Source organism: Kosakonia sp. 1610 (assembly GCF_050435845.1).
Classification (GTDB): Bacteria; Pseudomonadota; Gammaproteobacteria; order Enterobacterales; family Enterobacteriaceae; genus Kosakonia; species Kosakonia cowanii.
On the sequence record NZ_JBNDKZ010000003.1, the window covers coordinates 226,458 to 283,005 of the forward strand.

At 57.1% G+C, this 56,548-nt stretch carries 53 protein-coding genes and 1 pseudogene (2 of these 54 only partly in view); 25 read left to right on the forward strand and 29 right to left on the reverse strand.

All coding sequences use genetic code 11. The features are described from left to right. On the forward strand, positions 1-941 hold the 3' portion of the coding sequence (locus ABIC80_RS11745) for a hypothetical protein (protein ID WP_429177252.1). Its footprint begins 97 nt before the window's first position; only the last 941 of its 1,038 coding nucleotides appear in the window; its start codon lies beyond the left edge, outside the window; the stop codon is at positions 939-941. 41 nt (positions 942-982) lie between these two features. Beyond that, entirely contained in the window at positions 983-1,447 is a 465-nt protein-coding gene (locus ABIC80_RS11750; protein ID WP_429177255.1) for a hypothetical protein, read from the forward strand. Positions 1,448-1,466: 19 nt separating this feature from the next. Here the strand turns inward: ABIC80_RS11750 and ABIC80_RS11755 are convergent, their stop codons facing one another. From ABIC80_RS11755 to ABIC80_RS11785, 7 genes are all read right to left on the reverse strand, one after another. Next, positions 1,467-1,742, reverse strand: a complete 276-nt coding sequence (locus ABIC80_RS11755; RefSeq protein ID WP_263753334.1) for a hypothetical protein — start codon at positions 1,740-1,742, stop codon at positions 1,467-1,469. Positions 1,743-1,833: 91 nt separating this feature from the next. Beyond that, complete coding sequence (locus tag ABIC80_RS11760; RefSeq protein WP_288874633.1) at positions 1,834-3,144, reverse strand: ABC transporter substrate-binding protein; 1,311 nt, start codon at positions 3,142-3,144, stop codon at positions 1,834-1,836. Beyond that, complete coding sequence (locus ABIC80_RS11765; protein WP_413311765.1) at positions 3,137-4,210, reverse strand: ABC transporter ATP-binding protein; 1,074 nt, start codon at positions 4,208-4,210, stop codon at positions 3,137-3,139. The genes ABIC80_RS11760 and ABIC80_RS11765 overlap by 8 nt, the downstream gene beginning before the upstream one ends. 4 nt (positions 4,211-4,214) lie before the next feature. Then, positions 4,215-5,039 carry a phosphodiesterase gene (locus tag ABIC80_RS11770; protein ID WP_429177257.1) on the reverse strand — a complete coding sequence of 275 codons (825 nt, stop codon included), beginning with the start codon at positions 5,037-5,039 and terminating at the stop codon, positions 4,215-4,217. 11 nt (positions 5,040-5,050) lie between these two features. Continuing rightward, entirely contained in the window at positions 5,051-5,938 is an 888-nt protein-coding gene (locus ABIC80_RS11775; RefSeq protein ID WP_429177260.1) for a carbohydrate ABC transporter permease, read from the reverse strand. Further along, complete coding sequence (locus tag ABIC80_RS11780) at positions 5,928-6,800, reverse strand: carbohydrate ABC transporter permease (RefSeq protein ID WP_076768957.1); 873 nt, start codon at positions 6,798-6,800, stop codon at positions 5,928-5,930. The genes ABIC80_RS11775 and ABIC80_RS11780 overlap by 11 nt, the downstream gene beginning before the upstream one ends. Positions 6,801-7,049: 249 nt before the next feature. After that, positions 7,050-9,194 carry a TonB-dependent siderophore receptor gene (locus ABIC80_RS11785; protein WP_429177263.1) on the reverse strand — a complete coding sequence of 715 codons (2,145 nt, stop codon included), beginning with the start codon at positions 9,192-9,194 and terminating at the stop codon, positions 7,050-7,052. A gap of 438 nt (positions 9,195-9,632) precedes the next feature. Here ABIC80_RS11785 and ABIC80_RS11790 point away from each other — a divergent pair, with 438 nt between their 5' ends. Genes ABIC80_RS11790 through ABIC80_RS11810 form a run of 5 tightly spaced genes read left to right on the forward strand, consistent with a single transcriptional unit; the run spans position 9,633 to position 14,374 of the window. Further along, positions 9,633-10,460 carry an ABC transporter ATP-binding protein gene (locus tag ABIC80_RS11790; RefSeq protein ID WP_263753329.1) on the forward strand — a complete coding sequence of 276 codons (828 nt, stop codon included), beginning with the start codon at positions 9,633-9,635 and terminating at the stop codon, positions 10,458-10,460. Then, positions 10,457-11,464, forward strand: coding sequence for a FecCD family ABC transporter permease (locus tag ABIC80_RS11795; RefSeq protein ID WP_429177266.1), 1,008 nt, complete (start codon positions 10,457-10,459; stop codon positions 11,462-11,464). The genes ABIC80_RS11790 and ABIC80_RS11795 overlap by 4 nt, the downstream gene beginning before the upstream one ends. Next, positions 11,461-12,513, forward strand: coding sequence for a FecCD family ABC transporter permease (locus ABIC80_RS11800; protein ID WP_429177268.1), 1,053 nt, complete (start codon positions 11,461-11,463; stop codon positions 12,511-12,513). Before ABIC80_RS11795 ends, ABIC80_RS11800 begins: the two co-directional genes overlap by 4 nt. Positions 12,514-12,527: 14 nt before the next feature. Then, positions 12,528-13,478, forward strand: a complete 951-nt coding sequence (locus ABIC80_RS11805) for an iron-siderophore ABC transporter substrate-binding protein (RefSeq protein ID WP_429177271.1) — start codon at positions 12,528-12,530, stop codon at positions 13,476-13,478. A gap of 2 nt (positions 13,479-13,480) precedes the next feature. Then, positions 13,481-14,374, forward strand: a complete 894-nt coding sequence (locus ABIC80_RS11810) for a MurR/RpiR family transcriptional regulator (protein WP_042714521.1) — start codon at positions 13,481-13,483, stop codon at positions 14,372-14,374. Between the two features lie 15 nt (positions 14,375-14,389). Here the strand turns inward: ABIC80_RS11810 and ABIC80_RS11815 are convergent, their stop codons facing one another. From ABIC80_RS11815 to ABIC80_RS11840, 6 genes are all read right to left on the reverse strand, one after another. After that, positions 14,390-15,016 (reverse strand): DUF4276 family protein, encoded by a 627-nt coding sequence (locus ABIC80_RS11815; RefSeq protein ID WP_429177274.1) that lies wholly within the window; start codon positions 15,014-15,016, stop codon positions 14,390-14,392. Positions 15,017-15,030: 14 nt separating this feature from the next. Further along, positions 15,031-16,161, reverse strand: coding sequence for an AAA family ATPase (locus ABIC80_RS11820; RefSeq protein WP_094419277.1), 1,131 nt, complete (start codon positions 16,159-16,161; stop codon positions 15,031-15,033). 179 nt (positions 16,162-16,340) lie between these two features. Further along, complete coding sequence (locus tag ABIC80_RS11825) at positions 16,341-17,705, reverse strand: efflux transporter outer membrane subunit (protein WP_429177277.1); 1,365 nt, start codon at positions 17,703-17,705, stop codon at positions 16,341-16,343. Between the two features lie 2 nt (positions 17,706-17,707). Next, positions 17,708-20,815 (reverse strand): efflux RND transporter permease subunit, encoded by a 3,108-nt coding sequence (locus ABIC80_RS11830; RefSeq protein WP_263753323.1) that lies wholly within the window; start codon positions 20,813-20,815, stop codon positions 17,708-17,710. Then, complete coding sequence (locus ABIC80_RS11835) at positions 20,815-21,936, reverse strand: efflux RND transporter periplasmic adaptor subunit (RefSeq protein ID WP_429177280.1); 1,122 nt, start codon at positions 21,934-21,936, stop codon at positions 20,815-20,817. The genes ABIC80_RS11830 and ABIC80_RS11835 overlap by 1 nt, the downstream gene beginning before the upstream one ends. Positions 21,937-22,059: 123 nt before the next feature. Beyond that, on the reverse strand, positions 22,060-22,635 hold the full coding sequence (locus tag ABIC80_RS11840; RefSeq protein ID WP_124970067.1) for a TetR/AcrR family transcriptional regulator: 576 nt from the start codon (positions 22,633-22,635) through the stop codon (positions 22,060-22,062). 453 nt (positions 22,636-23,088) lie between these two features. On the opposite strand from ABIC80_RS11840, the gene ABIC80_RS11845 reads away from it, so the two are divergent. Together ABIC80_RS11845 and foxA are read left to right on the forward strand one after the other, a co-directional pair. After that, the gene (locus ABIC80_RS11845) at positions 23,089-24,054 is read left to right on the forward strand and encodes a helix-turn-helix transcriptional regulator (RefSeq protein ID WP_429177283.1); all 966 of its coding nucleotides are present in this window, start codon (positions 23,089-23,091) and stop codon (positions 24,052-24,054) included. 128 nt (positions 24,055-24,182) lie between these two features. Beyond that, entirely contained in the window at positions 24,183-26,270 is a 2,088-nt protein-coding gene (gene foxA / locus ABIC80_RS11850) for a ferrioxamine B receptor FoxA (RefSeq protein ID WP_305206917.1), read from the forward strand. Positions 26,271-26,304: 34 nt separating this feature from the next. On the opposite strand, the gene murP is transcribed toward foxA, so the two are convergent. The 5 genes from murP to ABIC80_RS11875 all read right to left on the reverse strand — a co-directional run bounded on the left by murP (position 26,305) and on the right by ABIC80_RS11875 (position 30,451). Next, positions 26,305-27,744, reverse strand: a complete 1,440-nt coding sequence (gene murP, locus ABIC80_RS11855; RefSeq protein ID WP_429177286.1) for a PTS N-acetylmuramic acid transporter subunit IIBC — start codon at positions 27,742-27,744, stop codon at positions 26,305-26,307. Beyond that, positions 27,744-28,655 carry an N-acetylmuramic acid 6-phosphate etherase gene (murQ, locus tag ABIC80_RS11860; protein WP_429177289.1) on the reverse strand — a complete coding sequence of 304 codons (912 nt, stop codon included), beginning with the start codon at positions 28,653-28,655 and terminating at the stop codon, positions 27,744-27,746. Before murQ ends, murP begins: the two co-directional genes overlap by 1 nt. A 180-nt stretch (positions 28,656-28,835) precedes the next feature. Continuing rightward, complete coding sequence (locus ABIC80_RS11865) at positions 28,836-29,021, reverse strand: flagellar biosynthesis anti-sigma factor FlgM (protein ID WP_200579829.1); 186 nt, start codon at positions 29,019-29,021, stop codon at positions 28,836-28,838. Between the two features lie 94 nt (positions 29,022-29,115). After that, positions 29,116-29,586 carry a hypothetical protein gene (locus ABIC80_RS11870; RefSeq protein ID WP_429177292.1) on the reverse strand — a complete coding sequence of 157 codons (471 nt, stop codon included), beginning with the start codon at positions 29,584-29,586 and terminating at the stop codon, positions 29,116-29,118. Further along, positions 29,558-30,451 carry a winged helix-turn-helix domain-containing protein gene (locus ABIC80_RS11875; RefSeq protein WP_429177295.1) on the reverse strand — a complete coding sequence of 298 codons (894 nt, stop codon included), beginning with the start codon at positions 30,449-30,451 and terminating at the stop codon, positions 29,558-29,560. Before ABIC80_RS11875 ends, ABIC80_RS11870 begins: the two co-directional genes overlap by 29 nt. A 324-nt stretch (positions 30,452-30,775) precedes the next feature. On the opposite strand from ABIC80_RS11875, the gene ABIC80_RS11880 reads away from it, so the two are divergent. Together ABIC80_RS11880 and ABIC80_RS11885 are read left to right on the forward strand one after the other, a co-directional pair. Next, positions 30,776-31,471 (forward strand): FliA/WhiG family RNA polymerase sigma factor, encoded by a 696-nt coding sequence (locus ABIC80_RS11880; RefSeq protein WP_094419286.1) that lies wholly within the window; start codon positions 30,776-30,778, stop codon positions 31,469-31,471. 301 nt (positions 31,472-31,772) lie between these two features. Then, a pseudogene (locus ABIC80_RS11885) lies at positions 31,773-32,156 on the forward strand (C40 family peptidase); the annotation flags it as partial. 2 nt (positions 32,157-32,158) lie between these two features. Here ABIC80_RS11885 and ABIC80_RS11890 read toward each other — a convergent pair. Then, complete coding sequence (locus ABIC80_RS11890; protein WP_312605532.1) at positions 32,159-33,574, reverse strand: PLP-dependent aminotransferase family protein; 1,416 nt, start codon at positions 33,572-33,574, stop codon at positions 32,159-32,161. Positions 33,575-33,749: 175 nt separating this feature from the next. On the opposite strand from ABIC80_RS11890, the gene ABIC80_RS11895 reads away from it, so the two are divergent. The 10 genes from ABIC80_RS11895 to ABIC80_RS11940 all read left to right on the forward strand — a co-directional run bounded on the left by ABIC80_RS11895 (position 33,750) and on the right by ABIC80_RS11940 (position 41,372). Further along, positions 33,750-33,914 (forward strand): DUF1127 domain-containing protein, encoded by a 165-nt coding sequence (locus ABIC80_RS11895; protein WP_076768952.1) that lies wholly within the window; start codon positions 33,750-33,752, stop codon positions 33,912-33,914. Positions 33,915-34,003: 89 nt separating this feature from the next. Further along, positions 34,004-34,612, forward strand: coding sequence for an ATP-dependent Clp protease proteolytic subunit (locus ABIC80_RS11900; protein ID WP_023480386.1), 609 nt, complete (start codon positions 34,004-34,006; stop codon positions 34,610-34,612). 95 nt (positions 34,613-34,707) lie between these two features. Further along, on the forward strand, positions 34,708-35,760 hold the full coding sequence (locus tag ABIC80_RS11905) for a DUF1176 domain-containing protein (protein ID WP_429177298.1): 1,053 nt from the start codon (positions 34,708-34,710) through the stop codon (positions 35,758-35,760). A gap of 121 nt (positions 35,761-35,881) precedes the next feature. Continuing rightward, positions 35,882-36,199 (forward strand): helix-turn-helix domain-containing protein, encoded by a 318-nt coding sequence (locus ABIC80_RS11910; protein ID WP_206616705.1) that lies wholly within the window; start codon positions 35,882-35,884, stop codon positions 36,197-36,199. Beyond that, entirely contained in the window at positions 36,199-37,437 is a 1,239-nt protein-coding gene (locus ABIC80_RS11915; RefSeq protein WP_429177301.1) for a type II toxin-antitoxin system HipA family toxin, read from the forward strand. Before ABIC80_RS11910 ends, ABIC80_RS11915 begins: the two co-directional genes overlap by 1 nt. Positions 37,438-37,451: 14 nt before the next feature. Then, on the forward strand, positions 37,452-37,868 hold the full coding sequence (locus tag ABIC80_RS11920; protein ID WP_429177304.1) for a FosA family fosfomycin resistance glutathione transferase: 417 nt from the start codon (positions 37,452-37,454) through the stop codon (positions 37,866-37,868). Positions 37,869-37,967: 99 nt separating this feature from the next. Then, a complete protein-coding gene (locus ABIC80_RS11925) occupies positions 37,968-38,435 on the forward strand; it encodes a MarR family transcriptional regulator (RefSeq protein ID WP_042714558.1) in 468 nt (155 codons plus the stop codon). A gap of 4 nt (positions 38,436-38,439) precedes the next feature. Next, positions 38,440-39,507, forward strand: coding sequence for an HlyD family secretion protein (locus tag ABIC80_RS11930; RefSeq protein ID WP_042714559.1), 1,068 nt, complete (start codon positions 38,440-38,442; stop codon positions 39,505-39,507). Then, on the forward strand, positions 39,497-40,561 hold the full coding sequence (locus ABIC80_RS11935; protein ID WP_042714560.1) for a DUF2955 domain-containing protein: 1,065 nt from the start codon (positions 39,497-39,499) through the stop codon (positions 40,559-40,561). The genes ABIC80_RS11930 and ABIC80_RS11935 overlap by 11 nt, the downstream gene beginning before the upstream one ends. A gap of 376 nt (positions 40,562-40,937) precedes the next feature. After that, positions 40,938-41,372, forward strand: a complete 435-nt coding sequence (locus tag ABIC80_RS11940) for a putative T6SS immunity periplasmic lipoprotein (RefSeq protein WP_139567774.1) — start codon at positions 40,938-40,940, stop codon at positions 41,370-41,372. 138 nt (positions 41,373-41,510) lie between these two features. On the opposite strand, the gene ABIC80_RS11945 is transcribed toward ABIC80_RS11940, so the two are convergent. Next, positions 41,511-42,791: a DUF445 domain-containing protein gene (locus ABIC80_RS11945; protein WP_429177307.1), complete on the reverse strand. Its 1,281-nt coding sequence runs from the start codon at positions 42,789-42,791 to the stop codon at positions 41,511-41,513. 85 nt (positions 42,792-42,876) lie between these two features. Between ABIC80_RS11945 and ABIC80_RS11950 the strand changes: the two genes are divergently transcribed. Further along, positions 42,877-43,149 (forward strand): type II toxin-antitoxin system RelB/DinJ family antitoxin, encoded by a 273-nt coding sequence (locus tag ABIC80_RS11950; RefSeq protein ID WP_042714565.1) that lies wholly within the window; start codon positions 42,877-42,879, stop codon positions 43,147-43,149. After that, positions 43,136-43,441, forward strand: coding sequence for a type II toxin-antitoxin system RelE/ParE family toxin (locus ABIC80_RS11955; RefSeq protein WP_429177310.1), 306 nt, complete (start codon positions 43,136-43,138; stop codon positions 43,439-43,441). Before ABIC80_RS11950 ends, ABIC80_RS11955 begins: the two co-directional genes overlap by 14 nt. Positions 43,442-43,445: 4 nt before the next feature. On the opposite strand, the gene ABIC80_RS11960 is transcribed toward ABIC80_RS11955, so the two are convergent. The 3 genes from ABIC80_RS11960 to ABIC80_RS11970 all read right to left on the reverse strand — a co-directional run bounded on the left by ABIC80_RS11960 (position 43,446) and on the right by ABIC80_RS11970 (position 45,508). Next, a complete protein-coding gene (locus ABIC80_RS11960) occupies positions 43,446-44,069 on the reverse strand; it encodes a LysE family translocator (RefSeq protein ID WP_429177311.1) in 624 nt (207 codons plus the stop codon). A 46-nt stretch (positions 44,070-44,115) separates the two neighbouring features. Continuing rightward, positions 44,116-44,880, reverse strand: a complete 765-nt coding sequence (locus ABIC80_RS11965) for a helix-turn-helix domain-containing protein (RefSeq protein ID WP_429177412.1) — start codon at positions 44,878-44,880, stop codon at positions 44,116-44,118. Between the two features lie 106 nt (positions 44,881-44,986). Beyond that, positions 44,987-45,508 (reverse strand): VOC family protein, encoded by a 522-nt coding sequence (locus ABIC80_RS11970; RefSeq protein ID WP_429177313.1) that lies wholly within the window; start codon positions 45,506-45,508, stop codon positions 44,987-44,989. Between the two features lie 335 nt (positions 45,509-45,843). Here ABIC80_RS11970 and ABIC80_RS11975 point away from each other — a divergent pair, with 335 nt between their 5' ends. Further along, entirely contained in the window at positions 45,844-47,214 is a 1,371-nt protein-coding gene (locus tag ABIC80_RS11975) for an NAD-dependent succinate-semialdehyde dehydrogenase (protein WP_429177314.1), read from the forward strand. A gap of 312 nt (positions 47,215-47,526) precedes the next feature. Here ABIC80_RS11975 and yjiA read toward each other — a convergent pair whose 3' ends face one another. The 3 genes from yjiA to ABIC80_RS11990 all read right to left on the reverse strand — a co-directional run bounded on the left by yjiA (position 47,527) and on the right by ABIC80_RS11990 (position 50,913). Further along, positions 47,527-48,483 carry a GTPase gene (yjiA, locus tag ABIC80_RS11980; protein WP_429177316.1) on the reverse strand — a complete coding sequence of 319 codons (957 nt, stop codon included), beginning with the start codon at positions 48,481-48,483 and terminating at the stop codon, positions 47,527-47,529. 10 nt (positions 48,484-48,493) lie between these two features. Further along, positions 48,494-48,697, reverse strand: coding sequence for a YbdD/YjiX family protein (locus tag ABIC80_RS11985; RefSeq protein ID WP_042714577.1), 204 nt, complete (start codon positions 48,695-48,697; stop codon positions 48,494-48,496). Positions 48,698-48,759: 62 nt separating this feature from the next. Next, entirely contained in the window at positions 48,760-50,913 is a 2,154-nt protein-coding gene (locus tag ABIC80_RS11990) for a carbon starvation CstA family protein (RefSeq protein ID WP_094419297.1), read from the reverse strand. Between the two features lie 339 nt (positions 50,914-51,252). Here ABIC80_RS11990 and tsr point away from each other — a divergent pair, with 339 nt between their 5' ends. After that, positions 51,253-52,917: a methyl-accepting chemotaxis protein gene (gene tsr / locus ABIC80_RS11995; protein ID WP_305206905.1), complete on the forward strand. Its 1,665-nt coding sequence runs from the start codon at positions 51,253-51,255 to the stop codon at positions 52,915-52,917. 34 nt (positions 52,918-52,951) lie between these two features. Here the strand turns inward: tsr and opgB are convergent, their stop codons facing one another. The 3 genes from opgB to dnaT all read right to left on the reverse strand — a co-directional run. After that, positions 52,952-55,240 (reverse strand): phosphatidylglycerol--membrane-oligosaccharide glycerophosphotransferase, encoded by a 2,289-nt coding sequence (gene opgB / locus ABIC80_RS12000; protein ID WP_429177318.1) that lies wholly within the window; start codon positions 55,238-55,240, stop codon positions 52,952-52,954. A gap of 219 nt (positions 55,241-55,459) precedes the next feature. Next, positions 55,460-56,197: a DNA replication protein DnaC gene (gene dnaC, locus ABIC80_RS12005; protein WP_023480325.1), complete on the reverse strand. Its 738-nt coding sequence runs from the start codon at positions 56,195-56,197 to the stop codon at positions 55,460-55,462. A 2-nt stretch (positions 56,198-56,199) separates the two neighbouring features. Then, positions 56,200-56,548 carry the 3' portion of a primosomal protein DnaT gene (gene dnaT, locus ABIC80_RS12010; protein ID WP_094419300.1) on the reverse strand. It continues 191 nt past the right edge of the window, so only the last 349 of its 540 coding nucleotides appear in the window; its start codon lies off the right edge, out of view; the stop codon is at positions 56,200-56,202.

The window sequence follows — 56,548 nt, forward strand, 5'->3', positions numbered from 1 at the left end:
TGCAGAGCGGCAACAACGGCCGCATGGCGCTGCAGGTCAATGGCGAACCCCTCTTCTGGGCGACGATGCTAAACGACCACTCCGGCGTCTGGCTGGTGTTTAACGCCGAGCACCCCGGCCAGGATCTGCTGCTGCCTGCCATCAGCTCGGCGGACGTAGAAAGCGCCAAACGGGCGGGCGAAGAGAGCTGGATCAGCCACTGGTGCCGCTACTTTGCCCGTGAATTGATGGAAGCACCCGTTCCACTGTTGCCGCCGCGCCGCTGGCTGCTGCGCCCGATGCTGGCAGCCAGGCCGAAGGCGCCCTATGTTTGTGACCGCAAAGTGCAGCGCGATGAGTGGCGTTTTGAGACGCCCGACCACAGCACCTATATCGGCGTGAACTGGTCGCTCTACAGTGAAGATTTTCCCGATCTGCAAAACCCGGAGAAGGTGAAGTGGGTTGACTGGTGGTGGGGCGGTCATCTGCTGCTCAGCCGCTATCCGGTCGATGCCGGGTCCGGCCGCGTGAAGTGGTGGCGCAAGAAGTGCCGCGAAAACGCGCTGCCGCCGATTCTGGTGTGGTATATCGCCGGGCTGGCGTCGTTCGTCATCCTCGACGGCCATGACCGGTTACAGGCCGCGCTGGCAGAAGAGTATCAGCCGCAGTTTCTGGTGCTGAGCGAACTGAGTGAGCAGTCGTGGACGCCCGATGAAGCGTCGCGGGAAAAAGTCCTGCATTCGCTGGCTATCCAGCAGGAGAAGAGCAAGAAAACCCCGGCCAATATCGATGCGATGAACCAGTCACTGATGAACCTCTACGACACGCGTTATCTCTATGCCCCGACGCACAGCCGCGCGGTGCTTGGCGATGGCTCCGGCTGGGAGCGTCAGGTGAAAACCTATCTGCAACGCCATCAGCTTGATGCGTTTATCGGGAAGATTATGGCGCGCGAAGAGTAGGTAAGACTGGAGCGTCAAACTACGGTGCAGGATAAAAAGTAATGATGCAAAAGCCCCACGCAGCCACCGCGTTAATCTTCCGCATAGTGAAGTGGGGCAGCCTGTTGGTGGTTTCCCTCGCGCTGGTGCTCTTCTTTCTGCTCTGGCTGATGCTCTCCGGGCTGGGGGAAACGACGGTCTACACCGAGCGTAATCTTTGGGATTACAACACGTTGACTGAAAAGGCGATTGCGCAGGCTCCGCGTATCACCACGACGTATCATCTGGAATTTCATAATGGTGACGGTTATCCCTCCATCAACAGCATAATTTTTGAGAATGCCAGCAAAGAGAGTATCGAGGCGCTGCGGCAGTACATTCAAACCCTCGGCTATGAGCGCGATCCGCATCCGATAACCCGTGCAGAAGAGTGGCGAAAACCCGGCAACCCCGCAGCAGATACCTTTTCACTCTATTACGATGCGCAAACCCGCGAGGCGACGCTAAGCATGATACTGCTACGTTAGTGAGTGCTTACTGGAGGCGCTATCGTCTGCGCTTACAAATATGTTTATCCCGATGGCCTCTGTAGCCGATGCACTCTCCTGTTTCCGGATCGACGTAGTATTTAAACGGCGAGGGTAAAAATTGCTCATTGAAGGGCGCGTCCAGAGGTGGCGCGATATTGGTACTGATTTCCCAGTACCGCTTGTTGTCACTTTCAACGAGCGAAGCCACGTGGTAGGCCTCATCCCAGCCGTTTTCGAAATTTTCATTCGCCCAGGCTTTCGCCGAGGCGAGTGCGGTTTTTTCGTCAATCATGTGCCTTCTCCTAAAGACAGAATTGGCTCATCATGAACTTTTTCAGCCAGTAAGCAAACCCATCCCGCTTCCCTGCGGGCCTGTAAATCCCTTATTTCACCGGCTGTAGCGCCGTTTTATCGACGTAGGGCTTCATCAGCGTATCCGCCTCTTTTTGTGCGGCGGCAGCCGCGGCTTCTGGTGTCACTTTCTCATCGTTCACTACCGCGGCGAGCTGGTTCTCCATCGCTTTGCGCACGGCGACGGTTTCATAAGTGGAGTACCACGGGTGCGCATACTGTAACTGCTCCAGCGCAATCGCTGCGCGGGGATCCTGCTTGAGGTAAGCCTTCATCTCCGGCGTGTCGTAGGTCGCTTTCAGCGGCGAGAAGTAGCCGGTAAAGCGGCTCCATGCGCCGTTCACCTCGGGGCTAATGAGATAGGTCATAAACGTATAAGCCGCTTTTTTCTGCGCGTCTGAGATGCCTTTAAAGCTCACCAGGCTGGCGCCGCCAATCGGCACCGCGCGCTGCAACTGGGCAGGCATCATCGCCACGCCCAGCTCAAACCCTTTGCTGTTTTCACGCATAAAGCCAAGCGCGCCGGTGCTCAGCATCGTCATCCCCACCTTGCCGGAGAAGAAGGCGGCGCTGATCTGTTTTGAGTTCAGCACGCCGGAGGGCATCACTTTCTCTTTGTAGATCAGATCCTGCCAGAAGCGCAGCGCGCCAATGGTGGTCGGCGCGTTGTAATAGACCTCGCCCGGGAAGTTCTCATTGAAGTAGTTGCCGCCGTTGGCGCGTACTAGCGAGGAGAAGATCCAGCCGCCGTAATCGTCATTGGTCGAAGGGAGCATAATGCCCCACTGGCCTTTGCTCTGATCCGTCAGCTTTTTCGCATCCTCCAGCAGCGTTTTCCAGTCCTGCGGCGGCTGCGTAATGCCCGCCTGCGCAAACAGCGTTTTGTTGTAGTAGAGGATTGGCGTCGAGTTGTGGAACGGGATGGCATAAGTCACGCCCATCACCTGCGCATTCTTCTGCATCGCCGGCCAGAAAGCGCTTTGCAGGAAATCGCCCGCTTTTTTATCGCCATATTTAAACAGCTCATCCATCGGCAGGATTTCATCTTTTAACGCCAGATCGGTGGTGAAGTTGGCGGACATAATCACCAGCGCAGGCGGCTGGCCCGCCTTCTGCGCGGACTCGGCTTTCATTTTGGTGGTGTCATAGTTGCCGGTAAAAATGCCGCGCACCTCAACCTCTTTTTGCGAGTCGTTGAAGGCTTTGATGATGCGCGTCATCTCCATCGTCAGCTTGCCGTCGACTGGTGCCGGGAACATAAAGTCGATCTTCTCCTGCGCCGCCGCAGTGGCGCTTATCGCAAGGGTTATACCGTAAGTAAGCGCTCGCATTAGCTTATGCATGGTCTCTCTCCTGGTGTAAATTACGCTGCGTATCGGCAGCAAAAAGGTGGCAATCAAACGGTGAAAAACCGACGCTGAGCGTATCCCCTTTGTTGGGAACATCGCCCCGGTGACGGCGGATGTAGCGCAGGTTGCCGATGGGCGTGGTGACATGGAGCTGGTAATCGGCGCCCATCAGTTCGCGCTGGGTGACGGTGGCAGGCAGCATCAGATGGCCTGCTTCTGGCACATCGGTGATATGTTCCGGGCGAATGCCGAGCCATACCTCATCATAATGGCGGGCGTGAGCCGGCAACGGCAGGCGCTGCTCGCCCAGTAGCACATCGCCCCCGGCGCAGGGCAGCCGTTGCAGGTTCATCGCCGGTGAGCCGATAAAGCCAGCGACAAACAGGTTCACCGGGTGCGCATAAAGCTCTTCCGGGCGGCCCACCTGCTGCACATGCCCGCCATTCATCACCACGATGCGGTCGGCCATCGACATCGCTTCGGTCTGATCGTGGGTAACGTAGATGGTGCTTATCTGTAACTGCTGGTGCATCGCCATAATGCTGTCGCGCACGTCGCTGCGCAGGCGGGCATCGAGGTTGGAGAGCGGTTCATCCATTAAAAAGAGCTTCGGGTTGCGTACGATGGCGCGCGCCATCGCCACGCGCTGACGCTGGCCGCCGGAGAGCTTCGCCGGTTTTCTCTCCAGCAGCGTATCGAGTTCCAGCATTTGCGCCACGCGCTCCAGACGCGGCTGCCAGCTTGCTCGCTCCTCATTGCGCACCTTCATGCCGAAGGTGATGTTGTCGCGCACGGAAAGATGCGGGAAGAGGGCGTAGTTCTGGAAGATCATCGCAAAGTTGCGATCGCGCGGCGAAAGGGTGGTGATCTGCTGATTATCGAGCCAGATCTCCCCGCTGCTGACGCTCTCTAAGCCGGCGATCAACCGCAGCAGTGTGCTTTTGCCGCAGCCGGAGGGCCCGACCAGCACCACAAATTCGCCGTCGGCAATCTCCAGCGAGACCGCGTTCAGCGCCGCGTTGCCCTCAAAGCTTTTACTTACCTGATTGAGTCTTAACATGGTTTTAGCGCTCATCCACCGGGCAGCTGATCTGCGGGTTGTAGAGCCACGGGCCGGGGTAGTGAGAAAGTGAATGCAGATAGCTGACCCACTGCTCGCCAATCTGGCGGTGCATCAGGCAGGCGGGCGGCGACATGTCGTAATAGGGGCGGGTATCTTCGTGGCAGTACGGCACCTGGTGCACGGTGGCGGGAATGGTGGCAATCGTCGCCTGGCGATACTGGGTCATGGTCAGGCTGTGGTTATGGCCGCAGAAGATGCGCGTCAGCGCCGGGAAACGCTCAATCAGATTCAACAGCAGGTGGCCATTTTCGCAGGCGATGCGATCCATCTGCGCATTGCCGAGCGGCAGCGGCGGGTGGTGCATAAACAGAGCGGTAGGCCGATCATTACTCTGCGTAAGCTGCGCTTCCAGCCAGTTCAGCGTCTCCGGCGTTAGCCAGCCTTTTGACTCCCCGGCGAGGCTGGAGTCAATAAACAGCAGACGGGTGGGGAACTCATCAATCGCGTAACGCATATTGTGCGGATCGCTGCCCAGCTGCGGGCAGAGCGGGTGCATATACTCAAGAAAGTGCGCTTTGTCGTCGTGATTGCCGGGAATAATAAACAGCGGGTAATCGAGGCTGCCGAGCACCTGGCGCGCCACGCGGTACTCTTCAGGCTGGCCGCAGTTGACGATATCGCCGCTGATGACCACCGCATCCGGGCGCTCGCGCAGGGCGTTTAGCTGGCACACCACATCGGCGTTACCGGCATTGACGTCAATAAACCCGTACAGCTTCTGATGCTGGCTGCGAAAGTGGGTGTCGGAAATTTGCGCTAAAAACATCACTGCACTCCTTATTTAATGCCGGAGAAGCCAAAGCTTCGAAGAAACTGTTTCTGGAACGCGATAAAGGCGACCATCAGCGGCAGGCAGACCATCAGCGTGCCGGCGCTGATCACCCCCCACTGCCCGCCGGACTCCGCGCCCATGGCGAAGGAGACCAGCCCGACCGTCAGCACCTGCTTATCGGGATCGTTGAGCATCATTAGCGGCCATAAATACTCGTTCCAGTGATAGGTAATGCTGACGGTGGCGAAGGCGAGCAGCGACGGCCACGACATGGGCAACATCACGCGGAACAACACCTGCCACCAGCGGCAGCCCTCCATCAGCGCCGCCTCTTCGATCTCTTTCGGGATAGCGAGAAAGGCCTGGCGCATCAGGAACACGCCAAACGCCGAAGTGAAGTAGGGCATCATCACGCCGGTTAAGGTGTTGAGCAGGCCGAAGGTTTTCAGCGTCAGCATATTGGGGATCATCATCACCACCGGCATGATCATCAGCTGCACCAGAAAGAGGACGAACAGCGTCTGCTTGCCGCGAAACTCATGGCAGGCGAAGACATACCCGGCGGTCGTAATGGTAAAAAGCTGCACGAAGAAGGTGCCGAAGGCGAAAATCAGCGTGTTGCCATAGAGGCTCAGCCAGTCGGCGCTTTGCCACGCCTCGCGGAAGTTATCCAGCGTCAGCGGGAAGCGCGGCAGAATTGAGGCCATCTCTTCGCCGAAGGTGGTGGTGCTGAAAGCGGACGACAGCATCCAGATAAACGGGCTGACCCACAGCAGCGCCAGGCAGCTCATCAGCAGCGCGAGGGTAAACGAACGGGAGTGACGTAGACGCAGCCAGCGCGGGCGGGCTACGGCAGCCGTCGAATTGAGGGCAGGCGAGATCTCAACGCTCATAGTGCGCTCCTCTTTCCAGTAATTTCAGGTTAACCAGCGAAAAGATGAACAGGCCGACCAGCGTTAAAAAGGTGGCCGCCGACGCTTTACCGAGATCGTGCGTCTCCCAGGCGAGATTCTGGATGTAGTAGAGCAGCACGGTGGTGGCGTTGTCCGGCCCGCCGTGGGTCATCACCGCAACGTGATCGATCTGCGTTACGGAGTAGATTAACGCCGTGGTGAGCACAAAGCTCAGGGTCGGGCGCAGCAGCGGCAGCGTGACCTTGAAGAAAACCTGGGTTGGCGTTGCGCCCTCCATCACCGCCGCTTCGCGCGTGGAAGCGGGAATGCCCTGCAAGCCGGCGAGAAAGAAGAGCATGTAGTAGCCAGCAAATTTCCATACGCCAATCAGCGCCAGCGCAAACAGCGCGCTGTTGCTGCGACCGAGCCAGTTGTTATTCATCGGGCCAAAAAGGGTGGCCAGGTAGTGATCGAGCATGCCGAGGCCGGGCATAAAGATAAACAGCCACAGCGCGGCGGCGCTGACCATCGGGATAATCATCGGGAAGAAAAAAGCGGTGCGCAGCCAGCGGTTGACGCGGTGGTTTTCCCACAGCGCGACGGCCAGCAGCAGCGCCAGTGTGACCCCCGGGATCACCGTCAGCAGGATATAGAGCAGGTTATTGAGCAGCGATTGCCAGAAGACGCTGTCTTCCAGCAGGCGCGTAAAGTTAGCCGCGCCGACAAAGGGCGGGTTGTCGCTCGCCATGCGCGTATCGAACAGGCTGTCGTAGACCGAGCGCAGCAGGGGAAAGTAGGTGAACAGCGCCAGGAAGAGCAGCGACGGCGAGAGGATAAGCCAGGGAAGCCAGTACTTTTTCATAGTTGCCTGAAAAAAACGTCACGGGTTTCGAAAGCGGGCATTGTGTGAAACCAATGCTGCAAAAGCATGGCGTGCAGGTGACTGTTTAATGAAGCGGAGGGATGGGGAAGGTGCCGGGTGGCGGCTGCGCCTTACCCGGCCTACGAAAAGCGAGGCTTACACGTAGGCCGATAAGCGCAGCGATGATGGTTTTGTAGGCCCGATAAGCGAAGCGCCATCGGGCAATGCAGAAGGGTTACCGGTTAAACCTTAAAAATCCATCTTCACCGTGAACTGCACTTCACGCGGATCGCCAATCTGGTTACCCAAATTATTGGTGCCCATCGATGAGGTGTAATAGGTCTTATCAAACAGGTTTTTCAGGTTCAGTTGCAGCGTCACCGGGTAGCGCAGCTGCATTTTGTAAGCGGCAAAGGCGTCCGCGACGACATAGCCCGGCAGGTAATAATCCGCGCCGTTGGTGGCCGAGCGGCGGCTGACGCCGTGCCCGCCGCCGCCAAGGGTCAGCGTATTACCGGCATAAACATTGTGAATATCATAGGTCAGGAACAGCGAACCGGTGTGACGCGGCACGTTCGGCAGCGGTTTACCAGCGTAGTCCGGATCTTCCAGCACTTTCGCTGCGGTATAGCTGTAGCTGGCAATCACATTCATATTCGGCGTCAGCGCACCTGCCAGATCCATCTCAACACCCTGGGAGCGCACGCGCCCGGCGGTTTTCGCTACCGTCTCATCGCCGATGATTTCGTTATACAGCACGTTGCGTTTGTGAATATCAAACGCCGTGATATTGGCGGTAACACCGTCGAACAGGTCAAATTTGGCACCCACTTCATAGGAAGTCGATGTTTCTGGCGGCAGGTCGCCGATATAGCTGGCGATTGACGACTGCGGCATAAAGGCTTTCGCCACGTTACCGAACAGCGAGATCGACGGCGTGAGTTTATAAACGAGGCCAAATTTTGGCGTCCACTGCTCATCGCTACTGTCGGTGTTGACCTTAAACGGACGCCCTTTGCCCGCATACTGGGTGTAATACTGGTAGCGCATCCCGGCGACGGCGATCCAGTTGTCCGTCAGATAGAGCGCATCCTGCGCATACGCCGAGTAGCTCTCTTGCTGGATGCGCTGATCGCTGTCAGAGGCCGAGACGGTTGTGCACTTGCTGGCACGACCGTAGCTCGGGTTGTAGATGTTGAAATCCTTCACGTTTTTACAGCGGATCATATCGGTGCGCAGCAGATCGTAATTTTCATACGCGACGCCGGTAAGGATCTCGTTATAAAAGCCGCCGAGGGTTACGTTGCCCTGCAGATCGGCGCGCGTGGTGTGCATGCGCTGGGTCGATCCCTGCGTGGCATCCACCCGGCGCGTCAGCCCACCGGTTGCGGCGTTATAGGCCATCACCCGCGACTGGTTATCGCTGTATTTATCCTGGCTGAAACCATACTCCAGCTTTCCGGTCCACTGGCTGTTAAAGCGGTATTCAGCGTTGAGCTGCGCGATGTCAGATTCACCGTCAGTAATATTAAACGGCTCATCAAAGCGGGTTTTACGGTCGACATTGACCGGCTGTTTGGTCGCAAGATCGAAGATCGTGCCGCGATCGAACGGCATCTGATAATCACGATGGGAGTAAAGCACGTTGATCGTCGCGTTATCGCCAAACCAGCTCAGCGAAGGGGCGATAAAGGTGCTTTTCTGCTTGCCGAAATTACGCCAGTAATCTTCGTTCTGGTATTCGCCGATCAGGCGCCAGGCCAGCCGCGTGCCTTCGATCGGGCCGGTAACGTCAAACTCACCGGTGCCGCCGCCAAAACTGCTGGAGGTGGCGGAAACAGAGCCGCCAAAAGTGGTTTCCGGGCGTTTGGTCACCACGTTGATAAGCCCGCCGGGATCGAGAATGCCATACAGCGTTGAAGCCGGGCCTTTCAGCACTTCCACCCGTGAGACATCGGCGTTAAAACTGCGCGGCACCACGGTGCGCAGGCCGTTGGTCATCACCGATCCGTCGCGGTTGGCACCAAAACCGCGGCGCACAAACGCATCCTGCGTGCCGCCGAGCGTGTTGGTCTGCACAACGTTACTGACGTTATAGAGCGCTTCATCAAGCGTGGTGGCGTGTTGATCTTCCAGCACCTGGTCGCTAACGGTATTCACCACTTGCGGAATATCCAGCAGCGGCATCGAGGTCAGGGTGGCGGTGGAGGAGTTAAGCGGCTGATACCCGGAGGTGGCCGGTTTATCGGCGGCGGCATCTGCCACCACCGTTACGGTGTCGCCCTCTTTGTTATCTGCTGCGTGCGTGAGCGGTGAAACGAGCGCACCTAAAATCAGCGCAGAGAGGCGCGTGCGCCCTTTTTGCCCGAAATAACAACCTGTTAAATCTGCCATGTCTTCTTCTTTCCCGAAGCGTGCCTGCGTTACCGGCAGGCGTGAACGTTTTTTTATGGTTATTGCTGATGGATAAAGCGCGATCCGTTAACCGTAGTGTGCGGCTTCGGATTTGTAATTGATAATCATTCAAACATGAGCTTACGTAGTAGTAAACGAAAAACAGGAGAGATTCACTACAGAAAAATAAGGGTCAAAGAAGGGCAGATAGCGCGGTAGGTTTAGTTAATTAACTTATTAAAAATAAATAAGTTAATGGTTAAGTCCGGTTTGCAGATAAGCACCGATCATCTGCCTGAGTGGGTAAGTGCATTAGCTGATTAGGATACTTGACTACTACAGCGGCAAACTGCAAAATTTCAAAAGAGAATGAGATTTATTTTTATTTGATGCTAACGCACGCGCGGGTAGCCACGCTGTTGCGGCGCAGGAGTCAACATGCCACAACACGTGGAACAACCTGAAAGCGGGCAAGGTATCGTGCTCGACCGCCTGTCGGCGGGTTATCACAAGCAGATAATTGTCGATGAGATCAGCCTCACCATTCCCCTCGGCAAAATGAGTGTGCTGGTGGGCGCAAACGGCTCCGGGAAATCCACCCTGCTTAGCACCATTGCCCGCATGCTGAAACCGCTGGGCGGCAGCGTGCTGCTGGATGGCAAAGCGATTCACCAGCAGCCGACAAAAACTGTTTCCCGCCAGTTGGGCATCCTGCCGCAGTCGCCGGTCGTGCCGGAAGGGCTGACGGTGTTTGAGCTGGTCGCGCGCGGGCGTTTTCCCTGGCAGAGCTTTATGCGCCAGTGGTCGCAAGAGGATGAAAACGCGGTACAGCAGGCGCTGGAAATGACCGGCACCGCCGGGTTTGCCCATCAACCTGTAGACAGCCTCTCCGGCGGTCAGCGGCAGCGCTGCTGGATTGCGATGGCGCTGGCGCAGCAAACGCCGGTGATCCTGCTTGATGAACCAACCACCTTCCTCGATCTTCGCTATCAGGTGGAGATCCTCGAACTGCTGCACACCTTAACCCGCGATCATGGGCGCACGGTGATTGTGGTGCTGCACGATCTTAACTTCGCGGTGAATTACGCCGACACGCTGATCTTCCTCAAGCAGGGGCGTTTGCAGGGGGTGATCAACGAAGGCGAGGCCTGCACGCCGGAGCTGATCAAACGCGTGTTTGATGTCGAGGTGCAGATGTCAGTTAACCCATTGACCGGCAAACCCTTCTTTATGCCCTTTCGCAAACCGGGTGGTAGCGGCGCATGAGCGTTCGTCACTCTGCCCGCGGGAGTATCGCCGCGCTTGGCCTGCTGGCATTAGTGATAATGGCGGCCATTGCCCACCTTGGCCTCGGCGCGCGCTACATCGCCCCGCCGACGGTGGTAGAGGCGCTGATCGCCTTTGATCTGCACAATTTCGATCACCGGGTGATCGTCAGCCTGCGCTTGCTGCGCCTCGTCGCCGCGCTCTTTACCGGCGGCGCGCTGGGCGTGGCCGGAGCACTTTTGCAGTCGGTTATTCGCAACCCGCTGGGCGAGCCGCACATCCTCGGGTTGAATGCCGGTGCCGCGCTGGCGGTGGTGGCAACTGCCGCGCTTGGCATCACGGTGGGCGATGTCGCCATCAGCCGACCGCTGATTGCCGCCACTGGCGCGGCGATCCTATTTTCCCTGGTAATGCTGCTCTGTTCGGCCGGGCGCGCTGGCTTCACGCCGATGAAGGTGACGCTCTGCGGCGTGGCGCTGTCGGCCTTTGCCTCGTCAATCACCGCCGCGATCCTGATCCTTGATGAGCAGACCCTGCTGAGCATGCGCACCTGGCTGGCGGGCGATCTTGCCGGGCTGAGCTGGGGGCAGATCACCCCTGCGGCGATGGCTGCCACCGCTGGCTTGGCGCTGGCGATTGGGCTGGCACCGGCACTGAATATGCTGGCGCTCGGCGATACGCTGGCGCGCGGCCTTGGTGTTTCGCTGACGCGAATTCGCCTGCTCTCTTTATTCGCCATTGCGCTGCTGTGCGGCGCGGCGGTGGCCATTGCCGGGCCGGTCGGGTTTGTCGGGCTGGTGGTGCCGCATATGGTGCGCCGCCTGGCGGGGAGCGATCTGCGCGTGGTGATCCCACTCTCGGCGCTCGGCGGCGCGGCGCTGTTGCTGCTGGCGGATATCGCCGCGCGAACGCTGCTGTCGCCGCAGGAGCTGGCGACCGGGGTGATGACTGCGCTGGTCGGCGCGCCGCTGTTTATGCTGCTGGCGGCGAGGTTCTTCAAATGAGCCACCAACTGCATCGCGCCGGGCTGCGTGCGCTTCGGATCGGCGGCTTCTCCCGCCTGCTCCGCCCGCGCGCGCTGCTGTGGCTGAGCGGCCTGCTGCTGCTGGCGCTGGGGCTGCTACTGTTCGGCGTTTCGCGCGGATCGCTGCCCGTGCCGACATCAAGCCTGGCGCGGGCGCTGTTTATGCCACAGATGCTCAGCGGCGAGCAGCACTATGTGGTGTGGGATCTGCGCCTGCCGCGGCTCTGCATGGCGCTGCTCTGCGGAGCGATGCTCGGCATGGCGGGCGCGGCGATGCAATCTATGACGCGCAACGGGCTGGCGGATCCGGGCTTAATTGGCGTGAAAGAGGGAGCCAGCGTTGCGGTGTTAACGCTGGTGTTCAGCTTTCCGGCGGTGAGCATTATCTGGCGCCCGCTGGCGGGAATGGCGGGCGGCTTGCTTGCCGCAGGCCTGGTGATCGCGCTGGCGCGGGATGTCTCCCGACCGCGCTTTGTGCTGCTGGGTATTGGCCTCTCCTGGACTTTCGCCGCCGGTATCGGCCTCTTTATGACCACCGCTGACGTGCGCGACGTACAGACCGCGATGCTGTGGCTGGCGGGCAGTTTACAGGCCGCCAGCTGGCCGCTGCTCGGCGTGGCGCTCTGCTGGGCGCTGCCTGCGGCGCTTATTTTGCTGCTCACCGCCCGGGCGGCGGATGTCGCGCAGCTTGGCAATCAGGCGGCAACGGGTCTCGGCGTGCGGCTGATGCTGCTTAACGGCTTACGCGTGTTCGCGCCGGTGTTGCTGACCGCCGCCAGCGTCTCTTGCGTCGGCAGCCTCGGCTTTGTCGGGCTGATTGCCCCGCATATGGCGCGCTTTCTGCTGCGCGGCGGTGAGCGCGCGCTGCTCTGGGGCAGCGCAGTGCTCGGTGGGTTGCTGGTGCTCGCCGCCGATACGATTGGGCGGCTGGCGTTTGCGCCGCTGCAACTTCCCGCCGGGATTGTGATTGCGCTGGTGGGCGGCCCCTTTTTCCTGCTGTTGCTCTGGCAGCGGCGCGATCGCTTATAACCTTAAGGAGTTCTATGCGCTTTCTCTTCTCCCTGCTGCTGCTGGCCGGTTTCGCCGCCGCTGCCGCAGAACCTGTGCAGAGTTTCACCGACGATTTAGGGCGCGTGGTCAAGGTGCTGCAGCACCCGAAACGCATTGTCTCGCTGCACGATCTCGATATCACCATTCCGCTGATTGAGCTTGGCGTACCGCCGGTCGCCAGCCACGGGCGCACGCAGGCGGATGGGCGCCACGTGTTACGCTCCGGCGCACTGTTAACCGGCGTCGACTTTGATAACTCTGACATCCGCTTTATTGGCTCCGCCGATATCGATATGGAAGCGGTTGCTGCGGCGAAGCCCGATTTGATCATTACCGAGCCCAGCCGTAATACGCCGGTAGAGCAACTGGAGAAGATCGCCCCAACCGTGAGCATTGATCATCTGCAGGGCGGCGCGCCGGAGATCTACCGCAAGCTGGCGCAGCTGACCGGCACGCAGGCGCGGCTGGCGATCCTGATGCGGCGCTATCAGGAGCAGATTGCGGCGCTGAAAAAGACCATTGATACCCGCAAGATAACGGTGTCGGTTATCCAGGCCAACAACGGCAAAATCAATGTGTTACACAGCTATCATTCGCTGGGCCGCGTGCTGCGGGATGCCGGTTTTCGCTTCCCGCCGCTTATCGACAGCATCCCTGAAGGCGGGCGGATTGATGTCAGCGCCGAGCGGCTACCGGAGCTGGATGCGGACTTTGTCTTTGCAACATGGCGCGGCGATACCGGCGGCACGCGGCAGGATGAGATGGCCGCCATGAACGCGGTGATGCCCGGCTGGTGCGATTTCCTCACCGCCTGTCACAACGGGCGCTATGTACTGATTTCTAGGGAAGAGGCAATCTCAAACTCCTTTGCCTCGTTAAGCCTGATGGTGGCGCAGGTGCAGTCGCAGATTGCCGGGCGACCGCTGCCGCAACAAGGGAAATGAACATGCAGAACGCAAAGCGGGCCAGAAGCCGCGTTGATGTCTACGGCGAGCGTTTTCGCGCGCGGGTGCAGACGCTGTCACCGCGTTTGCAGGCGGTGGCGCGTTATATCCACGATCATCGCGAAGCGGTGCTCGAGCAGACGGCGATGGAGATTGCTGCCGCCACCCACACCTCTGACGCCACCGTCGTGCGGGCGATTCAGGCGCTGGGCTTTGCCGGGTTGCGCGATCTGAAGCAGACGCTGGAGCAGTGGTTTGGCCCGGCGGCGTCGTCAGCTGAGAAGATGAGCACCACGGTGAATGCGCTCGCCTGCGACGTCAATTCCGGTATCGATTTTGTCCTCGAAGGGCATCAGCACACCTGCGAGGTGCTCTCCGCGCCCGCCAACCGTTACGCTATTGCGCAGGCGGTGGCACTGCTGGTCGACGCCCGCCAGGTGGCGATTTTCGGCATTGGCGCATCGGGGATCCTGGCGGAGTACAGCGCACGGCTTTTCAACCGCATCGGCTTGCCCGCTATTGAACTTAACCGCACCGGCATCGCCCTTTCCGAGCAGCTGATTGGGTTACAGCGCGGCGATGTGCTGGTGATGATGGCGCAAAAATCGGCGCACCGCGAAGGGCTTACCACCCTGAAAGAGGCGCGGCGGCTCGGCATTCCGGTGATCCTGCTGACCAACGCCGTCGACTCGCGCTTCAGCCAGCAAGCGGATGTGGTGATCCATGTCCCGCGCGGCGGCGAGAAGGGCAAAATCCCGTTGCACGGCACGGTGTTGCTCTGCCTGGAGATGATTGTCCTGTCGGTGGCGTCAGCCAATTCGCAGCGGGCGATTAAAACGGTGAAACGCATCAATGAGTTTCACCGGGGTTTAAAGCCGGGCGGTAAAAAGGGGTGAGGGAGGCGGGCACTATCAAATACGCCATGATTCCAGTTTATCTAACCACTGATTAAAACCAGGACATTGTCTGCGAATAACATCGATGCCAATTTCTTCCGCAATGATCGGGCCATGTTCCGTTTTACTGTAAGTTCCTTGCGGAAAAGTTTTGAGGATACGCTTTGATGGGGCGGTTGAGGGATGGTTGTTAATCTTCTCCGGATTAGAGAACTGCATGCGAATTGCGCTGAGAGCCTGTCGTGTTTCGTTGCTCCAGCCATCCAGAACATATTCAAATTTCTCAATATCGGAAAAGAGCAACGCTTCAAACTCATGAAGCTGCACATAGGGCGATACGAAGTGAGAGTTGATATTTTTTCCCCTGGCGATTAGCCCGGCGAGGATATCCTTTTCAAGTTGAGCTGCTGTGCGCCCATTGGCATCTTGAAAACCATAGAAGTCAACAAAAGTCGTAATACGGTCTGCTTCATGATACTGATGACGCATAAAGTCGACCAGACGCTCAACCGTTACCCTACCGCCCCGATGCCGTCCTGAAGGTGCCTGAATAATGGAGGGATAGATGGAATAATTTTCTGTATACAGATAGGGGGCGACGCAGGATTTAATAAACTCAACTTCCGTTTGCCCTTCACACACAACGCATACCCGCCTCACGGTGCTACTCCTACAGGCGTTTTGAGCCAAATTTCAGAAAGCAAATATTCATCATCCAGCCACTGCTGATATTTTTCCCGTGGCAAGTTGCGTAAAGAGGTGGCTCCTCCTTCAGCGTTGGCGACAATAATATTTTCCAGCTCGAAGCAGTCCACCATATAAGGCGATTGTGTCGCGATAAAGAGTTGCCGGGTCTTAGCAACCCGTTTCATCATTTCAGCGACCAGGGTAATGGCATGTGGATGAAGACCCAGTTCGGGTTCATCGAAAAACATAATATCCGGCAAGCGATCATCTGGCATGCTTAATAACGTCAACAGACAAAATAAACGCAGAGAACCATCGGAAGTCAGGTGTGCTCCAAAAACCTTGTCACTAAATTTGCTCTTCCAGCGAAGCAAGACTTTTCCTCCCGCCGGCTCCAGCATGAAATCGTCCAGCGTTGGAAAAACACGTTGAATTTGTCGCACGATGAGTTTGTAACGAGCGTTGTCATTTTCGTGTAGGTCCCACAATACTGCCGCCAGATTGCCACCATCAGAGCGCAAACGCGCTGAATCTGAGATATCCCAACGCTGGTGTATAGATGCCTTAGAAGAGGTATCGTGGAATTGATATGTAGAACATTGTCGTAGTAACTGACAAATCGTCTTCGCTGTTTTGTTGTCTTTATCAGGCAGCGCAGATTCTCTGCCAATTTCCGTTAGATTACTCCATCTCGCTTCACCCTTTTTCTGAGCATCTGAGTAACGATATCCTTCACGAGTAATCATTACCGTATCGCCAGCTGAAAGATGTGCCATCTCGAAGGCATAATCATTAAAACCTTTCTCTGTCCGCAGGCGAATTTCCGCCTGAATTTTTGGCGTGGCGCGTGATCCCATATAAAACTGATCGTCGCCGCCCCCCTGGAGGAGCACAAATTCCTGCAATTTTTGTGAGCGCAGCATCCAACTGAGCATCTCAAAAAAACGGATAAACCCAGATTTACCTACACCGTTTGCGCCAATCAGCACGGTCAGTTGGGGAAGTTCGAGTTTTTCAATATGTTTTAGACTACGAAAACCTTTTATTGAAACTTCAGCGATACTACCTTGAAGACGCTTTTTACTGGTTTGGTTGTTCATCTTGCTTATCCATGCCAGAAAGGAAGCTGACTGGCTATTACAGGCTAATTGTCGGGAGTTGTCACACTCTATCAAAGCGTTGCTACGACTACACCTTCCTTTTTAGGTTATGTACCATCAGCGCGAAGCTGTGCAGACATCGCTTCGCCGCAGATTCGACGACACACTAAGCTGCAAGATCAACTGACGCCGCCGCCGAGGGATTGCCAGAGCGTGATGCGGTTTTGCAGGTCGGTTTGTTGCAGTGAAATCAGCGACTCCTGCGCCGACCAGAGCGAGCGCTGGGCTGTCAGAACCGAGAGATAATCGCCGGTTCCCGCCTTGTACTGGCGCTGGGCGATATCCAGCGCTTTTTGCTCGGCTGCGACATATTCACGCTGAGCATCCAACTGCTCGGTGAGCGTTTCACGGCGCGCCAGCGCATCGGCAACATCTTTAAACGCGCTCTGAATCGTCTTCTCATAGGTGGCAATCAGCCCCTTTTTCTCCGCTTCGGCGTAGCGCAATTGCGCCATATTTTTCCCGCCGGTAAAGAGCGGCAGCGTGATGGACGGCGCAAATGACCACACCTTCATGCCATGGCTGAAGAGGGACGAAAGTGAGCTGCTGCCAACACCCGCGCTGGCGGTGAGTGAAATGGTCGGGAAGAAGTTCGCCCGCGCGGCACCGATATTGGCATTCGCGCTCTTCAGATTATGCTCCGCTTCCTGAATATCGGGGCGGCGCAGCAGCACGGAGGAGGAGACGCCCGCCGGGGTCAGTGTAATGCTGTTATCCCCCATGCTCTCCAGCGTGCCCGGCAACAGCGATTCCGGCACCGTCTCGCCCGCCAGCAGATTAAGCGCGTTTTTATCCTGCATCACTTGCGTCTGATAGCTGGCAACGCTGGCGCGCGCCTGCTGAAATACCGCCATCGCTTGCGCGGTATCCCCTGCGGCCGCGACGCCGATCGTCTGCCTGCGTTTGGCAATGTTCAGCGAATTTTGCGCGCTCTCCATCGTCTGCCTGGCGAGGGCAAGGTTGCTGTTATCTGCCGCCAGCGTCACCCAGGCGGTAGTGATTTCCCCCACCAGGCTCAGCCGGGTATTTTGCGCGGTATATTCACTGGCAAGCCAGGTTTCGCGCTCGGCGCGGGCGAGGCTCTGATTGCGGCCAAAGAGATCGAGTTCAAAGCTGGAGACCGCACCGTCGGCTTCCGCGCTGCTGGTTAATCCGCCCGCCACGGTGCGGCTACGGGTGTTGCTCAATTCGGCATTGACCGTCGGGAAGAGCGCGGCGCGATCTTCAGCATAAAGCGCGCGCGCCGCGTCGATATCGGCAATCGCTTTTTGGACATCGCGGTTTTGCGTCAGCGCATTGCTGACCACCTGTTTGAGGCGACCATCATTCACAATCTGCTGCCACTCTGTGGCGACGGCCTGCGCCTGGCCGCTGCTGCCCGGCAAGGTTGCCGGAACCGGAGCCTGCGGGCGCTGATAAGTCGGATCGAGGGAGACACAGCCAGCGCTCAGCAGGGCAAGAAACAGAACACTTATACGCAACATAGTTACTCCTGACGCGCACGTTTACCGGTGACGAGTTTTTTCACCAGCACAAAGAAAAGGGGAACAAAGAAAATCGCCAGCAGTGTTGCCGTCAGCGTACCGCCGATAATGCCGGTACCGATGGCGATGCGGCTGTTGGCTCCGGCCCCGGTGGCAATCGCCAGCGGCGCAACCCCGGCTATAAACGCCAGCGAGGTCATCATGATTGGGCGCAGGCGGGTACGCGCAGCGCGCAGGGCCGCGCGGGAGAGCGACTGCCCCTCCTGCACCGCAGCTTCAGCGAATTCAACAATCAATATGGCGTTTTTCGACGACAAGCCGATGGTGGTGAGCAGCGCGACCTGGAAGTAAACATCGTTGCTTAGCCCGCGCATCCATGCCGCCAGCGCCGCCCCGAGCAGGCCGAGCGGGATGACTAAAATCACCGAGATTGGCACCGACCAGCTTTCATACAGCGCCGCGAGGCACAAGAACACCACCATGATCGAAATGGCATACAGGCTCATCGCCTGGCCGCTGGCGAGTTTCTCCTGCAATGACAGGCCGCTCCACGCCCAGGTGGTACCCGCGGGCAGATTATCGGCGAGGTGTTCCATTTCGGTCATTGCCGCGCCGGAGCTAAAGCCGCTGGCATTTTCGCCCTGAATCTCATACGCCGCTGAACCGTTGTAACGCACCAGGCTCTCCGGCCCGTACTCCCAGCGGGTGGTGGCAAAGGCTGAAAACGGCGTCATGCTGTTATCACTGCCGCGCACATACCATTTTTGCAGGTCGGAAGGGGACGCGCGGAAGTCACTATCGCCCTGGATATAGACCTTTTTCACCCGGCCGCGATCGGTAAAATCATTGACGTAGGTGCCGCCCCAGGCGCTGGAGAGCGTATCGCTCACATCGCTCAGGGAGAGCCCCAGCGCCACTGCTTTGTTGCTGTCGATATCGACCTGCAACTGCGGCATCTGCGGCAGATCGTTGGCACGAACCGCCTGCAACTCAGCACGCTGATTGGCATTGGCCAGCAACTGGTTACGCAGCGTGAGGAGCCGATCGCGATCGGTGCTGCCGCTGGCAAGCAGCTCAAAGGTGAAACCGTTGCTCTGGCCGAGGCCATCAACCGACGGTGGCGTCATCGCAAAAATGGTGGCGTCGCGGATGGTGGCTAACTGCTGGCTGGCGCGCTGGGCAATCGCCTGGGCGGTGTTCTGCGCACCGTCGCGTTCAGACCAGTTTTTCAACGAGACGAAGGCCATCCCTGCGTTCTGCCCGCTGCCGCTGAAACTAAAACCGGTAACGGTAAAAATGGCATCGGTATTGGCTTTTTCATTGTTGAGGAACCACTCCGTGACCTTTTTCGCCACCGCATCGGTACGGGTTGCCGTGGCACCGGCGGGCAGGGTGAACTGCACCATAATCGAGCCCTGATCCTCCGTCGGCAGGAAACTGCCCGGCAAGCGCCACATCACCAGCGCCATCGCGCCACACAGCACGGCATAGATTCCCAGCACGGATAGCGCGCGGCGCAGCACCCGCAATACGCCGTGCTGATATTTCTGTTCCGTGTTGTTGTAAAAGCGGTTAAAGGCGCCGAAGAAGCCCTTTTTATGGGGCGCGCTATGTTTTAACACCGCGCCGCACAGCGCCGGTGTCAGCGTCAGCGCGACCACCACCGAGAGCACCATCGCTGAAATAATGGTGACGGAGAACTGCCGGTAAATGACCCCGGTCGAGCCGCCAAAGAAGGCCATTGGCAGAAATACGGCAGACAACACCAGCGCGATGGCCACCAGCGCGCCGGAGATTTCGCCCATCGATTTCTCCGTCGCTTCACGGGCAGGCAAACCTTCGTCGCGCATAATGCGCTCGACGTTTTCCACCACCACAATCGCATCATCGACCAAAAGCCCTATCGCCAGCACCATGGCAAACAGCGTTAAGGTATTGATGGAGTAACCAAACAGCGCCAGCACGCCGAAGGTGCCGAGCAGCACCACCGGCACCGCCAGTGCCGGGATCAGCGTTGCGCGGATGTTTTGCAAAAACAGGTACATGACGCAGACCACCAGAATGATGGCTTCGATTAACGTCTTCACCACATCTTCAATAGAGATCTTAATAAAATCGGTGCTGTCTTTCGGGTAGGCCACGTCGTAGCCCTGCGGCATGTTGTTGCGGTACTCATTAATCTTGTTCTTGACCAGCGTGGCGGTGTCCAGCGCATTCGCACCGGGTGCCAGCATCACCGCCAGACCTGCCGCCGGGTGGCCGTTCAGCTTTGCCTGGGCGCTGTAGTCTTCGCTGCCCATCTCGACGCGCGCCACATCCTTAACGCGCACCACGGCACCATCGGTTTGGCTTTTGACAATGATGTCGCGAAACTGTGCCACGGTTTGCAGGCGCGACTGGGCGCGCACGGTGGCGGTTAACTGCTGTTTATCGGACGCGGGCAGGGCGCCGATTTTTCCGGCGGAGACCTGGATGTTCTGCGCTTCGATGGCCGATTGCACATCAGACGGCATCAGCGAGAAGGATTTGAGCTTGTCTGCATCCAGCCAGATACGCATCGCGTATTCACCGCCGAAGACTTGCAGGCTGCCGACACCGTTTACGCGCGCCAGCGAATCCTGCATGTTGCTCACCAGCCAGTCGGCAATATCGGAGCTGCTGGCGCGGTCGGTCTTATCGTACAACCCCATGATCAACAAGAAGTTGCTTTGGGATTTTACTACCGTGACGCCCGATTGCGTGACTTCCGTTGGCAGGCGCGACTCTGCCTGCTGGACTTTATTCTGCACCTGAACCTGCGCGGTATCCGGGTCAGTGCCCTGCTCAAACGTGACGGTGATGGTCGCCTGGCCGTCGGAGCTGCTGGTGGAGGTGAAGTAGAGCAGGTTATCCAGCCCGGTGAGCTGTTGTTCAATCACCTGGGTGACGCTGTTTTCCAGCGTCTGCGCCGATGCGCCGGTATAGGTGGCGGTGATTTTGACAGCCGGTGGGGCGACATCCGGGTACTGGGCAACGGGCAGTGAGCGGATCGCCAGAATACCGGCCATCATGATAAGAATGGCGATAACCCAGGCAAAGACCGGGCGGCGGACAAAAAAGCGCGAGAACATCAGGCTTTCCCTCCTTCAGTCTCTTGCACCTGCACCGCGTTCACCGTTGCGCCAGCACTCACTTTGTCGCTGCCTTCCACAATGAGCTTATCGCCGCTGGCGAGGCCTTTTACCACCAGCCATTTGTCGCCGTAAGTGTCACCGGTTTCAACCGTGCGCTGCTCCACTTTGTTCTGCGCATTCACTACCAGCGCGACGGCATTGCCTTTTGCATCGCGCGTGATTCCCTGCTGCGGTGCGAGAATGGCATCAGCCATTACCCCTTCATCGACGCGCGCGCGGACAAACATTCCCGGTAATAGCTGGTGCTGCGGGTTCGGGAAGATGGCGCGTAACGTAACGGATCCGGTGGACTCATCAACGGCGACTTCCGTCAGCGCCAGGCGCCCTTTTTCGCTGTAGGTGCTGCCATCTTCAAGCGTTAACGTCACCCCCAGCGTATTGCTGTCGCTGGTGAGCGCTTGCTTGCGCAGGCGCAGCAGATCGACGCTGGATCGCGTCAGATCAACATACATGCTCTCCAGCCCGCGAATCGTGGCGAGTGCCGTGGTTTGCTCAGCCGTAACCAGCGCGCCGGGCGTGACGGAGGAGATGCCGATGCGTCCGCCAATCGGTGCGCTAATGGTGGTCCAGTTGAGATTGATGCGCGCACTCTCCAGCGCGGCTTTTTTCGACGCCACGCTGGCTTTGTCCTGCGCGCAGGTGGATTGCGCATCATCCGCATCCTGGCGCGAAACACCATCCTCTTTTACCAGTTGCGCATAGCGTGTGGCTTTCTGGCAGTCGGAAACGACCAGCGCCTGCGCCTGTTTCAGTGCCGCACTGGCTTCATCAAAGGCGGCGCGATAGCTGGAAGGGTCGATCTGGTAAAGCGCCTGCCCGGCCTTTACCGTATCGCCCTCCGTAAAGAGCCGTTTTTGAATGATGCCACCCACCTGCGGGCGAACCTCTGCCGACTGCGCGGCGGATATGCGCCCGGTAAGCTGACTGGTAACCTCCAGCGGCTGGCTTTTTAAGGTGACAATCCCTACTTGCTGGGGCGGGCGTTGTGCAGGTGGCGTGGCGTTATCGCAACCGACAAGGGCGATCGCGGCCAACAGGGTTGTTTTTATTAACTTCATTTCAGTTTTCCTGGCATGAGCGAAGCCTGCCCGTTTTGATTAACAGGAGTGTGGAGCAGGCGAGTAAACAGGTTATTCCGGCGGCGCCAGAAATAGCGCCGCCGCTTTTTCATCTACGGCTTCTTATTTCTTCGCAAATAACATCGCGGTAATTTCCTGATAGAGCTGCTGTAATTGTGCCGGGTCGCATTTTTGCGGCGTAAGGCGGCGAAATGTGCTGCCTTCCATTAACACTGCCAGTAATTCCACGCAGCACCGTATGCGCTCTTGCGAAAGGTGAGGGTGGCTGTTGTGCAAGTGCTGGCAGGCGGTGTTAAACATGCGGGCATCGGCTTCAATCATCATCGCCTGCACCTGCGGGTTGCGCGTCGCTTCAGCGGACATCTCCAGCATTAACGCATCGTCATCCGGGCTAAGCGTGTGCCGCCAGGCCAGCATTTCCGGCAGATGCGTGGTCTCGGCTTTGCTCTCCATTTCGGCGATGCGGTAGTCGATAATGCGGCAAATCATCTCTTCAATAATGGCGTCTTTATTGATGAAGTAGCGGTAAATCTGACCGACGCTCAGCTGCGCTTCGAGGGCGATTTGCGACATGCTGGCGGCATGAAAGCCACTGATGCGAAAACGCCGCCGGGCAGCCGCAATGATCTCGTCTTTACGCTGCTGATGGCGTTGCTCCTGTAGTGCTTTTTGCGACATCGAGACCCCCGGTTAAATAGGATGAGAATGAACATTCTCATTACGCAGTACATTAATTGAAATTATGTTTTTTGGGTAAATATTTTATTTATAAATAGGTCCGTTTTACGAAATTTCATAATGTGGAGAAATAAAGAAAAAATAAGCAGGAAAGATTGAGGGATATATTAGCGTGAAAGTGCGGAGCCAATGTGATGGCAATGTGAGAGGTTGAAAAGAGATAAAAATGACCCTGGCAGAGTGATATTGCCCTCTATAAAGGAGGCACTCCTATTTGCCGTTATAGGCCGACAGGGTGAGCAGTTCTTGCCCATGATGCCCGCTACGCCCACGGACCTGTTTTATGAGAATCGTTCTCAATAGCATTGAAGCAGCCGGATGCGGATGGTAAGGTGTAGGCCGTTTCGCCCGGCGTGGGGCCTGGGTTTGACCGAGAACGAACGGCTGCCGGTTATGCAAAAAAGAGACTTTTCCGTTGAAGATTTTATCGGCTTTGGCGAGCGCTACGGCATCGATTACCGCTTTCCGGTGCTGGCTTCCTGCCGCTCGCTGAGCGAGGAGCGGCGCATCGTGATTCAGGGCGATGTGCAGGAGATGCGCTTCTCCAGCGGCCTGAACCTGACCCGCTCCGACATTCGCGTTCTGCAACCCTATGAAACCACCTCTCTGCACAGCTGCCCGCTCTATATGCTGGTAGTGCTTGAAGGCAGCGTAATGCTGCGCCTCAACGGCGAGGAGTTTATCGTTCGCTCTGGTATGGCTTTTACCTCGCGTCTGAGCGAGCAGCAGGTGATGAACGCCCGTCATCTGGCGGATAACTCCCTGCGCACGCTGTCTCTCGGCGTTGATCCGGCCAGCTGCCAGCGCTCGCCGCTGCTTACCGCGCTGCTGGAGCAGTGGGAATCCCACGGCGCGCCAACCTTTTTATGGCAGGTGCCCGAGTTTCTGCTCTCGGGTTTACAACAGAGCCAGCTTTCAACGCTGCCCGCACTGTCGCGCGAACTGATCCTCGAAGGGGTGATGCTGCAACTGGTCGGGCATGCGCTGTCACAGCGGATGGCGGGCGTGGAGCGCTGTACGCGCGCCTGCGGCGGTGAGGGACAGCGGCTTGAGTCGGTGCGCCGTTTGCTGGAGCAGCAGCCGGAAAAAGAGTACACCCTGACCGCACTGGCGCAGCTGGCGGCGATGAGCACCAGCAGCCTGCGGGTGAAGTTCCGCCAGGCCTATGGCCACTCGGTGTTTGACTATCTGCGCGACTGCCGCCTGGCGCTGGCACGCCGCTATCTCGCCCAGGGTTATAGCGTGCAGCAAGCGGCCTGGATGTCGGGTTATCAACACGCTACCAACTTTTCCACCGCTTTTCGCCGCCGCTATGGCATTGCGCCGAGTGAAGCGCGACAGCCGATCGCCTCCCCGTAGACCTTTTCTCTCGCCCTGCGCGCCATTTTGTCACCGCGCATATGTGAATTGTCATTGCGCATAGCTATTGGCGAATCCAAAAGGGTAATAATTCTTATTTACAATAATAACCGCTTCTGGAGAGTTTCATGTTCGCAAAAACGCGACTGGCATTGATGATTGGCTGCATAACGGGTGGGATAAGCGTTTCGGCGCTGGCGCAGGAAAACGCTAAAGATACCGTGGTGGTAACGTCGCAGGTGCAGAGCGGCGCGACCAAGCTTGAGACGCCGGATATCGAAACGCCGCAGGCGGTCTCGATCGTCACGCGCCAGCAGTATGAAGAGCAGGGCGCAACCAGCGTGCGCCAGGCCGTCAGCTACACACCGGGCGTCTACAGCAACCAAATCGGCGCCTCTAACCGCTTTGATTACATCGTGCTGCGCGGCTTTTCCGACGGCAGTCTCGATAACGTCTATCTCGACGGCCTGAAGATGATGGGCGATACCAACTCCCACAGCTCGCTGGTGATCGACCCGTGGTTTTTAGACAGCGTTGAAGTGGTGCGCGGCCCGGCATCCGTGCTCTATGGCCGCTCGTCGCCGGGCGGCATTGTGGCGCTGAACTCGCGTAAACCGTCGTTCGATCCGGGCGGTGAAGTGAAACTCTTCGCGGGCAATAACAACCAGCGCGGCGCGGCGTTTGATGTGACCGGGCCGGTAGATGATAACGATCGCGTGGCGGTGCGTTTAACCGGTATGACCCGCTATGCTGACTCCCAGTTTGATCACCTGAAAGAGCAGCGTTACGCCATCGCGCCGAGCGTCACCTGGCGTATTACCGATAGCACGCGCCTCGATGTGATGGCCTATCTGCATCGCGATCCGGAAGGCGGCAGCCACTCAGGCCTGCCGTATGAAGGCACCGTGGTGCCGCACGCCGGGGGCAAAATCTCCAACACCTTCTTTGAGGGCGAAGATAAGTACGACAAATACAAACGCCGTGAAAACATGGTCGGCTATAACTTTGAGCACATGTTTGAGAGCGGCTGGTCAGTGCGCCAGAAGCTGCGCTACCTGCGTACCAAAGTCGATCTCAATCAGGTTTATGCCTCGGGCTGGCTGAATGAGACCGAGCTGAACCGCGGTTACTCCGGCTCAGATGAGTCCCTCTCGGCGGTGACGCTGGATAACCAGCTGGATGGCAGCGTCGATACCGGTGCCATCAACCACCGTCTGCTGGTGGGCGTTGATTATCAGCATCGCAATAACAACGTCACCTCGTCCTATGGCAGCTTCCCGGCGATCGATGCCTTTAACCCGGTTTACGGTGCCGATCCGCTCTCTATTTCCGTGTATGGTCGTGAAAAGCATAAACTGGAGCAGACCGGGATCTATGTACAGGATCAGATGTCGCTCGATCGCTGGCGCCTGACCCTCGGTGGCCGTCACGATCAGGTGAAGATCACCAACAGCAATAAGATCGGTGACACGCACGATACGCTGGAGAAAGACCATATCAGCAGCCGCGCGGCGCTGATGTACCTCTTCGACAGCGGATTTGCGCCCTACGTAAGCTATTCGACGGCCTTTACGCCGACCAGCTTTACCGATGAGAACGGCAAGATCCTGCAACCGATGAAGGGCAAACAGTGGGAAGCGGGGCTGAAGTTCCAGCCGGAAGGGTCGCAGACCATGTACAGCGCCTCGGTTTACCGCATCAACCAGAACAATATTGCCACCAAAGTGGAGCCGACCGATCCCTACCGCGCTATTGGCGAGATTGAATCAGAAGGGGTTGAACTGGAAGCGGTGGGTCAGCTTACGGATAACCTGCGCTTACAAGCGGCTTACACCTATAACGACATTCGTTATAAGAAAAGCAGCCCCGAGGAGCAGGGCAAACGCGCGGTTTACGCCCCGCGTAACCAGGCCAGTGCCTGGCTGAGCTATGACGTGAAAGCGGGTGCGCTGAATGGCCTGACTCTCGGTTCCGGCGTGCGCTATGTTAACGGCATCACCTCCGATCGTGAGAATACCCACACGCTGCCCTCCTACACGCTGGTGGATCTGGCCGTCGGGTACGATCTGTCGAATGTCGGTCTGAAAGGGCTGAGCGCCCAGGTGAACGTGAATAACCTCACCGATAAGCGCTATGTCGCCGCCTGTAACTCCGCCAATTACTGCTACTTTGGTGCCGAGCGCAGCATTGTCGGCAGCCTCTCTTACGCATTCTGATGTGATAAACCCGGCCGCTGCGCCGGGTTTTTTCTTAGCTGAGATCGACGCCTTTATGGCCGAAGAGCCAGGTGACGATAAACCCACCGAGATAGGCCACCACCACGCCCGCCGCATAGACCGCCATCCCGGCGTAGATGCCGTGATCGGAGGTCATCAGCGGCAACGCCACCAGCCCGGAAGGGCCAAACACCGTATTCAACCCGACCGGTAAGCCAAGCCACGCCACCGCGCCCATAAAAAATCCGCCGCAGGCACCGCCGATACAGGCGGTGACAAAAGGTTTAACGCGCGGCAGGGTCACTGCGTAGATCAGCGGTTCGCCGACGCCGAGCAGGCCGGGAATGATCGCGCCGCGGATCTGGTTGCGGATCGTCGATTCACGCGCCGCGCGGAAGTAGAGCGCCAGCGCTGCGCCCACCTGGCCGCCGCCCGCCATCGCCAGAATTGGGAAGAGCGAGTTGAACCCCTGCGCATCCATCAGGGCGAAGTAGACCGGAATAAAGCCCTGATGCACGCCAAACACCACCGCAATCAGGAACAGGCCCGCCAGTACCGCGCAGCCAAACGGGTTGCCGTTCAGGTGCAGAAACAGCCACGACATCCCTTTAAACAGCTCGCCGCCGATCGGCATGATCAATGTGAAGGTGAGCGCGCCGGTGATCAGCAGCGTCAGCAGCGAGGTGAGGATCATATCGAGATTATCGGGCACAAACCGGCGGATCTGCCGCTCGATCCACGCGCCAAGGATCGTGGCGATCAGCACGCCGATAATATTGCCGCGCGGATCGATACTCATGCCGAAGAAGTTATCGATCCCGGAGAAGTAGCCGACCGTTGCTTTCGCGTCGTAGCCGAGCACAAAAAGCGCAGCGATAATTGCGCCGTTGACGCCGCTGCCACCAAAGGCTTTTTGCGCGTTATACCCGATCAGGATCGGCAGGAAGGTGAACAACCCTTTGCCGAACACTTTCATATAACCGACAACGTGCGCGAGCGCGCTGCTCTTATCTTGCGCGCCGACCAGCAGGCTTTGCTCAATCAGCGTGGCGAAGCCAAGCAGCATCCCGGCGGCGATAAAGCCTGGGATGAGCGGCGTGAAAATGGTGGCGAATTTCGCCAGAAACTGATGCAGGCCGCTGGTCTGCTTCGCCTTCATCTGCTGTTTGGTGTCGCGGGCGACCTCTTTAAGCGAGGCCGATTCCGCGGGCGCATTGTCACGGCTGATTAAGAGACTCATCATCTCTGCCGCGGTTTGCGCTTTGCCGGGGCCAACGATGATTTGCAGCTGATCGTCGCTGTTCACCACGCCGAGCACGCCGGGAAGCGCCTGCAACCCGGCCTTGTCGACAAGCGCGTCGTCATGCAGCGCCAGGCGCAGGCGCGTCATGCAGTTGCCGCAGCTTTTAATATTCGCTTCACCACCGACCCGTTGCAGGATGGAGGCGATCAGTTCCGGCGTGATTTTGGCCATCACTTCACTCCTGCGTGGAGCAGCGCCTGGCGAATGAACCCGCCGTTATCAGCGAGCAAACGCGCGGCCTCTTCGGCGTCAATCTGCGCCAGCACCATCAGGATGGCGGTTTTGCAGTGGCCGTGGCAGGCCTGTAGCGCCTGCTTCGCCTCGTCGATATCGCAGCCGGTGGCTTCCATAACAATGTTGACCTGGCGCTGCACCAGCTTCTGGTTCGTCGCTTCCACGTCCACCATCAAGTTGCCGTAGACTTTGCCGCTGCGGATCATCGCCCCGGTGGTGAGCATATTGAGCACCAGTTTTTGCGCCGTGCCCGCTTTCATGCGCGAGGAGCCGGTAACCACTTCCGCGCCGACCACCGGCGTAATGGCGATATCGGCAATCTGCGTCATCGGGCTACCGGCGTTGCAGGTCAGCGATATGGTGGTGGCGTGCAGGCTTTTGGCGTACTCCATGGCGGCAATCACATAGGGCGTGCGCCCGCTGGCGGCGATGCCGACCAGCACGTCGTTGGCATTGAAATTGAGGGATTTAAGATCGTCGACGCCGAGCGTCAGGCTATCTTCGGCATTCTCCACCGCCTGCAAAATGGCGCGATGTCCGCCAGCAATGAGGCCGACAACCTGCTCACGCGGCGTACCGTAAGTGGGCGGGCATTCGCTGGCATCCAGAATGCCTAAGCGCCCGGAGGTGCCCGCGCCGCAGTAAATCAGGCGTCCGCCCTTTTTGAAAGCGCTGACAATCGCATCGACCGCCTGCGTAATCGCCGGGATCACCTGCTCAACCGCCAGTGCGACCTTCTGATCTTCACGGTTAATCACCCGTAACATCGCCTCGGTATCAAGCATGTCGATGTTGGCGCTGGCGCTGTTGCGGCCTTCGGTCGTCAATGTGGATAGATCAATGTTCATCACGTCTCACTTCACTCTGCGTTATGACTTTCTGCCTGAAGCTTCGCGGCCCCGGCAACCGAAAAAGGAATAATATATTATTCATAACTATCAATTTAAGAATAATTTATTCTTACACGGGGCGCGAAACGAGAGTGTGACGCTGCTCATGCTGCGCATAAGTGATCATTAAGCGGCGCGTCAGCGCTGGTGAAAAGTGAAAATGGCCTGCACCAGCGCATCGGGATCGAGCTTAAGTTCGCCAGCGTTAAGCGCTGCGCGAAGGCGTTCAATCTTAGGCTGGTCAATCTCCGGCAATTGATCAAGGTCGGCCTGCGCCTGGTTAAGCAAAAAGAGGGTCGCGTCAGAAAAGGGGGGCGCTGTCATGATGTGCGTCTCACAGAGGGCGGTTAACGTTTGGCGGCTATCTGGCTACCTAAAACGACCACCGACGTTGCAAACTTAATCCCCGCGTTTTTGCTTAATCCTGCTCCAGCTGATAGCGAAAAATCATGCCATTTTGCTGACAAACCAGCGCCACGCCGTCGGGCGCAATCTGCTGCATGGCATTCTCCGAGTAGGTGAGGAGATCAACATTGTTTGTCACCATACGGTTATCTTTTGCCGGGTTGAACAGCACCGGTGCGTAGGCAAAATAGTGTTTACCGTACCGCTGACGCGTGTGGACAAAGTTACTTTTGAGTATAAAGGCCGCATCCTGCGGGCTGCTGAGCGTGCTGATAATAATATTGCCCGCCGTGCTCATGCGCGAATCGTAGATCTCCTGTTGATGCAGCATCAAATCGTAAAACCCCACCTGCTGTACGATCTCTTCCGTCTGGTTAAGGACGCGCTGCCCGCGCTGGAAAACGATGCCGCAGGCCAGCGCCGCCAGGGTGATAGCAAGCAGAAATAGTGTCTGTTTATTGTCTGTTACAGCGTACCATCTCATCCATTTTTCTCCGTGTCTCACTGACAATCAGCTTATTTAATAACGCCGTATCGGAACGCCAGTGGTCAATTTGCATCACCAGTACCCGCTGCTCGCAGCCATTATGTATGCGGAAGGTATAATTCAAGGTTTGATTTTCACTGCGATAGTAAATAGCCATACGCAGCGCCTTCTGCTTGGCCTGCCGATTAAGCCGGGTATAGCTCTCTTTTAAGCGATCATAAATAGCCGTCGGCTCTTTCATTCTCTCGCCCGGTGCCAGCAGGGCAAATATACGCAGATGGCTGTAGATATTTTTTGCCACCTCTTTTGCCACTATCTTGTTGTTATAGGTGAGCGCCAGATAACCGCTACAGAGAACGGTGAATATAACGAGCAGCATAATAAGCAGAACATTAATGCAGGAGAAAGGCCGCACAGCAACGGGCGTCGGTTGTCGGGGGGGCGCGGGTAACTCAGGCGCGGAAGGTGCCGTCTCCTGTACGGGGATATCGACTTCAGGTGCGACAGGGCGCGGGTCTGGCGGCGGCCCGCTGACCAGAGGACGGCAATATTTTGCCTCCAGCACGTATCCCTTTTTGGGGATGGTGCGAATAATTCGCTGTTGCTTACCGTTATCCGCCAGAGCGGTGCGCAGCGCATGAATGGCATTGGCGAGGCTATTGCTGCTGACCGCGCGATCTTCCCAGACCTGCGCGGCCAACGCCTCATGGGAGAGGATCTCGCCGGGGTGTTGCTGCAAAACAGCCAGCAGTCTGAGCGGGTGCGTTCCCAGCCGTTTCTCCTCGCCGGTCACCACATGGTGGATCGCGCCTGACGCAGCATCGATGACCCAGTTATTTACGGTGCAAGTGTGTTTATTCATAAAAGGTTAACGAGTGATACCAATCCGTCAGAGGCTTATTACAAGAAATAATGCCACTGGCTGAATCTGATAAATAACAGAATAAATATTCGTAGTTCACCGGTTTGTGGCGTTAATAATACGGAAGGCGCGGCGTAAATTACATGTGATTTCATTAGTTGGCGCTTTTCAAAGGATTAAAAAACGCCTTTGTGGTGTATTGTTTGACGCCGTTGAGGAGCGCTTTTGTAAGTTATTAGCTACTTCTCTTCTCATTTTGTTAATTAGGTGTTGCCGAAACTTTTTATTAATTGTTTTATCCGCTGTTCCTCATACGTAATGTAAATGATGAATTTAACTGCCGCAAAAACCTTAAATCCCGCTGATGAAGCGCGTTATATCAGTGATTATTTGCCGCTGGTACATAAAGTCGTCAAACAGTTCAGCTGGCAGACCAGCAGCGTAATGAGCAAAGAGGATATGCGCCAAATTGCCCTGATGGGGCTGCTGGCTTCCTTGCGCCGTTATGGCCCGCCGGACGCGCAGTTTGCCGGTTACGCCATTCAGCGCATTCGCGGCGCGGTGCTGGACGAGTTACGCCAGCAGGACTGGCGACCGCGCAGGCTGCGTCAACAGACGCATAAGCTCACGGATGCGATCCGCGAAATCACCCGTGAGCTGGGGTATGAACCGCGCTTTGAGGAGCTGAGTGAACGGCTGTCGGTGACGCCGGAAGCCTGGCAGCAATATCTGCTGCTGCACTCGGCCAGTGCCCTGGAGAGCCTGGATACCCTGCTGGAGAGTGATTTGCACGCCAGCACGCTCTATAGCCGCCAGCTCGAGGATGAACTGCTGCCCGCCTACACGTTACGCAGCGCGGTAGCCACCCTCGACAAGCGTGAGCAGCTGATCCTCGCGCTCTATTACCAGCATGAGCTGAGCCTGAAAGAGATCGCGCAGGTGATTGGCGTATCGGAAGCGCGCGTCTGCCAGCTCAATAAAGGGATTGCCCAGAAGGTTCAGGCGTTTACGCGTCAATAAACGCACTATTTATGGTGCTGGCTGTAGCCGGTGCTCCCGTTTAACTCATTGGTTTAAATGTGTTGTTCTCGTGAAAGCTGTGATTTTGTCATCCATCGTCGCCCCCAGTCGGAGCCTGCTCCGAGGGTTTTTGGGGCTTTTTTTTACGCTTCTTGTGCTGTCGCTTGCAACCGGGTGTGTGCAAACCCCCGCGCGCAGAGCGGCGCCTCTGTTAACCACGTCTGAGACAAACGCCCAGACAGCTGCCGCGCATCATCAGGCGAGGCGAAAAGCGCGCGTTCGCGCATCGTTGCTGACGGTGATGAACCGTCTGGAGAAACAGCTCGGTAAACCTTACGTGCGTGGCGGCGTCTCACCGCAGCGGGGGTTCGACTGTAGCGGGCTGGTGGTCTACGCCTATAACAAGGTGCTGGCGCGAAAACTGCCGCGCACCACCCGGGCGATGTTCCGGGATAGGGGGCTGAAAAAAGTGGCCCGCCATAAGCTGCGCCGCGGCGATCTGATCTTCTTTCACAGTAAAAGGCGCGGCCCGGCAGACCACGTTGGCGTCTACCTTGGCAACAATAGCTTTATCGAAGCACCGCGCAGCGGGCTGAAGATCCGTATCAGTAACCTGACCAATGACTACTGGCAGGATCACTACCTCGGCGCGCGGCGTATTCTGACCAACGAGGCGATTCTCTGAGGCTACTCCTCCAGCGCGTGGTGGATCGTCGCACCCAGCTGTTTGATCGCTTCCCGTCTCTCTTCATCCGGCGGCAGGGCGCAGTTGAGGCGCAGGCAGTTACGATACTTGCCGGAGGCCGAAAAGAGTGAACCGGGCGCGATCTGGATCTTTAACCGGCAGAGCGCGCGGGAAACGCAGACCATATCGACGCTTTCCGGCAGTTCGACCCACAGCAGAAAGCCGCCCTGCGGGCGCGTCACGCAGATATTGCATGGAAAATATTGTCGTACCCAACAGGTGTAGACCGCCAGCCGCTGCTGGTAGACCTGGCGCATCCGGCGTACGTGGCGGTGATAGTGTCCGTCGCGGATAAACGCCGCCACCGCTAGCTGGGTGGAAGGGACATTAGTGCCGATGGCGGCATATTTTTTATGGATCACCCGATCCAGATAGCGCCCCGGCGCGATCCAGCCAATGCGCAGACCCGGCGCCACGGTTTTGGTCAGTGAACTACAGAGCAGCACGCGGCCATCAATATCGTAGGATTTGATGGTGCTCGGGCGCGGATAGTCGGTGGCCAGCTCGCCATAAATATCATCTTCGAAAATGACAATATCGTGGCGCTGCGCCAGCGACAGCGCCGCCTTTTTGCGCGCTTCCGGCATGATAAACCCGAGCGGGTTCTGGCAGTTGGGCACCAGGATCACCCCTTTAATCGGCCACTGCTCCAGTGCCAGCTCCAGCGCTTCAATGCTGATCCCCGTTTCCGGATCGGTCGGGATTTCGATCGCTTTGATATCCAGCCCGCGCAGCAGCTGCATGGTGCCGTAGAAGCAGGGGGATTCGACGGCGACAATATCGCCCGGATCGCAGACCGCCATCAGCGCCAGCGACAGCGCCGGGTGGCAGCCAGCGGTGATAACAATCTCTTCGGCGTTTAACGAGGTGCCGCCATCAAGCATCAGGCGGGCGACCTGCTCGCGCAGCTCCTGCTGACCGGGCAGGGGATCATAACTAAGCGCATCCATCACCTGGTGCTGCGCGATGCGGCTCATCTCTTTCCACAGCGGTTTGAGGGTCGGTTGGTTGAGGTCCGGTGCGCCGCCGCCGAAGGCGATAATCTCTTTATCCGTGCGCGCATCAAGCAGGGTTAACACTTCATCCCACTGCGTGACATCAACCGGGCGCTGCACCGGGCGCGACATCGCCGGCACCGGCGGTTTGGCTTTGCGCGGCGCGACAAAGTAACCGGAGCGCGGCTGCGGGGTAATTAACTGCAACGTTTCCAGTACCTGATAGGCCTGCTGTACGGTGCTGATACTGACGCCATGCTCCTGGCTCAGGCTGCGCACCGAAGGCAATTTTTCACCGTGGCGATATAAGCCGTGTTCAATGCGCTCTGCCAGCAAAGTGGCCAGATGTTGGTAGCGGGTCATGCTGTATCCTAAAAAGTCACCATACAGTTGCAAAAAACAGTACAGATCGGGCGGGAAAGTGGCGTTCAGATCCTCTTTTACGGCATCTGTATGTTAAAGAAAAGTATTTTCTGAGTCTGTATTGTGCAGGGCGATCGCAGCGAAGATAGAGCTCTTTTCAGGCGAGGAGAGCAACATGGAATTTTTCGAAAATCGACCACGGCGCCCGTTTTCCGGCTTTGTTTTACTCTGGCGCCAGCTGCGGCGCTGGCACCTGCTGGCGAAAACCCGACGCGAACTGCGCAGGCTGAGTGACGAGCAGTTAAGGGATATGGGACTACGACGCAGCGATATAAGCTGAAGGCGAAAAGGGCGGAGGAAATATCTGGTGGTTCCCGCCCACCCTGCGTTGGGCTATGCTTAGCTGCATAACCTGAAGGGAGAGAGCACATGCATTTTATTACTAACCACGATGATGACGACAAAAAAGAGAAAGAAGCGGGCAATGCCAGCCAGCTGATGCAGCAGAAACTGCTGGATGCGCGTTCGATTATCATCTCTGGTGAGATCAACCAGGCGCTGACTGAGAAAGTGGTGACCCAGCTTCTGCTGCTGCAGGGCATCAGCGATGCGCCGATCAAAATCTATCTCAACAGCCAGGGCGGCCATGTCGAAGCGGCGGATACCATCCACGACATGATCAAATTCATCACCCCGGAAGTGCACATCATCGGCACCGGCTGGGTCGCCAGCGCTGGGATCACCATCTTCCTCGCGGCGAAAAAAGAGCACCGCTACTCGCTGCCGAATACCCGCTTTATGATCCACCAGCCGCTGGGCGGCGTGCGTGGTCAGGCGAGCGATATTGAAATCGAAGCCAAAGAAATTATCCGTACCCTTGAGCGTGTGAATCGCATGATTGCTGACGCAACCGGCCAGCCGGTGGAGAAGGTGAAGCAGGATACCGATCGCAACTTCTGGATGAACACCAAAGAGGCGATGGATTACGGCATTGTCTCCCGCGTGGTCAACTCCTACGCCGATCTCAACCTCGATTAATTCCTGTGCTTTTCTGAGGCGAGAACTCTCTCGCCTCATCATTTTCCTGATTCTCTTTCGCATCCCTGACGCCTTTCTCATTATGGAGTGATGGCATGAAAAGCAGTATCACCGCAGCGCTGATAACCGCAGCGACCCTGAGCTTTCCCGCGCTGGCGGCACCTGCCAGCGTCTCGTTCGAACATAAAGACTGGCAAGTGGTGTGCGATAACACCCTGACCTGCCGCGCAGCGGGCTACAGTGTGGAGGACGACCCAACCGGTTCTGTGCTGATCACCCGTAAAGCGGGGCCGCAAACCCCGGTCACCGTGCAGGTGGTGCTGGCAGATATGGACGAGAGTGAACCGCCGTCGTCGCCGACGAAACTGGCGCTATGGATCAACGGCAAATCGCTCGGCGCGTTAACCCCTGGCGATAACGACACCTGGCGTCTGACGGACGAGCAGGCAGCACAGATGATTGCTGCAGTGAAGGGCAGTGGCAAAGTTGAGTTCAGAGGCGGCGCGAAACCGTTTGTGCTCTCTGGCGACGGTGCTTCTGCCGCGCTGCTGAAAGTTGACGATGTGCAGGGGCGCATCGGCACGCCGGGCGCACTGAGTAAAAAAGGCAATAAGCCTGAAACCTCGGTTACCGCCGCGATTAGCGCCCCGGTGATCCAGGCCGCAACCGTAAGCAAAGGCGAGGCGCGTACCCTTAGCGCAGCCGAAGCAAAAAAACTGACGCCACAGTTGCTCGCGACACTCGGTAAAGATGATGACTGCGACCGGCTCGCCAGCCCGGAAGAGGAGACGGTTAAGGGCGATAATGACCTCACCCTGACGCCGCTGGACGCCAGACATGGCCTGGTTTCCGCACTCTGCTGGCGTGCCGCCTATAACGAAGGGTATGGCTACTGGGTGGTCGATAATGCCCTGCAAGAGAAACCGCAATTCGTCACCAGCTCGGGAACCGACTACAGCAATGGTGCCATCACCCTCGCGCAGCGCGGGCGCGGGATTGGCGACTGCTGGGCATCAGCCGAGTGGGTGTGGGACGGCGAAGCGTTTCGTCTAAGCAGCGAAGGCACCACCGGCCTGTGCCGCGGCATCCGCGCGGGCGGTGCCTGGGAGCTACCCGAGTTTGTCGCCGAGGTGAAAGCCGCGAAATAACCCTCTGAGCACCGCCGCGACCTGATAAAAGAATGCGTGGGTGTTCATTTTATATACTTTACCTTCGATTTAATGGTCACTATACTTACCAAATTGAATATTAATGGTAAGTATAGTGACCATGACAGCAAGAGATAAACGCAGCGCGGTTATCTTCCCCCGCCATCAACAAGTGCTTACGCAGTTTGGTGAGAACATCAAACTCGCCCGCAAACGCCGAAAACTTACGCAGACTATGCTCTCGGAACGAACGGGGTTAAGCCGTCTCACCTTGCGAAAAATCGAGCAGGGCGACCCGGGGGTTTCGCTTGGGCACTATGTGGCTGTGCTTGGCGTACTCGGGCTGGTCGATGATTTTCTTCTCCTTGCCAGGGATGATGAACTGGGGCGCAAGTTGCAGGATATAGAGCTTTTAAGGAAGAGAGGAGAGCCGCGTTAATGACCACGGATGTTTGGGTGTATGCCGACTGGCAAGATTTTGCCGAGCCTGCGCGGGTTGGCCTGCTGCGCGCAGACAGGATACGCAATGGCGAGCATTTTAGTTTTCGCTATGACGATGAGTGGCTGATATCGCCCTTCGCGCAGAAAGTCGATCCCGACCTGGAACTCTACTCCGGCGAGCAGCACAGCCAGGCATCACGAAATTTTCGCGTTTTTCTCGACTCCTGTCCGGATCGCTGGGGGCGGCTACTGATGAAACGGCGGGAGGCTATCCTTGCCCGGCATGAAGCGCGCCGTCCACGGCAACTGGGCGAAATCGATTTTCTGCTGGGGGTGCATGATTTTCACCGCCAGGGCGCGCTGCGCTTCAAACGCGATCCTGACGGCGTCTTTCTTGACGATAACCACCGGTTAGCGGCACCACCACTGACCTCGTTAAGAGAGCTGGCGCATGCGGCAGAGCAGGTCGAACGACATGACGAGCGTGACGATGCTGAGTACCTGAAATGGCTGGAAATGCTGATGTCGCCGGGCTCCTCGCTTGGCGGCGCGCGGCCTAAAGCCAGCGTGCGTGATGAAGATGATCACTTATGGATCGCCAAATTTCCCAGCCGCTACGATGATTACGACATTGCGGCGTGGGAGTTTCTGACCTGGCAACTGGCGCGTGATGCGGGTATCGACATGGCAGAGTGCCGCATCGAGCGCTTCGAGAGTGAATACCACACCTTCCTGACTAAGCGTTTTGACAGAACGTCCGATTCCCGCCTGCACTTTACCTCTGCGATGACACAGCTTGGTTATTACGATGGTGATTACGAGGCATCCTACCTCGAGCTGGCGCAGTTCCTGACGGAAAAAGGTGCCCGCAGCCGCGACGATTTAGCCCAGCTATGGCGACGCATCGTTTTCAATATCGCCGTTTCTAATAACGACGATCACCTGCGTAACCATGGTTTCATCTATCAGCCGGGTGGCTGGAGATTGTCGCCCGCTTATGACATCAATCCGGTGCCGCATGCGCAGGGGCTGCATCTCAATATCAGCGATAGCGATAACAGCCTCGATTTTGAACTGGCGATGTCAGTTATCGATTTTTTCCAGTTGAGTCGTTCACAGGCGCACGCGATTAAACAAGAGGTATTAAGCAGCGTAAGCCAGTGGCGCAGCCATGCTGAAACGCTGGGCATCGCGCGCAGCGAGCAGGAAAGAATGGCTTCGGCGTTTAACGTTTAATGGAGAGCGAGACCGTGCTAACTACCCTCAATCACCTTACGCTTGCGGTCAGCGACCTGGCGCGCAGCGTTGATTTCTACCACCAGTTGCTCGGCCTGAAGCTGCATGCACGCTGGGATAACGGCGCGTATCTCACCTGCGGCGATATCTGGATTTGCCTCTCCGTCGATGAGGCGCGCCGGATTGTTCCTGCCGATCAAAGCGATTACACCCACTACGCCTTTAGCATTAGCGAGCATGAACTGGCGGCGTTTATCACGCGGCTGGAACAGGCGGGCGTGGTGAGCTGGAAGGTGAACAAAAGCGAAGGGGCGTCGTACTACTTCCTTGACCCGGACGGTCATAAGCTGGAAGCACACGTCGGCGATCTGGCGCAGCGCCTGGCGGCTTGTCGCGTGAAGCCCTATAAGGGAATGGTGTTTTTTGATTGACCTCCTAGCCTTTCACAATCCATGCTCTTTGCCCCACCGTTTCTTGATAGTTACCCTGATAACCTTTATCGTGCCCCTCCGCTAATGTGAGGGGACGTAATGACCGAAGATGAACTGTTTGCCCGCCGACCGCTGGGAATGCGCATGGCAATGGTAGTGCGCCAGTGGCGAGCGACCATTGATCATGCCCTGCGCGACACCGGCATCACCCAGTCGAGCTGGACGGTGCTGATGCAGTTGCAGCAACTGGGGGACAATGTTTCGGTCAGTGAGCTGGCGGAAGTGCAGGGCATTGAACTGCCGCCGCTGATGCGCACGCTCGCCCAGCTGGAGACGCAGGGGCTGATTGCGCGTACGACATCGCCGTACGACAAGCGCATCCGCCTGCTGAAATTGACCGCCAAAGGGTGCGCGCTGCTGGAGAAAATCACACAAGTGATTGAAGCCTGTCAGCTGCGGGCAACGGAGAGTATCCCGGCGGAAGATCTGCAAAAGTTCAGCGCCACGCTGAGCCAACTCGCCTGTAATCTGCGCGTGATGCGCGAAGAAGATAATAAAACCGAATAAGAAAATGATGACGCCTGAACAAAAATTTGCCCGCTGGGTAAGGGTCAGTATTGCCTCTTTCCTGCTGATGTTTGTCTATTTTATTGTCGCCGATATCTGGATCCCACTGACGCCGGACTCCACCGTGATGCGCGTGGTGACGCCGGTTTCCGCCCGCGTCTCTGGCTATGTTTCTGAGGTTTACGTGCAGAACAACAGCCGGGTGAAGCGCGGCGATCTGCTCTACCGACTCGACGCCACGCCCTTTGAAAACCAGGTTGAAGCCGCGGAGATTGCGCTGGCGCAAGCGCGTCTGACCAATCAACAGCTCGACGCACAGATCGCTGCCGCGCAGGCGAGCCTGAAAACGGCGCAGCTGACGGCGCAGAATAATCGCGTCACTTTTGAGCGTTACCAGCGCCTCGGCAAAATGCAGAGTGTCTCGCAGTCCGATCTCGATAACGTGCGCACCACCTGGCAGGGGAGCGAGCAGTCGGTGACGAATCTCAATGCCAGCATTGAAGCGCTGCGTATTCAGCGCGGTGAACGTGATGAGGCGCATAACGTCACGCTGCAAAAATATCGCAACGCCCTGCAACAGGCGCAGCTGAACCTTGGCTGGACGCAGGTGCGCGCCGAAGCGGACGGCACGGTCAGCAACCTGCAACTTAGCCCCGGTTTTTATGCCCAGGCGGGCGGCGCGTCGCTGGCGCTGGTGCATGAAAAAAGCGATATCGTCGCCGATTTTCGTGAAAAGAGCCTGCGCCATACCCATGTTGGCACCGATGCGGCGGTAGTGTTTGATGCGCTGCCGGGCCAGGTGTTTCACGCGCATGTCACCAGCAGCGATGCGGGCACCCTCGCCGGGCAGGAAGCGGTAAACGGTCAGCTTTCGGAGCCTGAAACTTCCAACCGTTGGGTGCGCGATGCGCAGCGTATGCGTATCCATGTAGCGCTGGATGAGCCGCTGCCAAAAGAACTGCCGACCGGCGCGCGCGCTACGGTGCAGCTCTATAACAGCGAAGGGATCTTCGCCCGCTTCTTCTCCGGGCTGCAAATCCGCCTGGTAAGCCTGCTGCACTATGTCTATTAACACGCTGGCCCGCGTCTTTACGCCGCACGGCAACATCGTCTACACGGCGAATGATTTTCGCCAGACGCTGCGCATCGTTTTCTCCGGGATGATCGCCCTGAGCGTGTCGAGCTTTTACAACACGCAGTATGGCGTATTCTATGTCATCTACCCGGTGATGCTGCTGTCGCTGGTGCCGGTGTTTAACCGCCACGTCGCCAAACAGTTTGTGTTCAGCGCGGTGATTAACTGTGTCGAAATGGTGTTTATCATCGGCTATCTGATGCAGTGGCCGGTGATCATGACGCTGGTGGTGTTTGGGCTCTACGTGATGCGTTTTCGCTTTATGAGCAAAGGCCCGCTGTTTCTGTTTGGTTCTACTGGCGTGGTGTGCCAGAGCACGATGCTCAACTTTATGAGCTACCCGTCGAGTGACTGGCATACGCTGCTTTTTTCCAATATTGAGGCCAGTATTATGGCCGTCGCCCTTAGTGCGCTGATGCACTTTCTGCTGCCGGATGTCGAGCCGCGCACCCGTCCGCCGCTGATTGAGAAAAACGCTGCCCGAGTACGCCACGAATCGCTGCTCTCCGGCACGGTGGCGACGATGATTTTTGTTGTCTTCCAGATGAGCGACCTGAGCGATTCGCTTTCGGCATTGATGGCGGGCATTTTGATCCTCTTTCCGATGCACTATCGCGGGTCGGTGCTGAGTTCGTTGTGGCGCGTAGTGGGCGTGGTGCTGGCGTGTCTCTACATCCTGCTGGTTCAGCTGATTCTCTATAACCACAGCAGCCATATGCTGTTGATGATGCCGCTTATCGGCCTTGGGCTGGCGTTTAGCGCGCGGCTACATGTGATGGAGAAGGTGGGCGCAGGCGTCGGTTTCGCCAGCGTCACCACCATCGGCATTATGTTTGGCCAGAATCTGCACCCGGACACTGACCTGGTGTTCAGCGACCTGTACCGCATTGTTTCCGTCACCGTTTCGCTGGTGGCGACGCTGACGATGGTCTATCTGGTGCACCTGATTTTGAACCGCTTTGAAGCGACACGGTTTGTGATTGAGGAGTGAGAAGAAGTGGATTTTAGAGCACAGTTTTTTACGCCTGGGTTATACAAAATCAGCGTCGAATAAACATGCGTTCAGCGCGTCGATAAGGATTGTTTGCTACAAGGAGTTGGATATGAGTAATCAAAATGAGTATGAATATCCTTCTCAGGGGCTTAGCAAGCAGGTTCGTTAGCTACCGCTACAGATTAGATGGTCGTCTTTTACGCTGTTATCCCATGGAACAGCAGGCACAAATTATCGCAGATTATTTCATCCTTAAAACTTACGGTTACAGAGCCTGGATTGCACTGCTTGCAAGAGGAGATGTGAAGATGGATGGAGACATAGCAGAAGCCGTAATCGGCGCGAAATATAAGCAAACGATGCGGGGGTTTCCATGGAGCTGACTATCAATAAAAGTACACGCTTACTGCTTGTTGTTGCAGGCTTAATCGCGTTGACAGGCTGTCCTGGACAGGGCGATCGCCTGAAGGCGGATGAAACTACAACCGTACTGAAAGAGGGTGATAACGTCTGCTTTGTGGTTCCAAATGCAAGAGATTTTCAGCCGAGCTATATTGCGATAAATCCACGTGAGACACCCGTGCAAGAGAGAAAATATACGTTTTTACCGCAACTGAAAGTGCGCGATGAAAAGCTGTGTATTCCCCCCTCGTTTTATTCATTTTCAATGAATGGACAATTTGTTGTTAACTACATTCTCAAATCGCGCACTCAGGATGATTCGCCCAGAAGTGTTGTTGTTGGCGTCGAATTTAAACAAGGGCGCGTAGAAAACTTCCCTCTCGCCAATAATGAGATCGCATACTGATAGCGAATTGCAGTTAACTTTTGTTTTATTGGTCAGAATTGTCATCAATTGCCGGATGGCGCTGCGCTTATCCGGCCTACGATTCTCGTGGAGGGCGCTTTTGTAGGCCGGATAAGGTGTAAGCCGCCATCCGGCGACTCAGAGGGCAGAGAGGTTTAAGAGCGCCGGGATCTGCGACAAGAGGTACAAAATCAGGCCGATACAGCCGCCGACCAGCGTGCCGTTGATACGGATAAATTGCAGATCCTTGCCGATATTGAGCTCCACCTGGTAAGACATATCCCGCGCATCCCAGCTCTTCACCGTGTCGCTGATATGACGCGTCAGGAAAGCTGAAAACTCCGGCGCGACGCGATGGGCCGCCTGTTCGAGGTGCTCGTTAAGCGAGGCGCGCAGCGCGCCGTCCGCCAGCAGCGTTTCGCCAAACCACAGCCCGGCTTCGCTGATACGCTTTTGCATCTTTGAATCGTCGGAGTGCATATCCGCTTTCATCCAGTTGCGCAGATCGCCCCACATCTCGCCAACGTAGCGGTTAAACGCCTCATCGTTCTTCAAATACTCTTTGATGTTTTCCGCGCGCTCTGCCATCTCCGGATCGCTTTTCAGGTTAGCGATCAGTTTCATCGTCGCGCGATCGAAGGCCTGGCGGATCTGGTGCGTGCGATCGGCATTGATATCATCCAGCAGGGAGTTGACGGCATCGGAGACCAGCGCCGCGCTCTGCTCCCCCAGCCACTCTTTCGGCAGCACTTTCGCCTTCACCGGATGGTCGGTCTCCAGCCAGTGCACAACCTGTTGGGCAATAAAGGTACGCGTATTTTCCCGTTGCAACAGCGCAATCAACTGAGTAATTAGCGTGTCCAGCAGCTTCTGGTGGCGGTTGTTACGCGTCAGGCTCTCCAGCATCAGGGCGCTGGTCTGCGTTAAGTCGACTTTATCGATCGCTTTGTGCACCGCCCGACGGATCAGCCGCTGAATACGGCTGTCATCGGTCATCTCGAGAAAGCCGCTCATCACTTGCAACAGATGCGTGCCGACGCGCTGCGCGTTCTCCGGCTGGCTGAACCAGACGCCGATCATCTGCGCGGGCTGATGACGCTGAATCAGCGCCACCAGCGATTGGGTATCTAGAAACTTCTCCTGCACGAATTGACCAAGATTGTCGCCAATCCGGTCTTTATTGCGCGGAATAATCGCCGTATGGCGGGAAATAAACGGCAGCGGTACGCGGCGAAACAGCGCCACCACCGCAAACCAGTCGGCCAGCGCGCCGACCATCGCCGCTTCGGCAATAGCTTTGACCCCGCTCACCCAGAAGTTTGGCGGCAGGAAGAGAGTGGTAACAAACACCGCGGCAGCGATCAGCAGCAGCGACAGCGCCAGTCGTTTGGCGCGCTTCAGTTCAGCTAATTTTTCCATCTGATAAGCATAGAGCGAGACGAGGCGAAGGTGCAAAGAATCAATTTTGTGGCTACACTGTGCCCACAAAAGTTCAGGAGGTTATATGGATTCTGTTATCCGATCGCGTATCGACAGCGAACTCAAGGCACGCGCCGGGCTGGTGCTTGAAAATTGCGGCCTCAACTGGAGCACGGCGATACGCCTGTTTGCTGAGCAAATTGTTAAAAACGAAGGGATACCTTTTGAAATCACCGCGAAACCAACCGCCCGGTTACGTAACGCAATGGTTGAGGCCGAAGAGATCGCCGCGCAAAAGCAGGGACGCTTTGAGAGTGTTGAACAGCTAATGGACAGCTTAAACGATGGGAAAGAGTAAACGCGCGCGCCTGCCATTCCGCTCCGATTACACCAAAACCTTTGTGAAGGCCTGGAAGCGATACAACAAAGCGGGACGCCGGGACATGCATGAGACGGCTGCTATCATGTCGATGGTGCTCTCCGGCAACCCGCTTCCCGCTCAGTATAACGATCATGCTTTAACCGGAAATATGCAGGGGTTTCGCGAGCTGCATATTGGCGGCGACTATCTGCTGGTATATCGCCTTGATGGCGAAAAGCATCTGGTGGTGTTCACCGATTTGGGCACCCATGCCGAGTTATTCGAATAACGACCTACAGGGTTTTCCATAGGATCCACCCGCCAAACACCATCAGCACTACGCCAGCGATGCGCTCTATCCAGCAGATGCTGCGGCTCAGACGCCGTTGCAGCGCAGGCAGGCCAATCAGGCTGACCAGCGCTACATCCCACAGCAGTACCACCGTCACCATCCAGATTCCGCTGACCGATTGTTGCAGTAGCGTCACATCGGGGCCGAGCAGGGCGGTCATCAGCGCCAGGTAGAAGAGGGCGTTTTTCGGGTTGAGCAGCGCCGAGCCGAGGCCAAGTAAAAACTGTTTACCGATGCCGGGGCAGCGCTGACGCGTCTCATCCAGCGCCAGCGTTTGCGGGCGGCTGCGCACCAGCTGTGAACCAATCCACAACAGATAAAGCGCGCCGAGCAGTTCGATGGCGGTAAACAGCCCGCTGAAGTGGCGCAGCGCGCTGGCTCCGATAATCACCAGCAAAATATAGAGCGCGTTACCTAAAGCGATGCCGATGCAAAGCCCGACGCTGCCGCGCAGGCGGTAGCGGATGGCGTAACCTATCAGCAGGAAAAAGTCCGGGCCGGGGCTCAGCAGCGCGACAAAATGCGCCAGCGCCAGGGCGGGAAAAGCGGCGGGAAAGATATCCATAGTGACCTCGCATAAACATTGCGGTCACCATAGCCGCTGCGCGGCGCTATTTATTGTCTGATATTGATCCGCGCGCGTACTGGCGCGGCGTGGCGGCGGTGTAGCTAACAAAGGTTTTATGAAAGTGGCTCTGGTCGGCAAAACCGCTCTGGTAGCCGACATCTGCCAGTTTATCCCCGGCGCGCAGGCGGCTTTTGGCAAACTCGACGCGGGCAAGGTTGAGAAAGCTGCCGGGCGTTAAACCGGTGTCCCGCTTAAAGGTGCGAATCAGCGTCTCTTTGCGCAGTGAAAAGGCGTGCGCCAGCGCATCCAGCGTCGGTGGCTGCTGCAAATTCTCCTGCAACGCCATCTGCACCTGCTCACTGACTGCATGGAGCGGTTCATCATCAGGCACCTGCGGTAGGGCGGCGAGCAGAGTCTGGATGGCTTCTGGCAATGCCAGCGTCTGGTTATGCTCCATCAGCGCGACAATATGCAGGAAGTGTTCGAACAACTGCGGGTCGCGAATCACCTGTTGGGCGCGATTTTCATCAGCCAGGTAGAGCATATGGTAGCTGCGTGGCTGCCCGGCGAGCGGGTTGCAGCTGTGCGGCGTCAGGGCTGGAATCACAATCAGATCGCCTGGCCGCAGCAGGAACTCCTGCTGATGGCAGACGCAGCGGGTCTGGCCGTCGATAATCGCGCCAATGGAGAGCTCCGCGTGGCGGTGGCGCTTATACGCCTGCGTGCTGTTGCGGGTGCTGCGCAGCTCGACACCGGGCAGCGCCGCTGAGCGGAAAAAGGTTTGTGCGATATCGCGAGTCACGGCTATTCATCATCTCGATCTGGAGCGGTTTTCCGGTATAGCACAGCGCGCCTGGGATCGCGAAGCGCGTTGTGCAGAAGCCGCTACATTGGGTGGAGCTTCGGACTAATCGTCACGGTTTCCAGCGGCGCAGCGGCGTGTCGCGCTCGTAGGGCATCGGCGTTGGGTAAGCGATAAATTCGACGATGCTGCCCCACGGCGTGCGGCCATAGCAAAAACAGTTGCCCTCGCCCTTCTCGGTCGGGAAACCGAGCGGCTGCGGCGTGGTAAACACTTCGCCACCCGCATCGGCAAACTGTTTCAGCGCGGCGTCGATATCGTCGACATAGACCGCAAAGTGTTGCAGGCCAAAGTCGTTCGCCCGCAGCGGTTCACGTTGCGATGGCCCCTGCATTTCAAACAACTCAATGCCCGGCCCGTATTGCAGCTTGAGCATGCTCACCGCTTTGATCACTGTGCCCGGCACCAGCCGCAGCGTCTTTTGCTGCGCTTCGCTATCAATATCCTCATCTTCCGGTGCCACGGACTGGTAAATCAGCTCTGCACCTAATGCCTCGGTAAGAAAACGGGTGGCGGCTTTTATATCCGGCACGGTAATACCAATATGATCAATTCCGCGAACGCTCTGCTGCATATTTCCTCCTGTTATTTGTGTGGTATTAAGCATAGCGGATGCAGACGGGGTGGAAATAAAGCGACGTTAATTAAGCTTTAATTTAACAAAAAGTGGCAGGCAGGAGCGCTTATTTACTTATCCAGAGATAGTTCAGGGTTAAATAAGTTTTTGTTACTTGCCAAATAATGTAAGTAATTGATTTTTGATTTCTTATGTGATTTTTATATTTCCTGGGGGCAAAAATATCACGCTAAATGAAACATAAGAACACTCCGGATATACTCAACTTTACTTCACGCCTCCTGACGCTTTACTACCCTTATTATCCTAAGCGGTAAATTAAGGAGACCCATATGGCTTACCAGACAGTGAATCCTTTCAACAATCAGCTGATTAAAGCGTATCCGAACCACAGCGATGCCGATATTGAGGCGACGCTGCGCCAGGCTGACGCCCTTTACCACTCCGAGTGGGCAAAAGGGAGCATCGACCAGCGGCTGCCGGTACTGCATAAACTGGCTGACCTGCTGGAGAGCCATCAGGAGGAGTTGGCGAAAATCGCCACCCAGGAGATGGGGAAACTGATTGCCCAGAGCCGCAGCGAGGTGCAGATCTGTGCGCAGATCGCCCGTTACTATGCGAACAACGCGAAAAAATTCCTCGCCCCGGTGAAATATGACACCGAGCTGGGCGATGCCTGGGTTGAACACCATCCGATCGGCATCATCATGGCGGTCGAGCCGTGGAATTTCCCTTACTATCAGCTCATTCGTGTGCTGGCACCGAACCTGGCCGCCGGTAACCCGGTAATTTGTAAGCACGCCAGCATCGTGCCGCACTGCGCTGAAGCCTTCGCCCACCTGGTGCGTGAAGCGGGTGCGCCGGAAGGGGCATGGACTAACCTGTTTATCTCTTCCGATCAGGTTTCGGCGATTATCGCTGATCCGCGCGTGCAGGGCGCAGCCCTGACCGGTTCGGAAAAAGCGGGTAGTGCAGTGGCGTCGCAGGCGGCGAAGCACATCAAAAAATCGACCCTCGAACTGGGCGGTAATGATGTCTTTATCGTGCTCGACGATGCCGATCTAGAGAAGGCGGTGAAAACCGGGGTGCAGGCGCGTCTGGCCAATGCCGGGCAGGTCTGTACGGCGGCAAAACGCTTTATCGTGCACCAGAAGGTGGCCGATCAGTTCCTGCGCCAGTTCACCGACGCTTTCCAGCAGGTGAAGATGGGCGACCCGCTTGATGAGAGCACCACGCTTGGGCCGCTATCATCGAAAGATGCGCTGGAAACCCTTAGCAAGCAGGTGAGTGAAGCGGTGCAGAAGGGGGCGAAACTCCACTTCGGCGGTAAACCGGCGAACAGCGAAGGGAACTTCTTTGAGCCGACGATCCTGACTCACATTACCCGTGACAACCCGGCGTACTTCGAAGAGTTCTTCGGCCCGGTGGCGCAGATTTATGTGGTGCAGGACGATGAGGAGGCGGTGCGCCTGGCGAACGACTCCCATTATGGCCTGGGCGGGGCGATCTTCAGCCGGGATATTGAGCGCGCGAAAGGGCTGGCCTCACGGATTGAAACCGGGATGGTTTACATCAACTGGCTGACCGATACCGCGGCAGAACTGCCGTTCGGCGGGGTGAAACGTTCGGGCTTTGGGCGCGAGCTGTCGGATCTGGGGATCAAAGAGTTTGTGAACCAGAAGCTGGTAGTGGTGCGTCAGTAGCCGTAGCTGGCATCGTTTGCCGGATGGCGCTTGCGCTTATCCGGCCTACGCACGACCCCATATCCACTGTGGGTCGCCATTCGGTTTTGCCGGATGGCGCTTGCGCTTATCCGGCCTACGGGCGACCCCATATCCATTGTGGGTCGTCATTCGGTTTTGCCGGATGGCGCTTGCGCTTATCCGGCCTACGGGCGACCCCATTTCCACTGTGAGCCGTCATTCGGTTTTGCCGGATGGCGGCTTTGCCTTATCCGGCCTACATACGTGCTGCTGTGTTTTTGTAGGCCTGATAAGCGTAGCGCCATCAGGCAGTTACTTTCTCAGCCCGGCAAACGCCGCTCTGATCTCCTCCTCCGGCAGCTGCACGCCGATAAACACCAGCGTACTGTGCGGTGTTTCGTCGCCCCACGGGCGATCCCAGTCGGCGCTGTAGAGGCGCTGCACGCCCTGGAACAACAGGCGGTTAGGCTCGCCGTCAATCCACAGCATCCCTTTGTAGCGCAGCAGCTTTTCCGCAAAGCTCAGCAGCAGGTTCTCCATCACCCGCGACACCTCGCTGATATCCACAGGGTAATCCAGTTCCACCACAATTGAGCTGATATCGTTCTGCTTATCGGCCATAAAGTGGAAGCGCGGTTTGGCGGCGACCACGTTCTCTTCGAGCATAAAACCGCTGGTATTAAACAGCAGCGCCAGATCGATATCGCCGTGGGTCACGGTGTAGATGGGCGCGCGGGCGTTGATGCGGGCCAGCCGTTCGCGCAGCGGCGCGTTATCCGGCGCGACATCGGTTTTAGTCAGCAGAATACGATCCGCATAACCGACCTGCGATTGCGCCAGCGTAAACTGGTTCATCTGCTCATCGGCATGCACCGCATCGACCAGCGCAATCACGCCGTCGAGCAGGTAGCGTTGGCAGAGGATCTCATGGGAGAAGAAGGTCTGAATGATCGGGCCGGGATCGGCCATGCCGGTGCACTCGATCACCAACCGATCAAAATGGAGTTCGCCGCGATCGAGCCCGTCGAGCAGATCCAACAACGCATCTTCCAGCTCATTCGAGCGGCTACAGCAGATGCAGCCATTGGTCAGGGTTTTGATCTGCGTGGCGCGATCGCCAATCAGCTGATCGTCAACGGAGACCTCGCCGAACTCATTTTCGATAACCGCAATCTGATAGCCGTGTTGTGCATTAAGGATATGGCGCAAGAGGGTGGTTTTGCCGGCACCGAGAAAGCCGGTCAGCAGGGTAACTGCAACAGGTGTCATGGATTCTCCTTTAACAACAGCGGACGCCGCCTTTGCCATCGCCGCCGTAACGCGCCTGTTGACGCTCGCGGAAAAACGCTTCGTAGGTCATATAGGGCGTATCGGGATGGTTGGTTTTCATATGATCAACATAGTTGTCATAGTCCGGAATACCAATCAGCATTTTTGCCGCCTGCCCGAGGTACTTTTTAGCCTGGCCTAAGTTACCAAACATTCGCGCATCCAGATATTGGTAATGCCGGAGAGGGGCGAGCCCGCTCCGGCACAGGGTTGAGATTAATGGTGCGAAGAGGTTTTGACGCCGCCTTCCGGCACCGGCACATACGGCGTCTCTTTATCGGTACGCGTGGTGTTATTGCGTACCTGGAGCCACGTTTTAATGCCGTAGAAGATGATGCTGTAAACCACCACGAGGAACAGAATGCTTAACCCGGCGTTGGTGTAGTTGTTCACCACGATATGGTTCATGTTAGCAATCTGCTCTGCGCTCAGTTCGCTGCCGCCCGCGGCAATCTTCGCCTTGTACTGGTTAGCCATGTAGAGGAAGCCTTCCAGTTGCGGGTTGCTGCTAAAGAGTTTCAGGCCGAGCGCCCAGGTGGTGCAGATCAGCAGCCAGGTAGCCGGAACGACCGTTACCCAGATGTATTTGGTGCGCTGCATCTTCACCAGGATCACGGTGCCGAGCAGCAGGGCAACGGCGGCCAGCATCTGGTTAGAGATACCGAACAGCGGCCACAGGCTCTTCACGCCGCCCAACGGATCGACCACGCCCTGATAGAGCAGGTAACCCCACAAGCCAACGCAACCGGCAGTACCCACTACACCGGCCACCAGCGAGTCGGTTTTCTTCAGGAACGGCACGAAGTTACCCAGCAGATCCTGCAGCATAAAGCGGCCTGCGCGGGTGCCCGCATCCAGCGCGGTCAGAATAAACAGCGCTTCAAACAGAATGCCGAAGTGATACCAGAAACCCATATCCGCCATCGGAATGATTTTGTGGAACACATGGGCGATACCGACGGCCAGCGTCGGCGCGCCGCCCGCGCGGTTCAGCACGGAAGGTTCACCGATATCTTTCGCGGTTTGCAGGATCTGCTCCGGCGAAATCACAAAGCCCCAGGAGCTGACCGTCGCCGCGGCGTGCGCGGTGACATCCTGCAACTGCGCCATGATCATCGGTGCATGTTCAGTACCCAGCTCATGCAGATTTGGCATGGTGATGCCAAGACCCGCAGGCGGCGTGTTCATGGCGAAATAGAGACCCGGCTCGATAATGGAGGCTGCCACCAGCGCCATCACCGCCACAAAGGACTCCATCAGCATCGCGCCATAACCGATAAAGCGCGCGTCGGTCTCATTGGCCAGCAGCTTCGGTGTGGTACCGGAGGCGATCAGCGCATGGAAACCGGAGACCGCGCCGCAGGCGATGGTAATAAACAAGAACGGGAAGAGCGCCCCTTTCCAAAGCGGGCCGGTGCCGTCGATGTACTGCGTCACCGCAGGCATCTTCAGTTCCGGGTTGAGGATCACAATCCCCAGCGCCAGGCCGACAATCACGCCGATTTTCAGGAAGGTTGCCAGGTAGTCGCGCGGGGCGAGGATCAGCCACACCGGCAGCAGGGCAGAGATAAAGGCATAGCCAATCAGCGCAAAGGTGATGGTGGTGTCTTTAAAGGTCAGCGCCGGGCCCCAGTAAGGGTCCTGGGAAATCACGCCGCCCATCCAGATTGACGCCACCAGCAGCACAATACCGATTACCGACACTTCGCCAACGCGGCCCGGGCGGAGGAAGCGCATATAGATGCCCATAAACAGCGCAATCGGCACCGTTGAGCAGACGGTAAAGACGCCCCACGGGCTCTCTGCCAGCGCTTTCACCACAATCAGCGCCAGCACCGCCAGGATGATAATCATGATCAGGAAGCAGCCGAAGAGGGCAATGGTACCCGGCACGCGGCCCATCTCCTCTTTCACCATCTCGCCGAGCGACGCGCCGTTACGCCGTGAAGAGATAAACAGCACCATAAAGTCCTGCACCGCTCCCGCCAGCACGACGCCTGCCAGCAGCCAGAGGGTGCCGGGCAAGTAGCCCATCTGCGCGGCGAGTACCGGGCCGACCAGCGGGCCAGCGCCGGCGATAGCGGCAAAGTGGTGACCAAACAGCACGTAGCGGTTGGTCGGCACGTAGTTAAGACCGTCGTTATTGATCACCGCAGGCGTGGCGCGGGTTGGATCGAGTTTCATCACCTTCTGGGCGATGTAGAGGCTGTAGTAACGATAGGCAACAAGATAAACAGAGACGGAGGCGACCACGATCCACAGGGCGCTGACATGCTCACCCCTGCGTAACGCGACGACCGACAGACAAAAAGCACCGATTACCCCAAGGATGACCCACGGAACGTGCTTAAAGAGTTTTTTTGTATCCATAGCAGACCTGGTTTTTATCAGAAATAGGGAAGAGACGTGTGTGGTGTTAAACAGGACAAATGCTGCCCGCCATGATGGCAAATCACGCGCGTGAAAGGGGGCGATTTTGCCGAGCGGTTATATAAGCGCGGTGAGCGGTATCGAAGTGGGTCTAAGAGGTTTTACACTACAACTATTCCGAAAAATTATGTGAGCAAGATCACGTAAGATCGCAACAGGTTAGCCCACGTAATAAGCTGATGCCGCTATTAATATCCCTACAAAATAGTGCATTTAGCCATAAAGTTTTTCCCCGCCAGGCCGAAAATCTACTTACTATCTATAAGGAAAGAGAATGATATGTTAACGCGCATCAAAATCGTGACCAGCTTGTTACTGGTACTCGGATTATTTGGCCTTTTACAACTCACCTCCGGCGGATTGTTCTTTAATTCGCTAAAGCAAGACAAAGAAAACTTCACCGTCCTTCAAACCATTCGTCAGCAACAATCCACGCTTAACGGCAGTTGGGTTGCGCTGCTGCAAACCCGTAATACCCTGAACCGCGCGGGTATCCGCTACATGATGGATCAGACCAATATCGGCAGCGGCGCGACCGTTCCGGAACTGATGCAGATTGCCAGCACCTCGTTGAAACAGGCGGAAGTGAACTGGAATGCCTACCAGGCATTGCCGCGCGATCCGCGTCAGAGCGAAGAGGCGGCGGCGGAGATCAAGCGTAATTACGATATCTACCACAACGCGCTGTCAGAACTGATCCAGTTGCTTGGCGCAGGCAAGATCAACGAGTTCTTCGATCAGCCGACGCAGAGCTACCAGGATGGCTTCGAGAAGCAGTACACCTCCTACTTGCAGCAGAACGATCGTCTGTATGACGCCGCCGTGGCTGACAGTGAAAGCTCCTACGGTTCTGCCATCTGGATCATTATCAGCGTGCTGCTGGTGGTGCTGCTGGTGATCATCGCCGTGTGGGTCGGCATCAAACGTGCGCTGATCGCACCGCTGAACCACCTGATCGACAACATTCGTCATATCGCCGGTGGCGATCTGGGCCAGCGCATTGAAGTGCAGGGCTCCAACGAAATGGGCGTGCTGGCTGACAGCCTGCGTCATATGCAGGGTGAACTGGTCCGTACTGTTAGCGACGTGCGTAATGGCGCTAACGCGATTTACAGCGGTGCCAGCGAAATCTCCGTTGGTAACAACGATCTCTCTTCACGTACTGAACAGCAGGCTGCTTCTCTGGAAGAGACCGCTGCCAGCATGGAAGAGCTGACTGCGACGGTGAAACAGAACGCCGAAAACGCCCGTCAGGCGAGCAACCTCGCGCTGAGCGCGTCGGAAACGGCGCAGAAAGGCGGCAAAGTGGTGGATAACGTGGTGCAGACCATGCGTGATATCACCGCCAGTTCGCAGAAAATCGCTGACATTATTAGCGTGATTGATGGGATTGCTTTCCAGACCAACATCCTGGCGCTCAACGCCGCGGTGGAAGCGGCGCGTGCTGGTGAACAGGGGCGTGGTTTTGCCGTGGTTGCCGGTGAAGTGCGTAACCTTGCCCAGCGCAGTGCCCAGGCGGCGCGTGAGATTAAGAGCCTGATTGAAGACTCTGTTGGTCGCGTTGAAGTGGGTTCCACGCTGGTTGAGAGCGCCGGTGAAACGATGGATGAGATCGTTAACGCCGTTACACGCGTGACCGATATCATGGGCGAAATCGCCTCTGCCTCTGATGAGCAGAGCCGCGGTATCGACCAGGTTGGCCTTGCCGTTGCCGAGATGGATCGCGTCACACAGCAGAACGCTTCGCTGGTGGAAGAGTCTGCCGCGGCGGCCGCCGCGCTGGAAGAGCAGGCCAGCCGTCTGACTGAAGCGGTTGCCGTGTTCCGCCTGATGAACGAGCAGCGTGCTGCTGCGAAAACAGCCGGTGGTAACAAAGCCGCGCCGGCGGTGCTGCCGCGTAAAGTGGTAGCAACCACCTCTGGCGAAAACTGGGAAACCTTCTGATTTCCCGCTGCGCCCTGCTCTGCAGGGCGCGCTTTTACCCTTCGCGTTTCACCACTTTTATCTCTACCAGACCAATCCCCAGCTGACGCGGCGCATGACCGAGGATATTCCCTTCATTGGTCGACTGCGGATCCGGCGGCACAATGACCAGCTTGTTACTGCCCGCGCTATTGGTGAAATGGAGCGTGGTGGTGCTCACCTCATGACTTAGCGTCAGCATCTGCTCTTCGTTACCGACACGCACCGGAATCGGGCGATTGGCGTTATCACCAAACGCTTTCGCGGTGATCACCAGATCGAACTGTGCCGGTAGCGGCTGCTGATACTCAATGGCCACCTCTTTGCCAAGCTGGGCATTTGACCAGCGTCCCCAGCTTTCCGGACGTGAGATGCCGTTAAACTGTTTCACCTCTTCCGGCGCGCCCGCGACATTAAAGATAAAGCTGTCGGCTTTATAACGAATGTCATCATCAAGGATCTTCAGCGTATCGATGCTCTTCTGGTAGCGGGCAGTATCGATAACTGTCTGTTTAAACGCCGTTTTACCGTGCCACTGCGGTTTATCCACGCGCTGTACCTGCTGTTCGCCGCCCAGTTGACCCTGCGAGACGCACCAGTCAGTTGAGAGAGCGAGTTCGGGTGCCCAGAGCCGCGCCATTTTGTAGCAGCGATCGACCCAGACAAAGTTGTCGCGCGGCGCGAAATCAGCCAGCTGGAAACGCAGCGGCGCGGAGTATTCACTCTCCGGCAACGGCTCGATTTTCTCCGACACGCGCACCAGCAGCGGCAGGCGGAACTGGCTACCGGAGAAGGTGATGGTCTGTTTTTCCCCATCGACGGTGAAATCCTTCATCTCTTTGGGGAAGTTCCACAGGCGGATGATATCTGGCTTCCACGCCAGCACCTTCTGCTTCATGTTGAGGAAGACGCCGGAGAGCGACTGCCCGGAGAGGCTGCTGCGACCGAGTCCGAGGAAGTTGTCGCCACCGAGAATATCGAGCACGGTCGCGCCATTATCCAGCGTGCTGCGCTTAATGCCGGAGAGATCCTGCTGCGGCTGGTCGCCACGCAGGACGAAGAAGAGATTGCTGCGATCCTGTTTGTTCAGGTATTTCCAGGCGCTGTTGTTCATCGCCAGATGATCGGACGAGACCACAATCACCGTATCTTTAAACCACGGCGACGCTTTTATCCGGTTAATCAGTCTGGCGATATTCTGCTGGCTGCAGGTCACCGCGCTGAATGACTGGTTCACCTTATCGTCATAACGGTAGCTTTTGCGCTCGCAGCCGCGGGAGATAAAGCCGTCCGGGTGGTGGGTGTCCACCGTCAGCGCAAACAGGGAGAAGCGCTTACCGGCGCGGGAGAGGGATTCATACTGCTGCCAGACGGTATCCAGCACCGTATCGTCGTAAAAGCCCCAGTCATTGCGGTAACTGGGATCCGCGACCTGGTTTTTCAGCTCCTCGGCGCCAATCAGATGGTCAAAACCGTGGGATTTGAGGAACACATCTTTACCGGCAAACCGCAGGTTCGCCCCCTGTACAAAGTGGTTTTCATACCCGGAGTTTTTCAGAATATCGCCGAGGCAGAGGTTTTGCGGGAAGAAGCTGGAGACCGACGCGGAGGCATTGCCCTCGAACGGCGCGAAGAGCGGAATACCGCACTGCGAGGAGACCATGCCGGCGATGGTGTAATCGGTGCCGGGCAGCTGTTCGGTATGGCTAAAATCGAGGCTTTCGGCTTTCAGCGCGCCAAGCTCCGGCGTCAGTCCGGGAAATGCATCCTCATTAAAGTAGGTACGCTCGAGGCTTTCGCCGTAGATATAGACCAGGTTCAGCTGCGGGTTGGGGATCTGCTTTGCAGGCACTTTGTACCAGGCAGCAAAATCGGGATCGCTTTCGCGGGTTTGCGATTTTACTAACTCCGTTATCTGGCGAAACGCCGGGCTGGCATCCACCGAGCCTAAGGCCAGCGCCAGCGCCAGCAGGCTGTAACCAAAATGGTGGGGCATATGGCGGCGACGGCGCAGCACCCAGCCGAGGGCACAAAAAACGGCAACCAGTGCCAGCACTAAGCCTGCGCCGGGCAGCAGATATTTGCCGATACCCGCGCCGGTCAGGCTGTTAGTCAGGGTGTAGATCACCGCATCGTTAATGCCGTCACCGGTAAAGTAGTTGCTGGCATAAAGGGTAATGTTTAATAGAACAAACAGGCCTAATACGAGAAGCGTGGCGCTAAACCACCACTTATTGCGGCCCGCTTTCGTAGCATAAATCGCCACCGAGGCGATAAACAGGACAAGGGAGAGCAATCCGGACAACCGTTATTCCTCAAAAGCGCCAGAGATATTACTGGTCATGAATATTTGTAACAGGGGATATAATTTAATGACGATGTCACCTGCCTGCAATTGTAGTGTCATCTTATCGGTGGTTTATTCAGAATTGGTTTAGAAAGCGGGAAAGGTGATCGCTATCGCACAGCGTGAAAGGGGTAAAAACGCCGCATTGGGGATAACGCGGCGTTGAAGGCGCTGATTTTAGTACTCTTTACCGGTGACGCGGCTGCGGTAGCTGTCCCAGTTGAAGATGACCCACAAACTGTTGCCGAGACGCATGCGATCCATCACGCGTTCGCCGAGCAGCTTATTCATTTCGTCCATATTGCTGTTGGTCAGCATGCCGGTCGGGCGCTTGGAAGAGGAGCGGCGATCGACAATCTGGTTGATGATCACTTTTTCGTAGCGCGACTCGGTCTGCATACCGATTTCGTCGATCACCAGCAGATCGACGCTGCTTAGATCGTTCAGCAACTGCTCCTCGCTGCTTTCGCGGTTGCCGAAGGTCTCTTTCATCGCCGACATGATGTCCGCCACGGTGATAATCAGCACCGACTTACCGCGCAGCAGCAGTTCGTTGCAGATGGCGGCGGCGAGATGGTTTTTGCCGGTGCCCGGTTTGCCGGAGAAGATAAAGCTGGCGATGTTGCCATCAAACTCTTCGACATACTGCCGCGCCTGGCTGAGGGCGCGCATCTGGCCTTCCGTTTCGACGCGATAATTGTCAAAAGAGCAGTTTTGATGCAGAGGGCGGATGCCGGAACGGTTAAAGGTGCGCTGCATCTTCATGGCGCGGTTTTCACGCTCCAGCGCCGCTGAGCGCAGTTCGCCCTGCTGCTTTTGCCAGGCCATCAACTCTTCGCTGTTTTTGAACGCCGGTTCGACGTGAGCCGGGATCATCTTTTGCAGCCGCTTCATCAATTCGCCAACGTTTTTCATCGCTAACCTCGAAAGCCAGGTGGAATGTGGTTGTCCGGTTCAGAGAGCGTGTTGATATCGCGCTTCGCCGCGCCGCTCTGGCTGCTGCGCCCGATTTGCAGGCTGCGCGCCAGCTTCTGCTGCCACTGCACGTGGTGGAAGACTTTGCCTTCCGCCTGCCAGTACGCGACAAAGGACGCCAGCTCTTCCGGCGTGGCTGGCTGGGAGAGGGCGATGCCCCACAGTGCCGCCAGGCGCTGAAAATCTGCGTCTGGCTGCCAGCCCGGATACATAGCGAACTTGCCCATTGGCACGCTCACCGGCGCGGCGGCAGGCTCTTCATAGAATTGCGCATCAAGCGACACGTCGCTT

Excerpts from the sequence above, each read along its gene's own strand:
- ABIC80_RS11750 (WP_429177255.1), top strand. The coding sequence starts at position 983 with ATGATGCAAAAGCCCCACGCAGCCACCGCGTTAATCTTCCGCATAGTG.
- ABIC80_RS11755 (WP_263753334.1), bottom strand. The coding sequence starts at position 1,742 with ATGATTGACGAAAAAACCGCACTCGCCTCGGCGAAAGCCTGGGCGAAT.
- ABIC80_RS11760 (WP_288874633.1), bottom strand. The coding sequence starts at position 3,144 with ATGCATAAGCTAATGCGAGCGCTTACTTACGGTATAACCCTTGCGATA.
- ABIC80_RS11765 (WP_413311765.1), bottom strand. The coding sequence starts at position 4,210 with ATGTTAAGACTCAATCAGGTAAGTAAAAGCTTTGAGGGCAACGCGGCG.
- ABIC80_RS11770 (WP_429177257.1), bottom strand. The coding sequence starts at position 5,039 with ATGTTTTTAGCGCAAATTTCCGACACCCACTTTCGCAGCCAGCATCAG.
- ABIC80_RS11775 (WP_429177260.1), bottom strand. The coding sequence starts at position 5,938 with ATGAGCGTTGAGATCTCGCCTGCCCTCAATTCGACGGCTGCCGTAGCC.
- ABIC80_RS11780 (WP_076768957.1), bottom strand. The coding sequence starts at position 6,800 with ATGAAAAAGTACTGGCTTCCCTGGCTTATCCTCTCGCCGTCGCTGCTC.
- ABIC80_RS11785 (WP_429177263.1), bottom strand. The coding sequence starts at position 9,194 with ATGGCAGATTTAACAGGTTGTTATTTCGGGCAAAAAGGGCGCACGCGC.
- ABIC80_RS11790 (WP_263753329.1), top strand. The coding sequence starts at position 9,633 with ATGCCACAACACGTGGAACAACCTGAAAGCGGGCAAGGTATCGTGCTC.
- ABIC80_RS11795 (WP_429177266.1), top strand. The coding sequence starts at position 10,457 with ATGAGCGTTCGTCACTCTGCCCGCGGGAGTATCGCCGCGCTTGGCCTG.
- ABIC80_RS11800 (WP_429177268.1), top strand. The coding sequence starts at position 11,461 with ATGAGCCACCAACTGCATCGCGCCGGGCTGCGTGCGCTTCGGATCGGC.
- ABIC80_RS11805 (WP_429177271.1), top strand. The coding sequence starts at position 12,528 with ATGCGCTTTCTCTTCTCCCTGCTGCTGCTGGCCGGTTTCGCCGCCGCT.
- ABIC80_RS11810 (WP_042714521.1), top strand. The coding sequence starts at position 13,481 with ATGCAGAACGCAAAGCGGGCCAGAAGCCGCGTTGATGTCTACGGCGAG.
- ABIC80_RS11820 (WP_094419277.1), bottom strand. The coding sequence starts at position 16,161 with ATGAACAACCAAACCAGTAAAAAGCGTCTTCAAGGTAGTATCGCTGAA.
- ABIC80_RS11825 (WP_429177277.1), bottom strand. The coding sequence starts at position 17,705 with ATGTTGCGTATAAGTGTTCTGTTTCTTGCCCTGCTGAGCGCTGGCTGT.
- ABIC80_RS11830 (WP_263753323.1), bottom strand. The coding sequence starts at position 20,815 with ATGTTCTCGCGCTTTTTTGTCCGCCGCCCGGTCTTTGCCTGGGTTATC.
- ABIC80_RS11835 (WP_429177280.1), bottom strand. The coding sequence starts at position 21,936 with ATGAAGTTAATAAAAACAACCCTGTTGGCCGCGATCGCCCTTGTCGGT.
- ABIC80_RS11840 (WP_124970067.1), bottom strand. The coding sequence starts at position 22,635 with ATGTCGCAAAAAGCACTACAGGAGCAACGCCATCAGCAGCGTAAAGAC.
- ABIC80_RS11845 (WP_429177283.1), top strand. The coding sequence starts at position 23,089 with ATGCAAAAAAGAGACTTTTCCGTTGAAGATTTTATCGGCTTTGGCGAG.
- foxA (WP_305206917.1), top strand. The coding sequence starts at position 24,183 with ATGTTCGCAAAAACGCGACTGGCATTGATGATTGGCTGCATAACGGGT.
- murP (WP_429177286.1), bottom strand. The coding sequence starts at position 27,744 with ATGGCCAAAATCACGCCGGAACTGATCGCCTCCATCCTGCAACGGGTC.
- murQ (WP_429177289.1), bottom strand. The coding sequence starts at position 28,655 with ATGAACATTGATCTATCCACATTGACGACCGAAGGCCGCAACAGCGCC.
- ABIC80_RS11865 (WP_200579829.1), bottom strand. The coding sequence starts at position 29,021 with ATGACAGCGCCCCCCTTTTCTGACGCGACCCTCTTTTTGCTTAACCAG.
- ABIC80_RS11870 (WP_429177292.1), bottom strand. The coding sequence starts at position 29,586 with ATGAGATGGTACGCTGTAACAGACAATAAACAGACACTATTTCTGCTT.
- ABIC80_RS11875 (WP_429177295.1), bottom strand. The coding sequence starts at position 30,451 with ATGAATAAACACACTTGCACCGTAAATAACTGGGTCATCGATGCTGCG.
- ABIC80_RS11880 (WP_094419286.1), top strand. The coding sequence starts at position 30,776 with ATGATGAATTTAACTGCCGCAAAAACCTTAAATCCCGCTGATGAAGCG.
- ABIC80_RS11890 (WP_312605532.1), bottom strand. The coding sequence starts at position 33,574 with ATGACCCGCTACCAACATCTGGCCACTTTGCTGGCAGAGCGCATTGAA.
- ABIC80_RS11895 (WP_076768952.1), top strand. The coding sequence starts at position 33,750 with ATGGAATTTTTCGAAAATCGACCACGGCGCCCGTTTTCCGGCTTTGTT.
- ABIC80_RS11900 (WP_023480386.1), top strand. The coding sequence starts at position 34,004 with ATGCATTTTATTACTAACCACGATGATGACGACAAAAAAGAGAAAGAA.
- ABIC80_RS11905 (WP_429177298.1), top strand. The coding sequence starts at position 34,708 with ATGAAAAGCAGTATCACCGCAGCGCTGATAACCGCAGCGACCCTGAGC.
- ABIC80_RS11910 (WP_206616705.1), top strand. The coding sequence starts at position 35,882 with ATGACAGCAAGAGATAAACGCAGCGCGGTTATCTTCCCCCGCCATCAA.
- ABIC80_RS11915 (WP_429177301.1), top strand. The coding sequence starts at position 36,199 with ATGACCACGGATGTTTGGGTGTATGCCGACTGGCAAGATTTTGCCGAG.
- ABIC80_RS11925 (WP_042714558.1), top strand. The coding sequence starts at position 37,968 with ATGACCGAAGATGAACTGTTTGCCCGCCGACCGCTGGGAATGCGCATG.
- ABIC80_RS11930 (WP_042714559.1), top strand. The coding sequence starts at position 38,440 with ATGATGACGCCTGAACAAAAATTTGCCCGCTGGGTAAGGGTCAGTATT.
- ABIC80_RS11935 (WP_042714560.1), top strand. The coding sequence starts at position 39,497 with ATGTCTATTAACACGCTGGCCCGCGTCTTTACGCCGCACGGCAACATC.
- ABIC80_RS11940 (WP_139567774.1), top strand. The coding sequence starts at position 40,938 with ATGGAGCTGACTATCAATAAAAGTACACGCTTACTGCTTGTTGTTGCA.
- ABIC80_RS11945 (WP_429177307.1), bottom strand. The coding sequence starts at position 42,791 with ATGGAAAAATTAGCTGAACTGAAGCGCGCCAAACGACTGGCGCTGTCG.
- ABIC80_RS11950 (WP_042714565.1), top strand. The coding sequence starts at position 42,877 with ATGGATTCTGTTATCCGATCGCGTATCGACAGCGAACTCAAGGCACGC.
- ABIC80_RS11955 (WP_429177310.1), top strand. The coding sequence starts at position 43,136 with ATGGGAAAGAGTAAACGCGCGCGCCTGCCATTCCGCTCCGATTACACC.
- ABIC80_RS11960 (WP_429177311.1), bottom strand. The coding sequence starts at position 44,069 with ATGGATATCTTTCCCGCCGCTTTTCCCGCCCTGGCGCTGGCGCATTTT.
- ABIC80_RS11970 (WP_429177313.1), bottom strand. The coding sequence starts at position 45,508 with ATGCAGCAGAGCGTTCGCGGAATTGATCATATTGGTATTACCGTGCCG.
- ABIC80_RS11975 (WP_429177314.1), top strand. The coding sequence starts at position 45,844 with ATGGCTTACCAGACAGTGAATCCTTTCAACAATCAGCTGATTAAAGCG.
- yjiA (WP_429177316.1), bottom strand. The coding sequence starts at position 48,483 with ATGACACCTGTTGCAGTTACCCTGCTGACCGGCTTTCTCGGTGCCGGC.
- ABIC80_RS11985 (WP_042714577.1), bottom strand. The coding sequence starts at position 48,697 with ATGTTTGGTAACTTAGGCCAGGCTAAAAAGTACCTCGGGCAGGCGGCA.
- ABIC80_RS11990 (WP_094419297.1), bottom strand. The coding sequence starts at position 50,913 with ATGGATACAAAAAAACTCTTTAAGCACGTTCCGTGGGTCATCCTTGGG.
- tsr (WP_305206905.1), top strand. The coding sequence starts at position 51,253 with ATGTTAACGCGCATCAAAATCGTGACCAGCTTGTTACTGGTACTCGGA.
- dnaC (WP_023480325.1), bottom strand. The coding sequence starts at position 56,197 with ATGAAAAACGTTGGCGAATTGATGAAGCGGCTGCAAAAGATGATCCCG.